This window comes from Microbacterium sp. NPDC089189 (genome assembly GCF_040685095.1).
GTDB lineage: Bacteria > Actinomycetota > Actinomycetes > Actinomycetales > Microbacteriaceae > Microbacterium.
Genome location: NZ_JBFBHG010000018.1, coordinates 1 through 54,876, shown reverse-complemented (window position 1 = coordinate 54,876; position 54,876 = coordinate 1). Strand labels below are relative to the sequence as shown.

55 protein-coding genes (1 of these 55 only partly in view) are annotated in these 54,876 nt (G+C 71.4%); 19 read left to right on the top strand and 36 right to left on the bottom strand.

The annotated features are described in order from the left end of the window. A protein-coding gene (infC, locus tag AB0N73_RS11615) for a translation initiation factor IF-3 (RefSeq protein ID WP_363563621.1) crosses the window boundary here: on the bottom strand, positions 1–550 show its 5' portion. The gene continues 83 nt to the left of window position 1, outside the view; only the first 550 of its 633 coding nucleotides appear in the window; its start codon is at positions 548–550; the stop codon falls past the left edge of the window. A 235-nt stretch (positions 551–785) separates the two neighbouring features. Between infC and AB0N73_RS11610 the strand changes: the two genes are divergently transcribed. Next, the gene (locus tag AB0N73_RS11610) at positions 786–1,205 is read left to right on the top strand and encodes a DUF1844 domain-containing protein (RefSeq protein ID WP_363563566.1); all 420 of its coding nucleotides are present in this window, start codon (positions 786–788) and stop codon (positions 1,203–1,205) included. A gap of 21 nt (positions 1,206–1,226) precedes the next feature. Here the strand turns inward: AB0N73_RS11610 and AB0N73_RS11605 are convergent, their stop codons facing one another. The 6 genes from AB0N73_RS11605 to AB0N73_RS11580 are packed head-to-tail and all read right to left on the bottom strand — an operon-like array spanning position 1,227 to position 5,542. Further along, positions 1,227–2,012 (bottom strand): SseB family protein, encoded by a 786-nt coding sequence (locus AB0N73_RS11605; RefSeq protein WP_363563564.1) that lies wholly within the window; start codon positions 2,010–2,012, stop codon positions 1,227–1,229. Beyond that, complete coding sequence (gene priA, locus AB0N73_RS11600) at positions 1,996–2,742, bottom strand: bifunctional 1-(5-phosphoribosyl)-5-((5-phosphoribosylamino)methylideneamino)imidazole-4-carboxamide isomerase/phosphoribosylanthranilate isomerase PriA (protein WP_363563562.1); 747 nt, start codon at positions 2,740–2,742, stop codon at positions 1,996–1,998. Before priA ends, AB0N73_RS11605 begins: the two co-directional genes overlap by 17 nt. 56 nt (positions 2,743–2,798) lie before the next feature. After that, positions 2,799–3,443, bottom strand: a complete 645-nt coding sequence (hisH, locus tag AB0N73_RS11595; protein WP_363563560.1) for an imidazole glycerol phosphate synthase subunit HisH — start codon at positions 3,441–3,443, stop codon at positions 2,799–2,801. Beyond that, positions 3,440–4,057, bottom strand: a complete 618-nt coding sequence (gene hisB, locus AB0N73_RS11590) for an imidazoleglycerol-phosphate dehydratase HisB (protein ID WP_363563558.1) — start codon at positions 4,055–4,057, stop codon at positions 3,440–3,442. Before hisB ends, hisH begins: the two co-directional genes overlap by 4 nt. Continuing rightward, positions 4,054–5,148 carry a histidinol-phosphate transaminase gene (locus AB0N73_RS11585; protein WP_363563556.1) on the bottom strand — a complete coding sequence of 365 codons (1,095 nt, stop codon included), beginning with the start codon at positions 5,146–5,148 and terminating at the stop codon, positions 4,054–4,056. The genes hisB and AB0N73_RS11585 overlap by 4 nt, the downstream gene beginning before the upstream one ends. Before the next feature lie 37 nt (positions 5,149–5,185). Further along, positions 5,186–5,542 carry a LysM peptidoglycan-binding domain-containing protein gene (locus AB0N73_RS11580; protein ID WP_363563554.1) on the bottom strand — a complete coding sequence of 119 codons (357 nt, stop codon included), beginning with the start codon at positions 5,540–5,542 and terminating at the stop codon, positions 5,186–5,188. Between the two features lie 247 nt (positions 5,543–5,789). Between AB0N73_RS11580 and lexA the strand changes: the two genes are divergently transcribed. Genes lexA through AB0N73_RS11565 form a run of 3 tightly spaced genes read left to right on the top strand, consistent with a single transcriptional unit; the run spans position 5,790 to position 10,016 of the window. Beyond that, a complete protein-coding gene (lexA, locus tag AB0N73_RS11575) occupies positions 5,790–6,461 on the top strand; it encodes a transcriptional repressor LexA (protein WP_363563552.1) in 672 nt (223 codons plus the stop codon). A gap of 58 nt (positions 6,462–6,519) precedes the next feature. Further along, positions 6,520–7,878: a hypothetical protein gene (locus AB0N73_RS11570; protein ID WP_363563550.1), complete on the top strand. Its 1,359-nt coding sequence runs from the start codon at positions 6,520–6,522 to the stop codon at positions 7,876–7,878. Beyond that, on the top strand, positions 7,875–10,016 hold the full coding sequence (locus AB0N73_RS11565) for a prolyl oligopeptidase family serine peptidase (RefSeq protein WP_363563548.1): 2,142 nt from the start codon (positions 7,875–7,877) through the stop codon (positions 10,014–10,016). Before AB0N73_RS11570 ends, AB0N73_RS11565 begins: the two co-directional genes overlap by 4 nt. Before the next feature lie 7 nt (positions 10,017–10,023). Here the strand turns inward: AB0N73_RS11565 and hflX are convergent, their stop codons facing one another. After that, positions 10,024–11,541: a GTPase HflX gene (hflX, locus tag AB0N73_RS11560; protein ID WP_363563546.1), complete on the bottom strand. Its 1,518-nt coding sequence runs from the start codon at positions 11,539–11,541 to the stop codon at positions 10,024–10,026. Positions 11,542–11,618: 77 nt separating this feature from the next. Between hflX and AB0N73_RS11555 the strand changes: the two genes are divergently transcribed. Both AB0N73_RS11555 and AB0N73_RS11550 read left to right on the top strand, forming a co-directional pair. Continuing rightward, a complete protein-coding gene (locus AB0N73_RS11555; protein WP_363563544.1) occupies positions 11,619–12,263 on the top strand; it encodes a methyltransferase in 645 nt (214 codons plus the stop codon). A 75-nt stretch (positions 12,264–12,338) separates the two neighbouring features. After that, positions 12,339–13,583 (top strand): MFS transporter, encoded by a 1,245-nt coding sequence (locus AB0N73_RS11550; RefSeq protein ID WP_363563542.1) that lies wholly within the window; start codon positions 12,339–12,341, stop codon positions 13,581–13,583. On the opposite strand, the gene dapF is transcribed toward AB0N73_RS11550, so the two are convergent. The 14 genes from dapF to AB0N73_RS11480 all read right to left on the bottom strand — a co-directional run bounded on the left by dapF (position 13,548) and on the right by AB0N73_RS11480 (position 27,890). Further along, on the bottom strand, positions 13,548–14,405 hold the full coding sequence (dapF, locus tag AB0N73_RS11545; protein ID WP_363563540.1) for a diaminopimelate epimerase: 858 nt from the start codon (positions 14,403–14,405) through the stop codon (positions 13,548–13,550). The two genes, AB0N73_RS11550 and dapF, sit on opposite strands and share 36 nt — an antisense overlap. A gap of 35 nt (positions 14,406–14,440) precedes the next feature. Further along, a complete protein-coding gene (locus AB0N73_RS11540; protein ID WP_363563538.1) occupies positions 14,441–14,863 on the bottom strand; it encodes a GNAT family acetyltransferase in 423 nt (140 codons plus the stop codon). Continuing rightward, complete coding sequence (gene miaA / locus AB0N73_RS11535; RefSeq protein WP_363563536.1) at positions 14,860–15,777, bottom strand: tRNA (adenosine(37)-N6)-dimethylallyltransferase MiaA; 918 nt, start codon at positions 15,775–15,777, stop codon at positions 14,860–14,862. The genes AB0N73_RS11540 and miaA overlap by 4 nt, the downstream gene beginning before the upstream one ends. After that, the gene (miaB, locus tag AB0N73_RS11530) at positions 15,774–17,318 is read right to left on the bottom strand and encodes a tRNA (N6-isopentenyl adenosine(37)-C2)-methylthiotransferase MiaB (protein ID WP_363563534.1); all 1,545 of its coding nucleotides are present in this window, start codon (positions 17,316–17,318) and stop codon (positions 15,774–15,776) included. The genes miaA and miaB overlap by 4 nt, the downstream gene beginning before the upstream one ends. A gap of 103 nt (positions 17,319–17,421) precedes the next feature. After that, positions 17,422–18,330, bottom strand: a complete 909-nt coding sequence (locus AB0N73_RS11525) for a regulatory protein RecX (protein ID WP_363563532.1) — start codon at positions 18,328–18,330, stop codon at positions 17,422–17,424. Further along, entirely contained in the window at positions 18,327–19,376 is a 1,050-nt protein-coding gene (gene recA / locus AB0N73_RS11520; RefSeq protein ID WP_363563530.1) for a recombinase RecA, read from the bottom strand. The genes AB0N73_RS11525 and recA overlap by 4 nt, the downstream gene beginning before the upstream one ends. A 223-nt stretch (positions 19,377–19,599) precedes the next feature. Further along, positions 19,600–19,821, bottom strand: coding sequence for a DUF3046 domain-containing protein (locus AB0N73_RS11515; RefSeq protein ID WP_363563528.1), 222 nt, complete (start codon positions 19,819–19,821; stop codon positions 19,600–19,602). Continuing rightward, positions 19,822–20,130, bottom strand: a complete 309-nt coding sequence (locus tag AB0N73_RS11510; RefSeq protein WP_363563526.1) for a helix-turn-helix transcriptional regulator — start codon at positions 20,128–20,130, stop codon at positions 19,822–19,824. A gap of 133 nt (positions 20,131–20,263) precedes the next feature. After that, the gene (locus AB0N73_RS11505) at positions 20,264–20,806 is read right to left on the bottom strand and encodes a CinA family protein (protein ID WP_363563524.1); all 543 of its coding nucleotides are present in this window, start codon (positions 20,804–20,806) and stop codon (positions 20,264–20,266) included. Continuing rightward, the gene (gene pgsA / locus AB0N73_RS11500; protein WP_363563522.1) at positions 20,796–21,383 is read right to left on the bottom strand and encodes a CDP-diacylglycerol--glycerol-3-phosphate 3-phosphatidyltransferase; all 588 of its coding nucleotides are present in this window, start codon (positions 21,381–21,383) and stop codon (positions 20,796–20,798) included. The genes AB0N73_RS11505 and pgsA overlap by 11 nt, the downstream gene beginning before the upstream one ends. A 30-nt stretch (positions 21,384–21,413) precedes the next feature. Further along, a complete protein-coding gene (locus tag AB0N73_RS11495) occupies positions 21,414–24,107 on the bottom strand; it encodes a DNA translocase FtsK 4TM domain-containing protein (protein ID WP_363563520.1) in 2,694 nt (897 codons plus the stop codon). 103 nt (positions 24,108–24,210) lie between these two features. Continuing rightward, positions 24,211–25,887 carry a ribonuclease J gene (locus AB0N73_RS11490; protein WP_363563518.1) on the bottom strand — a complete coding sequence of 559 codons (1,677 nt, stop codon included), beginning with the start codon at positions 25,885–25,887 and terminating at the stop codon, positions 24,211–24,213. Positions 25,888–25,985: 98 nt separating this feature from the next. Next, on the bottom strand, positions 25,986–26,963 hold the full coding sequence (gene dapA / locus AB0N73_RS11485; RefSeq protein ID WP_363563516.1) for a 4-hydroxy-tetrahydrodipicolinate synthase: 978 nt from the start codon (positions 26,961–26,963) through the stop codon (positions 25,986–25,988). 78 nt (positions 26,964–27,041) lie between these two features. Then, positions 27,042–27,890, bottom strand: coding sequence for a DUF559 domain-containing protein (locus AB0N73_RS11480; protein ID WP_363563514.1), 849 nt, complete (start codon positions 27,888–27,890; stop codon positions 27,042–27,044). Positions 27,891–28,201: 311 nt separating this feature from the next. On the opposite strand from AB0N73_RS11480, the gene AB0N73_RS11475 reads away from it, so the two are divergent. Next, positions 28,202–28,741, top strand: a complete 540-nt coding sequence (locus AB0N73_RS11475) for an NUDIX hydrolase (protein ID WP_363563512.1) — start codon at positions 28,202–28,204, stop codon at positions 28,739–28,741. A gap of 7 nt (positions 28,742–28,748) precedes the next feature. On the opposite strand, the gene AB0N73_RS11470 is transcribed toward AB0N73_RS11475, so the two are convergent. Next, entirely contained in the window at positions 28,749–29,510 is a 762-nt protein-coding gene (locus AB0N73_RS11470) for an SDR family NAD(P)-dependent oxidoreductase (RefSeq protein WP_363563510.1), read from the bottom strand. A 25-nt stretch (positions 29,511–29,535) separates the two neighbouring features. After that, positions 29,536–30,234, bottom strand: a complete 699-nt coding sequence (thyX, locus tag AB0N73_RS11465; protein ID WP_363563619.1) for an FAD-dependent thymidylate synthase — start codon at positions 30,232–30,234, stop codon at positions 29,536–29,538. A 135-nt stretch (positions 30,235–30,369) separates the two neighbouring features. Here thyX and AB0N73_RS11460 point away from each other — a divergent pair, with 135 nt between their 5' ends. From AB0N73_RS11460 to AB0N73_RS11445, 4 genes are all read left to right on the top strand, one after another. Next, complete coding sequence (locus AB0N73_RS11460) at positions 30,370–30,807, top strand: thioredoxin family protein (RefSeq protein WP_363563508.1); 438 nt, start codon at positions 30,370–30,372, stop codon at positions 30,805–30,807. Further along, on the top strand, positions 30,800–31,354 hold the full coding sequence (locus AB0N73_RS11455; RefSeq protein ID WP_363563506.1) for a DUF4395 domain-containing protein: 555 nt from the start codon (positions 30,800–30,802) through the stop codon (positions 31,352–31,354). Before AB0N73_RS11460 ends, AB0N73_RS11455 begins: the two co-directional genes overlap by 8 nt. An 89-nt stretch (positions 31,355–31,443) precedes the next feature. After that, complete coding sequence (locus AB0N73_RS11450; RefSeq protein WP_363563504.1) at positions 31,444–31,869, top strand: OsmC family peroxiredoxin; 426 nt, start codon at positions 31,444–31,446, stop codon at positions 31,867–31,869. Next, complete coding sequence (locus tag AB0N73_RS11445; RefSeq protein WP_363563502.1) at positions 31,862–32,770, top strand: TIGR01777 family oxidoreductase; 909 nt, start codon at positions 31,862–31,864, stop codon at positions 32,768–32,770. The genes AB0N73_RS11450 and AB0N73_RS11445 overlap by 8 nt, the downstream gene beginning before the upstream one ends. Before the next feature lie 14 nt (positions 32,771–32,784). Here AB0N73_RS11445 and AB0N73_RS11440 read toward each other — a convergent pair whose 3' ends face one another. Then, the gene (locus tag AB0N73_RS11440; protein WP_363563500.1) at positions 32,785–33,234 is read right to left on the bottom strand and encodes a hypothetical protein; all 450 of its coding nucleotides are present in this window, start codon (positions 33,232–33,234) and stop codon (positions 32,785–32,787) included. Then, positions 33,231–34,046, bottom strand: coding sequence for a 4-hydroxy-tetrahydrodipicolinate reductase (dapB, locus tag AB0N73_RS11435; protein WP_363563498.1), 816 nt, complete (start codon positions 34,044–34,046; stop codon positions 33,231–33,233). Before dapB ends, AB0N73_RS11440 begins: the two co-directional genes overlap by 4 nt. Positions 34,047–34,082: 36 nt before the next feature. Between dapB and AB0N73_RS11430 the strand changes: the two genes are divergently transcribed. Then, a complete protein-coding gene (locus AB0N73_RS11430) occupies positions 34,083–34,550 on the top strand; it encodes a GNAT family N-acetyltransferase (protein WP_363563496.1) in 468 nt (155 codons plus the stop codon). Between the two features lie 165 nt (positions 34,551–34,715). On the opposite strand, the gene AB0N73_RS11425 is transcribed toward AB0N73_RS11430, so the two are convergent. The 3 genes from AB0N73_RS11425 to AB0N73_RS11415 form a co-directional block, all read right to left on the bottom strand. After that, positions 34,716–35,318, bottom strand: a complete 603-nt coding sequence (locus AB0N73_RS11425; protein WP_363563494.1) for a histidine phosphatase family protein — start codon at positions 35,316–35,318, stop codon at positions 34,716–34,718. A 60-nt stretch (positions 35,319–35,378) separates the two neighbouring features. Further along, entirely contained in the window at positions 35,379–36,395 is a 1,017-nt protein-coding gene (locus AB0N73_RS11420) for an aldo/keto reductase (protein WP_363563492.1), read from the bottom strand. A 225-nt stretch (positions 36,396–36,620) separates the two neighbouring features. Continuing rightward, positions 36,621–38,900 carry a polyribonucleotide nucleotidyltransferase gene (locus tag AB0N73_RS11415; RefSeq protein ID WP_363563490.1) on the bottom strand — a complete coding sequence of 760 codons (2,280 nt, stop codon included), beginning with the start codon at positions 38,898–38,900 and terminating at the stop codon, positions 36,621–36,623. Positions 38,901–39,250: 350 nt separating this feature from the next. On the opposite strand from AB0N73_RS11415, the gene AB0N73_RS11410 reads away from it, so the two are divergent. Further along, positions 39,251–39,442 carry a hypothetical protein gene (locus AB0N73_RS11410; RefSeq protein ID WP_363563488.1) on the top strand — a complete coding sequence of 64 codons (192 nt, stop codon included), beginning with the start codon at positions 39,251–39,253 and terminating at the stop codon, positions 39,440–39,442. 76 nt (positions 39,443–39,518) lie between these two features. Here AB0N73_RS11410 and AB0N73_RS11405 read toward each other — a convergent pair whose 3' ends face one another. Continuing rightward, the gene (locus tag AB0N73_RS11405; RefSeq protein ID WP_363563486.1) at positions 39,519–40,922 is read right to left on the bottom strand and encodes a cation:dicarboxylase symporter family transporter; all 1,404 of its coding nucleotides are present in this window, start codon (positions 40,920–40,922) and stop codon (positions 39,519–39,521) included. Between the two features lie 106 nt (positions 40,923–41,028). On the opposite strand from AB0N73_RS11405, the gene AB0N73_RS11400 reads away from it, so the two are divergent. The 3 genes from AB0N73_RS11400 to AB0N73_RS11390 are packed head-to-tail and all read left to right on the top strand — an operon-like array spanning position 41,029 to position 44,208. Continuing rightward, positions 41,029–42,279, top strand: a complete 1,251-nt coding sequence (locus tag AB0N73_RS11400; protein ID WP_363563484.1) for an ATP-binding protein — start codon at positions 41,029–41,031, stop codon at positions 42,277–42,279. Further along, complete coding sequence (locus tag AB0N73_RS11395) at positions 42,276–42,959, top strand: response regulator (protein WP_363563482.1); 684 nt, start codon at positions 42,276–42,278, stop codon at positions 42,957–42,959. Before AB0N73_RS11400 ends, AB0N73_RS11395 begins: the two co-directional genes overlap by 4 nt. A 46-nt stretch (positions 42,960–43,005) precedes the next feature. Next, a complete protein-coding gene (locus AB0N73_RS11390) occupies positions 43,006–44,208 on the top strand; it encodes a hypothetical protein (protein WP_363563480.1) in 1,203 nt (400 codons plus the stop codon). Between the two features lie 2 nt (positions 44,209–44,210). Here the strand turns inward: AB0N73_RS11390 and AB0N73_RS11385 are convergent, their stop codons facing one another. Further along, positions 44,211–46,175, bottom strand: coding sequence for a GDSL-type esterase/lipase family protein (locus tag AB0N73_RS11385; RefSeq protein ID WP_363563478.1), 1,965 nt, complete (start codon positions 46,173–46,175; stop codon positions 44,211–44,213). 139 nt (positions 46,176–46,314) lie between these two features. Here AB0N73_RS11385 and AB0N73_RS11380 point away from each other — a divergent pair, with 139 nt between their 5' ends. Continuing rightward, positions 46,315–46,908, top strand: coding sequence for a VTT domain-containing protein (locus tag AB0N73_RS11380; protein WP_363563476.1), 594 nt, complete (start codon positions 46,315–46,317; stop codon positions 46,906–46,908). Between the two features lie 26 nt (positions 46,909–46,934). On the opposite strand, the gene AB0N73_RS11375 is transcribed toward AB0N73_RS11380, so the two are convergent. Further along, positions 46,935–47,579, bottom strand: coding sequence for a CE1759 family FMN reductase (locus tag AB0N73_RS11375; RefSeq protein ID WP_363563474.1), 645 nt, complete (start codon positions 47,577–47,579; stop codon positions 46,935–46,937). Next, complete coding sequence (locus AB0N73_RS11370) at positions 47,576–48,781, bottom strand: LLM class flavin-dependent oxidoreductase (protein WP_363563617.1); 1,206 nt, start codon at positions 48,779–48,781, stop codon at positions 47,576–47,578. The genes AB0N73_RS11375 and AB0N73_RS11370 overlap by 4 nt, the downstream gene beginning before the upstream one ends. Positions 48,782–49,022: 241 nt before the next feature. Here AB0N73_RS11370 and AB0N73_RS11365 point away from each other — a divergent pair, with 241 nt between their 5' ends. Further along, on the top strand, positions 49,023–50,174 hold the full coding sequence (locus tag AB0N73_RS11365) for an acyltransferase family protein (protein ID WP_363563472.1): 1,152 nt from the start codon (positions 49,023–49,025) through the stop codon (positions 50,172–50,174). Positions 50,175–50,176: 2 nt separating this feature from the next. Here the strand turns inward: AB0N73_RS11365 and efeB are convergent, their stop codons facing one another. The 3 genes from efeB to efeU are packed head-to-tail and all read right to left on the bottom strand — an operon-like array spanning position 50,177 to position 53,651. Continuing rightward, positions 50,177–51,448 (bottom strand): iron uptake transporter deferrochelatase/peroxidase subunit, encoded by a 1,272-nt coding sequence (efeB, locus tag AB0N73_RS11360; RefSeq protein WP_363563615.1) that lies wholly within the window; start codon positions 51,446–51,448, stop codon positions 50,177–50,179. Positions 51,449–51,501: 53 nt separating this feature from the next. Further along, positions 51,502–52,728: an iron uptake system protein EfeO gene (efeO, locus tag AB0N73_RS11355; RefSeq protein ID WP_363563470.1), complete on the bottom strand. Its 1,227-nt coding sequence runs from the start codon at positions 52,726–52,728 to the stop codon at positions 51,502–51,504. Continuing rightward, positions 52,725–53,651 carry an iron uptake transporter permease EfeU gene (efeU, locus tag AB0N73_RS11350; protein WP_363563468.1) on the bottom strand — a complete coding sequence of 309 codons (927 nt, stop codon included), beginning with the start codon at positions 53,649–53,651 and terminating at the stop codon, positions 52,725–52,727. Before efeU ends, efeO begins: the two co-directional genes overlap by 4 nt. A gap of 146 nt (positions 53,652–53,797) precedes the next feature. Between efeU and AB0N73_RS11345 the strand changes: the two genes are divergently transcribed. After that, the gene (locus AB0N73_RS11345; protein ID WP_363563466.1) at positions 53,798–54,808 is read left to right on the top strand and encodes a 2-oxoglutarate and iron-dependent oxygenase domain-containing protein; all 1,011 of its coding nucleotides are present in this window, start codon (positions 53,798–53,800) and stop codon (positions 54,806–54,808) included. Positions 54,809–54,876: the final 68 nt, after the last annotated feature.

Here is a 54,876-nt window from a genome sequence, read left to right as displayed (position 1 = left end):
TCGCAGCGCGCTGAGCGTTCTGCTCGGCCTTCGCCTCGGACTTGTTCTTGTGCGGGGCGATGACCATGACCATGTTGCGGCCGTCGATCGTGGGGTTGGACTCCACGGTGCCCAGCTCGGCCACATCCTCCGCGAACTTGCGGAGCAGACGCACGCCCTGCTCGGGACGCGACTGCTCGCGGCCTCGGAACAGGATCATGGCCTTCACCTTGTCGCCCGCCTGGAGGAAGCCCTCGGCGCGCTTGAGCTTGGTGATGTAGTCGTGGGCCTCGATCTTCAGTCGGAAGCGGACTTCCTTGAGGATGGTGTTCGCCTGGTTGCGACGCGCTTCCTTGGCCTTCTGCGCAGCCTCGTACTTGAACTTGCCGTAATCCATGATCTTGACCACGGGCGGCTTCGAGTTCGGGGCTACCTCGACGAGATCGAGGTCGGCCTCCTGGGCCAGGCGCAGCGCCACCTCGATGCGGACGACGCCGACCTGTTCACCCGCGGGGCCCACGAGGCGGACCTCGGGAACGCGGATGCGGTCATTGGTGCGGGGATCGCTGATGCGGAACTCCTTCGTGCGGGGGACGCCACCAGGATGCGGAGCAGCCTGGGCGGAAGAAAGAACACGCCACCCGGCACGACGATTCAACGCCGGCTTTCACGCACCCGGTCGACCTCCCGGAGGAGGCGGAGTGCAATGACCCGGTAGCCTGGAACGGCAAGCGCGGGTGGGATGTGATCCTCTTTCGATCGGAGCAGACGCTCCGGTGCTCGCCCACTCTAGCAGAAAGTCGCACATGGACTCGATTCCGAACGACCAGCACATCGCCGACCCCCGTGACGACGCCGAGCGTCACCGGCGCGAGGACGATTGGGAGCGCCAGGAGGCGGCCGCATCCTCTGCCACGCGCGACATCGCCGACGTCCCCGCCGTCGAGGTCATCACGACGACCTCGGTGCACCTGCTGAGCGCGGCGGCCGTCAAGGTGGGGCTCGCCGACGACCCCGAGAACCAGCGGGACCTCGATGAGGCCCGCAAGCTCATCAACGCCCTCGCCGGCCTCATCACGGCGGCCGCGCCCGAGATCAGCGACATGCACGCCCGCTCGCTGCGCGACGGCCTGCGCTCCGTCCAGCTCGCGTTCCGCGAGGCCTCGGTCATCGCCGACCCGATCGGCAAGGGTCCGGGCGAGAAGTGGACCGGCCCCGTCACCTGACGGGCGACGCCGGCCGCCGCCTCATCCCTCGGGAGGAGTGCGGCGGAGCTTGACGGTGAGCGAGTCGACGAGCACCGCGATGCGGTCGTCGGACGCCCAGCGGCGCGCCAGCCGCTGCAGCACGGTGTCGAGTTCCGCACGGTCGAGTCCGTCGACGAGATGGAGCACGACGATCAGCTCGGGGCCGCGCAGGCGCGCCCCGGGATCGCCGGGCGCGACCGAGAGGTCGAGCACCGCCAGCTCAGCGCCGATGCTCTCCTGGAGCCCCGCGAAGACCTCGGGCGAGGTGTGCGCGGGCTCCCACTCGAGGCCCTGACCGATGGCCCAGACCGCCGGGCGGCGCAGCACGAACTCGGTGTCGGAGCCCGGGTCGATCACGATCAGGTCGGTGTCGTCGCTCGCCGCGGCCACCGCCGTCCGCGCGCCGTCCGCGGGGACGGGCCGGGCCTTCGGATCCCACCGCGACATCGCATCGACCGACGAGAACACAGGCTGCACGCGCCGCCCGTCGGGGCCGGCGACCGTGACGATCGAGAGCTCCTGTGTCTTGTCGACCGCGAGGCCGGAGGGGGCGACCCCCTCCTCGCCCTTCTCGGCGACGAGCGGGATCAGCAGTCGCGCCGTGCGGTAGGCGTCGACGACGGCCGCCGCTCCCCCATCCCCGCGATGGAACGCCGTGAGCGCGGCGAGGAGCGCCGGGTCGGCGGATCCGTCGTCGTCGGCGTGGGTGTTGGGCTGGAAGCTCCGGCCCTCCCACGGCACGCCGGCGGAGTCATGACGGCAGGAGTCGTCAGGCTCCGGCGACATCCAGTGCCTCAGCCAGGGTGAACGCACCCGCGTACAGCGCCTTGCCCACGATCGTGCCCTCGACGCCGAGGGGGACGAGCTCGCGCAGGGCCGCGATGTCGTCCAGGCTCGAGATTCCGCCCGAGGCAACGACCGGCTTCGGCGTGCGCGTGGTGACCTCGCGGAGCAGCTCGAGGTTCGGTCCCCGCAGGGTGCCGTCCTTCGTCACGTCGGTGACCACGTAGCGGCTGCAGCCGGCGTCCTCGAGACGATCGAGGACCGTCCACAGGTCGCCGCCCTCGCGGGTCCAACCGCGCGCCGCGAGCGTCGTGCCGCGCACATCCAGGCCCACCGCGACGGCGTCGCCGTAGCGGCTGATGACATCGGCCGCCCACTCGGGGTTCTCGAGTGCCGCCGTGCCGAGGTTGATGCGTGACGCACCCGACTCGAGCGCCGCGTCGAGCGACGCGTCGTCGCGGATGCCGCCGGAGAGCTCGACCTGCACACCCTTGACCTGCTTGATGACCCGGCGCATGACGGCGGCGTTGTTGCCGCGCCCGAAGGCCGCGTCGAGATCCACCAGGTGGATCCAGCGCGCGCCCTGGCGGGCCCATTCGACGGCGGCTTCGACGGGATCGCCGTAGCTCGTCTCGCTGCCGGCCTCGCCCTGCGTGAGGCGGACGGCCTTCCCGTCCGCGACATCGACCGCGGGCAGGAGGATCAGTTCGGGGGTGGACGCGAAATCGTTCATGGCTCCTCGGGCACCGGCTCGGGGAACATCCCCGGCGTAGGGCACGAGGTAAGACATTAGTCGGCCCGGAGCGTGCCGATCCAATTCGACAGCAGCCGGATCCCGGCGATGCCCGACTTCTCGGGGTGGAACTGGGTCGCGCTGAGCGGGCCGTTCTCGACCGCCGCGAGAAACGGGGTGCCGTAGGTGCACCAGGTCAGCGCAGGCGCGGGGAACGGCGCCTGCGGCTCGAGCTCCCACGTCTGGGCCCCGAAGGAGTGCACGAAGTAGAACCGCTCGTCCTCGATGCCCGCGAACAACCGCGATCCGGGATCGGGGCTGACCGTGTTCCATCCCATGTGCGGCAGGACGGGGGCGTCGAGACGGGTCACGGTGCCGGGCCACTCCCCCAGACCCGGAGCCTCGTCACCGCGTTCGACACCGGCATCGAAGAGCACCTGCATGCCGACGCAGATGCCGAGCACGGGCCGCCCGCCGGCCAGTCGCCGGCCGATCAGCTCGTCGCCGTGGCTCTCCCGCAGCGCCTCGGCCACGGCACGGAACGCGCCGACACCGGGTACCAGCAGACCGTCGGCATCCTGGATGAGGCCCCGGTCGGAGGTCAACCGCGCGTCGGCGCCCGCGGCGATGAGCGCCTTGACCGCGGAGTGCACGTTGCCCGAGCCGTAGTCGAGCACGGCCACGACGGGAGCGTCGGTCACAGAGCGCCCTTCGTGCTGGGGATGCCGTCGACGAGCGGGTCGAGCGCCTTCGCCTGCCGGAAGGCGCGCGCGAACGCCTTGAACTCCGCCTCCGCGATGTGGTGGGGGTCGCGTCCGGACAGCACGCGCACGTGTACGGTCAGCCCCGCGTGGAAGGCGATCGCCTCGAAGCAGTGACGCACGAGCGAGCCCGTGAAGTGGCCGCCGATGAGGTGGAACTCGTATCCTGCGGGCTCTCCGTCGTGCACCAGGAACGGCCGACCGCTGATGTCGACCACGGCCTGCGCGAGCGCCTCGTCCAGCGGCACGAGGGCGTCGCCGTAGCGCGAGATCCCCCGCTTGTCGCCCAGCGCCTGCCGGATGGCCTGGCCGAGCACGATCGACACATCCTCGACGGTGTGGTGGGCGTCGATGTGCGTGTCGCCGGTGGCGGTGACGGTGAGATCCGTGAGGGAGTGCTTGGCGAAGGCCGTCAGCAGGTGGTCGAAGAACGGCACGCTGGTCGAGATCGAACTCGTGCCCGTCCCGTCGAGGTCGAGCGAGAGCTCGACGGTGGACTCGCTGGTGGCGCGGCGCACCTCGGCGGTGCGGGGCGTGACGGACGGCGAACTCATGCGTGCGAGTCTATCGACGCCAGCGCCGCGAGGAACGCGGAGGTCTCGCGCTCGGTGCCGGCCGACACGCGGAGGTGACCGGGGAGCCCGACGTCACGGATGAGGACGCCCTGGTCGTACAGCGCCTGCCACACGGCGGCGGGGTTTCGGACACCGCCGAAGAGCACGAAGTTCGTCCACGAGGCGTAGGGACGGTATCCCAGCAGTGCCGTCTCGCGCGAGATGCGGTCGCGCTGGGCGACGATGTCGTCGACCATCGCGAGCATCGTCGGCGCGTGGCGGAGCGCGGCCGATGCCGCCGCCTGCGTCAGAACGCTCAAGTGATACGGGAGCCGCACCAGACGCAGCGCGTCGATGACCGCCGGGTCCGCCGCGAGGTATCCGACCCGCGCGCCCGCGAAGGCGAAGGCCTTGCTCATGGTCCGCGAGACGATGAGGCGACCGCGACCGGGCAGGAGCGACACCGCCGATCCGGCGTCGCGGGGCGCGAACTCCTGGTAGGCCTCGTCGACGACGACGATGCCGCGAGACGCCGCATAGGCCGCCTCGATCACGTCGAGAGTCAGCGGCGTGCCCGTCGGATTGTTCGGGGCGCACAGGAACACCACGTCGGGGTCCGCCGCCTCGATCTGCTCCGTCACGGAGGCGGCGCTGAGGGTGTAGTCCTCCGCGCGGTGGCCCGAGATCCACGTGCCGCCCGTCCCGCGGGTGAGCAGGGGGTACATCGAATAGGTGGGCCCGAAACCGAGCGCGGTGCGCCCCGGCCCGGCGAAGGCCTGCAGCACGTGCTGCAGGACCTCGTTGGAGCCGTTGGCGGCCCAGATCTGATCGCGCGTCAGCCCGTGTCCGAGGTAGGCGGCGAACCCTTCACGCAGAGCCGTGAACTCGCGATCCGGGTATCGGTTGACCTCGCCCAACGCCACTCGGACCGAGTCGACGATGTCGGCGGCGACCTCATCCGGCACCGGATGCGTGTTCTCGTTCACGTTGAGCGCGATCGGCAACGGGGCCTGCGGGGCACCGTAGGGGGTGAGACCGCGCAGGTCGTCACGGATCGGCAGGTCTTCGAGGCGAAGGGTCACGCGTTCCATCGTAGAACGGGACACCCCGCCTCACGGCGGAGCGGGATCAGCCCTGCGATGCGTAGGAGGCCGGGATCGAGAGCCGCTGACCCGCGTTGACCGTCGCGCCGTCGAGCGCGTTCAGCCGGATGATGTCGTCCACCACGTCGCGGGGGTCGAGGGCCGGAGCGATGTCTTCGGCGATCGACCACAGCGACTGACCCGCCAGCACGGTCACCGTCTCGAACGAGCCGGCCGGGGCGTTCGCATCACGCGACGCGAGCGCCGAACCGCCGCTGAGCACCGCGAACCCCAGAGCGGCGGCCAACGGCACGGCCACGAGGGCGGCCAGGGCACGGCGACCCCGCGCGGTGATGCGCAGGCGGGTCGTCACCGGGGTGGGTGCGAACTCGATGGTGGACATGTCGTCTCCTTCAGACGGTGAGAGATTCGCACGATTCGACCGGACTGCGGTGGGTGCTGCGAACTTCTTTTCCGAAGCTATCTTCGATTACTGTGGGTGTCAAGAGGATGAAACCCTCGCGGACTTTCGAAGACGACACGCCCAGGCGCTGGCCACGGTCGCGGTTTTCGAACGCTACGGTTTCGATACGACGAGCACACCACCGACCTCCGACATCCATCCGAGGACGGCACGAACGGAGCGATCGATGACCGCACGCGACAAGCCGCAGACGAGGCGGCGCAAGAGCCTGAGCGACAAGCAGCTCGCGATCCTCGAGGTGATCCAGCGCTCGATCGCCCAGCACGGGTACCCGCCGAGCATGCGCGAGATCGGCGACGCCGTCGGCCTCAAGTCGCTCTCGAGCGTGACCCACCAGCTCAACCAGCTCGAGCTCAGCGGCTACCTCCGCCGCGATCCCGGCAAGACGCGGGCCATGGAGGTGCTGATCGACCTTCCCGGCACCGCCGCCGAGAACCCGGCCGACAGCGCCCCGTCGGTGGGCGATGCCGCCCTGGTGCCCCTCGTCGGCAGGATCGCCGCCGGTGTCCCCATCACCGCCGAGCAGCACGTCGAGGAGATCTTCCCGCTCCCCCGCCAGCTCGTCGGCAAGGGCGATCTGTTCATGCTGAAGGTCTCGGGCGAGTCGATGATCGACGCCGCGATCTGCGACGGCGACTGGGTGGTCGTACGGTCCCAGCCCGATGCGGAGAACGGCGACATCGTCGCGGCCATGCTCGACGAGGAGGCGACCGTCAAGACCTTCCGTCGTCGGGACGGCCACGTGTGGCTGCTGCCCCGCAACTCGGCGTTCGAGCCGATCCTGGGCGATGACGCCGTGGTCCTCGGCAAGGTCGTCGCGGTGCTCCGCGCCGTCTGACCTGCCGCGCCCCGCCCCGCCGCCAGTAGGGTGTGAGCCATCAGGGTGGGGGGATCCGATGGCGACGAACGACGATGCGCGGCAGTTGCGAGAGCGCGTCGCCGCGCTCGAGGCCGAGAACGCGCGCCTGCACGGCGAGCTCGAGAGCGCCGCGCCGCCGACCGCATCCGGCGGGACGCGCGGCCGGCGCGCCGGCGCGTGGCGGACGTGGGCGTCCGCGATCTGCATCGTGCTGGCGCCCGTCCTCATCCCGGTGGCCACCGTCACCGGCTGGGCGCGCACCGAGCTCGTCAGCGAGGACGCCTTCGTCGGCACCTTCGGTCCGCTCGCCGAGGATCCCGCCGTTCAGGACCTCGTGATCGAGGCGACGACCGCGGCGATCGTGGAGACGTTGGATGTCGATGCACTGACCTCCGACCTCTTCGACGGCATCGCGAGCCTCGACCTGCCGCCCGCCGCGCAGACCGCGGTCCTCCTGCTGCGCGCCCCGGCGGCGGCGGGAGTGACGAGCCTGATCGGATCCGGCGTGGCGACCGCCGTCGAGTCGGATGCCTTCCCGCAGCTCTGGCGCACGGCCCTCGCCGCCAGTCACCGCGCCCTCACCTCCGCGGCGTCGGGTCAGTCCGACGGCGCACTCACGATCAGTGCGGACGGTGAGCTGGGCATCCAACTCGGCCCCATCATCGACGCCGTCCGGCTGCAGCTGGTCGAGAACGGCTTCACGCTGGCCGAGGCCATCCCCTCGATCGACCGCACGATCGTCCTCACCCAGTCCGATTCGCTGACCACCGTGACCACCGCCTACGCGCTCGTCGTCGCCGTGGGGTGGTGGCTGCCCTTCCTCGCTCTGGCGCTCATCGGCGCGGGTATCGCGTTCGCCCGCCGTCGCCGCATCGCTGTGCTCGGAGTGGGCGTCGGCGGGGCGATCGGCGGGTTCCTGCTCGCGATCGTCTTCGCGGTCGGCGGTACGCTCGCCGCCGCGAGCGCCCCCTCGCTCGGCATCCCCGCACCGGCCGTCGAGGCCCTGTACACCGGTGTCGTCGCCGACATGCGGGACTCCGCGATCATCCTGGGGGTCATCGGTCTCGTCGTCGCCCTGCTGGCATGGGTCCGCGGCCCCGGCCGCGGCGCCGTCGTCGTCCGCCGCGTGGGCACCGATGCCGCGGCGTCGACCCGGCGCTGGCTGGTCGCACGAGGACTGCGCACGGGGCGCACGGGGCTCTTCCTCGTGCGCTACGCCCCGGCCATCCGATTCGCGACGGCGATCCTGGCCGTGCTCACCCTCTTCGCCCTGCGTCCGGTCACGCTCGGCGCCCTCGTCGGCGTCGGCGTGGTCGCCCTCCTCGTCTGGGCGGCGACCGTTCTGCTCCAGGCCGAGGCGGCGGCGTCGCCGACGACGCGTAGCGTGGAGGCATGACCGCAACGCTCCCCTTCGGTTCCTGGCCCTCCCCCTTCTCCGCCGACGACGTCGCCGAAGGTTCGCTGCGCCTGGACGGCGCGCGCTTCGTCGGCGACGAGGTGTGGTGGGCGCAGGGGGTGCCGGAAGAGGGAGGACGCGTCGCGGTACGCCGTCGGGTGGCCGACGGCGTCGTCCACGACGTGCTCCCCGCTCCGTGGAACGCGCGCTCGCGCGTGCACGAGTACGGCGGCGGCGCGTGGACCGCGACCCCCGAGGGAACCGTCCTGTTCGTCGACGCGTCCGACCAGAGGGTTCGCCGCCTCACCCCCGGCGAGGATCCCGTCGCCTTGACGCCCGCCGACGAGGCGGTGTCGTACGGCGGACTCCGGTGGCAGGCAGGCTCCTTGCTCGCAGTGGCCGAACGGGAGGGCGCCGACCGCACCCCCGAACGCAGCATCGCCCTCATCCCGCTCGACGGGTCCGGACCGGTGACGCTCGTCGCCGGAAGCGACTTCGTGGCGCAGCCCGCGCTGTCGGCCGACGGCCGCCGGCTCGCGTGGGTCGCGTGGGATCACCCCGACATGCCGTGGGATCGCACGCGTCTGCGCGTCGCGGACATCGGTGCGGACGGTGCGTCGAACGTGCGCGATCTGACCGACGGCTCCACCGCCGCTCTCCAGCCGGAGTGGGCGGATGCGGACACGCTCCTGTACGCCGATGACCCCACCGGCCGCTGGAACCTCTACCGCCGTGACCTCACCACCGACGCCGTCGCGCCGTGCGCGCCCGCGGACGCCGACACCGGCGGTGCCCTCTGGACCCTCGGCATGCGGTGGTACACCCCGCTCGAGGACGGCCGCATCGTGGCGGTGCGTACGCACGGGGCCGACGAGCTCGTGCTCCACGACCCGCAGACCGGGGGCACGTCGCCCCTGCCGCTCGAGGCCGGATCGTCGAGCTCGGTCGAGGACGCGGCGGGCTCGCGTGTCCTCGTCGTGACGGCCTCCGCGGCGCACCCGCTCGGCCTCTGGCTGATCGACGCCGACGGAGCCGACGCCCCGGTCCGCATCGTCGGCGACGACCTCTCCGACGTCGCGGCGTGGCTCCCGCGGCCGCGCGCGGTGTCGGTGGACGGCCCGCACGGCGAGGTGCACGCGTTCGCGTACCCGCCCGCCTCACCCGACGCCCGGGGCCTCGACGAGGAGCTCCCCCCGTACCTGGTGTGGGTGCACGGCGGTCCGACCGCGCACGTCGGGCCCGCCGCATCCCGCAAGGTCGCCTACTTCACGAGCCGCGGGATCGGCGTCCTCGACGTCAACTACGGGGGCTCGACGGGCTACGGCCGGGCCTACCGCGAGCGGCTGCGCGGACAATGGGGCGTCGTGGATGTCGACGACGTGGTCGCCGCCGCGCACGGCATCGCCGGCGCGGGGCTCGCAGACCCCGCGCGTCTGGCCATCGAGGGCGGATCGGCGGGCGGCTGGACGGTGCTGGCCGCCCTCGTGGGCAGCGATGTCTTCTCGGCGGGCGTGTCGCGCTACGGCGTCGGCGACGCCCGCGCGCTGGCCGCCGACACGCACGACTTCGAGGCTCGCTACCTCGACGGTCTCATCGGGCCGCTCCCGGAGGCCGAGGCGCTCTACATCGAACGCTCCCCCCTCAGCCACCCCGAGGGCTTCCGCGCCCCGCTCCTGATCCTGCAGGGCGCCGACGACCGGGTGGTCCCTCCCTCGCAGGCCGAGGCCATCCGCGCGGCGCTGCGCGAGGGCGGCGTCCCCCACGCGTACGTCCTCTACGAGGGCGAGGGGCACGGCTTCCGCCGCCGCGAGACGACGGTGCACGCTCTCGAGAGCGAGCTCGCCTTCCTGGGCGAGGTGTTCGGATTCCGCTCCGATGCTCCCTCGCTGCCGTTCGACGTGGGGATGCTGTCGACGACGACGACCGAGGGCGGACCCCAGCTCGTGATCGCCCCGGGTCCGCTCCCCGCGCATGCGGCCCGCGACCTCTCCGTCGCGGTGTCGCGCGAGCCGGAGCGCCCGCTGTTCGCGCGCACGGACGATCCCGCCTGGGTGCCGCTGCTCGGCGCGGCAGGATTCACGCCGGTCGAGGGCGACGACGAGCTGTTCGTGCTCGCGCCGACCCTCGACGGCGAGTGAGCGGGCCTCAGCGCACGAAGGGGGCGAGCCGCCCCGCCAGCGCTTCGCCCACGCGGGCGTGGAGAGCGGTGCCGCCCTCCACGTGCTCCTCGGCGAGGATCATGCCGTGCTCGTGGACGGCCGAGACGAGATCGCCGCGGTCGTAGGGCACCAGCGCGTGCAGTTCGATGGCGGGAAGCGGCAGAGCGTCCTCGACGACCGCACGGAGCACCGCGATCCCCTCGCCCGTGCGCGAGGAGACGAAGACCGCACTCGGCTCGAGTCCCCGCAGCAGCAGCCGCGTGTCGTCGTCGATGAGGTCGGCCTTGTTGAACACGACGATCTCACGCGTGTCGCGTGCGCCGACGTCGCCGATGACATCCCGCACGGTCGCGAGCTGCGCGGCCGGGTCCGGGTGCGAGCCGTCGACGACGTGCACGATGACGTCGGCACCGCCGACCTCCTCGAGCGTCGACCGGAAGGCCTCGACGAGCTGGTGCGGAAGGTTGCTGACGAACCCGACGGTGTCGGTGAGGGTGTAGATCCGCCCGTCCTCCGTCTGCGAGCGACGGACGGTCGCATCGAGCGTGGCGAACAGGGCGTTCTCGACCAGCACGCCGGCGCCGGTCAGCCGGTTCAGCAGACTCGACTTTCCCGCGTTCGTGTAGCCCGTGATCGCGACGGCGGGGATCGTGTTGCGCTTGCGCTCGGCGCGCTTGGCGTCCCGCGCGGGGGCGAAGTCGCGGATCTGACGGCGCAGCAGCGCCATCCGGGTGCGGATGCGGCGACGGTCGAGCTCGATCTTGGTCTCACCCGGTCCGCGCGAGCCCATGCCCGCACCGCCCGCGCCGACCTGTCCACCGGCCTGGCGGCTCATGGAGTCACCCCAGCCGCGCAGACGCGGCAGCAGGTACTCGAGCTGCGCGAGTTCGACCTGCGCCTTGCCCTCACGGCTCTTCGCGTGCTGGCTGAAGATGTCGAGGATCACGGTCGTCCGGTCGATGACCTTCACCTTGACCACGTCTTCGAGGGCACGCCGCTGGCTGGGTGCCAGCTCGGTGTCGGCGATGACGGTGTCGGCGCCGACGGCCGCGACGATACCGCGCAGCTCCTCGGCCTTGCCGCGACCGACGTACGTGGCGGGGTCGGGATGGGGGCGCCGCTGCAGCACGCCGTCGAGCACGACGGCGCCGGCGGTCTCGGAGAGCGCGGCCAGCTCCCGCAGCGAGTTCTCGGCGTCCTCCTGCGATCCCTGCGGGTGCACGCCGACCAGCACCACGTTCTCGAGCCGCAGCTGCCGGTACTCGACCTCGGTGACGTCCTGGAGCTCGGTCGAGAGCCCCGCGACGCGCCGGAGCGCCGCACGTTCCTCGCGATCCCACTGCTCGCCGTCGGTGTCGCCACCGAGTGCGGTCGCGGTGTCCTGGAGCGCCTGCGCCGACCCGAGTCCGCCCGATCTCACCCGGGCTCGCGCATCGGCGCGTGAGAGCACTCGATCGACATCGTCGATCTGGGTTTCGTCGGTGGTCTGGGGGGTGTCCGTCATATCGTCCTTCCGGGGCGTGTCGACGCCCGCTCACTCTAGTCTCCCGCGTGCGCGGGTCGACCGGGTACGCTCGTGGCATGGGGAGTGACCACTACTTCACCGCGTCACCCGCCAGTCCCGAGAACCTCCGCACCATTTCGGTGTCCCTGGCCGGTCGCGACATCGAGGTCGTGACCGCAGGCGGAGTGTTCAGCCCGGACCGGCTCGACGCGGGGACCGCCGTTCTGCTGTCGAACACACCGCCGCCGCCACCGGGGGGCCACTTTCTGGACCTCGGTTGCGGATGGGGACCGATCTCGCTCACGCTCGGCCTCACCTCGCCCCACGCCACCGTGTGGGCGGTCGACGTGAACGAGCGTGCGCTGGATCTCGTGCGCCGGAACGCGGAGAAACTCGGCCTCACCAATGTCAACGCCGTCACGCCCGATGGTGTTCCCTCGGACATCGCGTTCCGCACCATCCGCTCGAACCCGCCGATCCGTGTGGGCAAGAACGAGCTGCACGGGATGCTCGATCGCTGGCTGCCGCGCCTGGACGAACGCTCCGACGCCTGGCTGGTCGTCGCCCGCAATCTCGGCTCCGACTCGCTGCAGCGATGGCTGGGCGCCTCGTTGCCGGAGCGCTTCAGCGTGCACCGGACCGCGACGGCACGGGGATTCCGCGTCCTGCGGGTGCGTCGGCACGGGGCCACGGGCGCCACGTCGCCGATCGTCCTTCCGTGACGCGCTACGCTCGCACCATACGTTGATGGGCTGAGGGCGCGATCCGGGCGGGGGACGCGCCGAACGGAGTCCGTCATGCCCGCTTCCTCCACCCCCGGGATCGCCGCGTACCGTGCGCTTCCGCGCCGCGCCGGCTGGGGTTACCTGTTCGCCGCCGGCTTCGGTCGCCTGCCGCTGTCGATGGTGCCGCTGGCGGTGCTCACCCTGGCGACGTCCGCGAGCGGCTCGATCGCCGTCGGCGGCTTCGCGGCGGCGGCAGCGGCGATCGGCGAGGCCGTCGGGGCACCCGCATCCGGCGCGCTGGCTGACCGATTCGGTCAGCGCACGGTGCTGCTGGTCGGCGTCGTGCTCCACGTGTCGCTCCTGGTGACCCTCACGATCGGCGCCGGGTCCTTCCCGGACGCGGCCACCGTCGCCCTCGCCGGTCTCGTGGGGCTCTCGCTCCCCCAGGTCGGCGCGTTCTCGCGCTCGCGCTGGCTGGTGATCGCCCCCGACGACGTTCCCGCCGCGTTCGCGTTCGAGGGGGTCATGGACGAGATCGCCTACATCTTCGGCCCCGCACTCGTGGGCATCGTCGCGGCGTTCGTCTCCCCACAGGCCGCGACGCTGCTGGCGGGAGCGCTCGTCGCGGTGTTCGCCACCCAGTTCGCCGTTCACCCCTCGCACCGCCGGGTGCCGCGAGCGTCGCAGCGCGAGGTGGAACCGCCCACCCCCGCACGCAACCGCACGCTCATCGTCGTGGCGCTGGGCGGCATGCTCGCGATGGGGATCTTCTTCGGCGCCAGCCAGACGGGCCTGACCGCCGTCGCGGAGGCGGCCGGCATCCCGGATGCGGGCGCGCTGCTCTACGCGGTGATGGCGGTGGGCTCGGCCGCCACGACCCTCTCGATGGTGCTCGTGCCCGAGCGGATCGGCACCTGGACCCGCTGGTCGACGGCGGCGGTCGGAATGGCCGCGGGGGCGACGCTCATGCTGCTCGCGCCGGGCCTGGTCTGGGTCGTGATCGCCGCCCTCCTGGCCGGCGCGTTCCAGGGCCCGCTGCTCCTGACGATCTTCCGTGTCGTCGGGGACGCCGCTCCCGGTCGCCGCGCCGGCATCCTGCTCACACTCACGACGAGCGGGATCGTGCTGGGCATCGCGCTGGGCTCGGCCGTCTCGGGTGCACTGGCGGAGTCGTTCGGCGCGGTCGGCGGGCTCGCTCCGGTGCTCGGAGCGACGCTGCTCCTGCTCGCCATAGGGCTGACGGGTGCGGCGCGGTCGCGCCTGTCACGGGCGGGCGGTCGCTCAGGCGAGCGTGACCTCGCCGTGGAACACGAGTGAGGCCGGGCCCGACAGCAGAACGTGGCCCTCGGCCATCCGGACGCCCAGGGTTCCCCCCGGGACGTCGACGATCCACGCGTCGGGGGCGGCAGGACCGGCCCAGTGCCGCACGGCCAGAGCCGCGGCCGCGACACCCGTGCCGCAGCTGAGTGTCTCTCCCACTCCGCGCTCGAAGACGCGCATCCGGATGGCCCCGACGCCTCCCTGCACGAGCGGATCGCTCGGCACCACGAACTCGATGTTCGCGCCGGCGGGCGGCGCGGGATCGAGGAACGGGATGTGCGTCAGATCGAGAGCGTCGAGCTCGGCCTCCGACGACAGCGCGACGACCACGTGGGGGTTGCCGACGTCGATGCCCTGGCCGGGGCGGGGCACGTCGAGTCCACGGGCGCGCACCAGCACGTCGCCGTCCTCGATCACCCACGCCCCCAGGTCGACCTCGAAGCCGCGGTCGCTGCGGGTCACGGTCTTGACGCCCGCGCGGGTCCCGATCCGGAGCTCCTCGTCGAGGCTCGCCCAGCCGTTGTCGGCGAGGTAGCGGGCGAAGACGCGGATGCCGTTGCCGCACATCTCCGCCGCCGATCCGTCGGCGTTGCGGTAGTCCATGAACCACTCCGCGCCCGCGATGTGCGCCTCGCGCCCCTCCGGGATGGCCTCCGAGCGCACCACACGCAGCATGCCGTCGCCGCCGATGCCGAAGCGCCGATCGCAGAGCGCCGCGATCTGGTCGTCCGTGAGATCGAGCGCGCCGTCGGCGTCGGGGATGATCACGAAGTCGTTTCCCGTCCCGTGGCCTTTGCTGAACGAGAGGGTCTGCGACATGCCTCCCAGTCTACGGTCGGCCTCCGCGGGTGCGTTCAGTCGGCGATCAGGCGCTTCCCGGTGTTCCAGGTCTCGAAGCGCTCGTAGCCGAGAGCCTCGTAGAACCCGCGGGCGCCGGCGTTGTCGGGGCGCACCATCAGCTGCACCTTGGGGCACCCCATCGCCAGCAGCAGCCGCTCGGCCTCGGCGACCAGCGCCCGGCCGATCCCCTCACCCGTTCGCGCCGGGTCGACCGCGAGGTAGTAGAGCCAGCCGCGGTGCCCGTCGTAGCCCGCCATGACGGTACCGATGATCTCCCCCGCATGCACCGCGACGAGGAAGAGCTCGGGCTGCACCGACAGCTTCCGCTCGATGTCGCGGTGCGGGTCGTTCCAGGGGCGTGTCAGTCCCGCGGCGTGCCAGAGGGCGACCACCGCATCCGTCTCGGCCGCACGGAACGCACGGATCTCCCACGTCACGATGCGCCGAGCCACGCGCGCGGGTCACCGCCGTGCTGGACGGGGCGCGCACCGGGGTACCGGCGGAACCACGACACCTGGCGCCGGGCGTAGCGGCGTGTCAGCGCCTGCGTCTGGGCGATCGCGTCCTGCTGCGTCAGGTCGCCGTCGAGCTGGGCCAGCGCCTGCGCGTACCCGATCGCCCGCCGCGCGGTCACGCCACGATCGAGCCCGTGCGCGCGCAACACCGAGACCTCGTCGAGCAGGCCGTCCTGCCACATCCCCTCGACGCGCCGATCGAGCCGCGGGACGAGGACGTCGCGGTCGACGTGGGCGACCAGCAGCTGCGTCCCCTCGCGCCAGAGACGAGGCGCCTCCGGCAGCGCGGCGCCGTGCGTCGCGCCCCCCTGAGCGAGGATCTCGAGCGCGCGGACGATGCGCCGGCCGTTCTGCGGGTCGATGCGCTCCGCCGTGGCGGGGTCGAGGGCGCGCAGCCGGGTGAACAGCGCACCCGGCCCGTCCGCCACGAGCTCGGCTTCGAGGCCGGCTCGAAGCGCCGCATCCCTCGGCGGGAAGCGGAAGTCGTAGACGATGCTCGAGACGTAGAGACCGGAGCCGCCGACGAGGATCGCGTCCAGGCCGCGTCCGAGGATGTCGTCGATGACGGCGCGTGCCGCGGGCTGGTACTGCGCGACGGCGGCCTCATCCGTGACGTCGAGCACGTCGAACATGTGGTGCGGGATGCCCCGCCGCTCGGATGCCGGCAGCTTCGCCGTGCCGATGTCCATGCCGCGGTACAGCTGCATGGCATCCGCGTTGACGATCTCGGCGCCTCGGCCGGCGGCGGCGAGCGCCTCTGCGAGCGCGAGCGACAGCGCGGTCTTGCCGGTTCCCGTCGCCCCGGCGATGACCCGCAGCCGGGGACTCCCGGTCATCGCGCGGGGCGCAGCGACGGCAGGCCGAGCGAGACGGCCGCGGGCGCGCCGCCACCGGGCGCGGGGACGCCGCACGACTCGGCGAGCGAGCGGTCCCAGGCATCCCCCGAGCGGGTGCGGCGGATGCGCAGCGGCGCCCCGTCGGGGGCGTCCGCGAGGAGGTGGAACGGGGCCGCGTGCGTCACGGTCACGGTCACGACGTCGCCCGGACGCGGCACCGGCGACCCGTCGGGGACCTCGAAGTGCACGAGACGGTTGTCTTCCGCGCGTCCCGTGAGCCGATGCGTCTCGCTGGCCTTCTTGCCCTCCGCGGCGGAGACGAGCACGTGCAGCTCGGTGCCGACCTGCTTCTGGTTCTCCTCCAGCGAGATGCGGTCCTGCAGGGCCATGAGGCGCTCGTAGCGCTCCTGGACGACGGCCTTGGGCACCTGGTCCGGCATGGTGGCCGCGGGAGTCCCCTCGCGGATCGAGTACTGGAAGGTGAAGGCGCTCGCGAAACGCGCCTGCTCGACGACCCGCATGGTCTCGAGGAAGTCCTCCTCGGTCTCACCCGGGAATCCCACGATGATGTCGGTCGAGATGGCGGCGTTCGGGATGCGGGCCCGGACCCGGTCGATGATGCCGAGGAACTTCTCGGACCGGTACGACCGGCGCATCGCCTTGAGGATGCGGTCGCTGCCGGACTGCAGCGGCATGTGCAGCTGCGGCATGACGGCGGGGGTCTCGGCCATCGCGTCGATCACATCGTCGGTGAACGCGGCCGGATGCGGGCTCGTGAAGCGGATGCGCTCGAGCCCCTCGATCTCGCCCGCGGCGCGCAGCAGCTTGCCGAACGCGTGGCGGTCGCCGAACTCGACGCCGTAGGAGTTCACGTTCTGCCCGAGCAGCGTGACCTCCATCGCGCCGTCGTCGACCAGCAGGCGGATCTCGCTGAGGATCTCGCCCGGGCGGCGATCCTTCTCCTTGCCGCGAAGGCTCGGCACGATGCAGAAGGTGCAGGTGTTGTTGCAGCCGACCGAGATCGACACCCACCCGCTGTAGACGCTGTCGCGCTTGGTCGGGAGCGTCGACGGGAAGACGTCGAGGGACTCGAGGATCTCGAGTTCGGCCTCCTCGTTGTGGCGTGCGCGTTCGAGGAGGCTCGGCAGCGACCCCATGTTGTGGGTGCCGAAGACCACGTCGACCCAGGGCGCCTTCTCGAGGACCGCCTGCTTTTCCATCTGCGCGAGGCATCCCCCGACGGCGATCTGCATACCCTCGTGCGCGCTCTTGCGGCTCTTGAGGTGGCCGAGCGTGCCGTAGAGCTTTCCCGAGGCGTTGTCGCGCACGGCGCACGTGTTGATGACGATGACGTCGGCCTCGTCGCCCGCGTCCGCGGCGATGTAGCCGGCGCTCTCGAGCGAGCCGGAGAGCCGCTCCGAGTCGTGGACGTTCATCTGGCATCCGAAGGTGCGCACCTCGTAGGTGCGGACGCGGCCGTCGGCGGCGCGCGCGGCCGGCGACGCCGCGATCAGAGTGGGGGCGCTCGAGGGGGTCGTCATGATGGCCCCATTCTACGTTCGACGGGCCGCGGAGGGATGAGGCGTGCCCCGGGCCCCCGACCTCACGGAGCGGTGACCGGACCGGCGGAGGCGGTGGCGCCGCCTATCCGTCTTCGAAGCGCGGCATGCGGCGCGGACGGGACGGATCGAACCTCGAGGCCCCGGCGTGCTGCTCGGCGAGGGCGACCCGCGCTGCGCTCATGGCGACGCCCGAGGGATACCCGCGGCGCACGAGCTGCCCCACCAGCCGCCGGAGAGACGCGTCCGCGTCCCGGCCTCCCACCGCGCCGGCTTTGCGACGCGCGTACTCGAGAGCGCGGTCCATATCGTCGTCCGGAATCGCCTCCAGCGCGACATCGGCGACCTCACGCGGGACGCCCCGACGGGAGAGCGATTGCGCGATCGCCGCTCTGCCCTCGTGACGACGCTCGATCCCCGCGTGCACGAGCTGCTCGGCCAGGGTGGCGTCGTCGAGGTAGCGCAACCGCAGGAACTCCTCGATGACCCCCTCGGCGAGATCCTCGCGGAGGTCCTGCCTCAGGAGCAGCGTGCGAGCCTCGCGGACCGAGAGCGAGCGCCCGCGCAGACGCCGCAACAGCAGCTGCGACGCCTGCGCCACCGCCTCGTCCGGCGCGATCGCCGGTGGCTCCTCGTCGTCGGCGGTGTCGACGACCGGCACGAGACGCCGGACACGCGCGACGCCACCGGCCCCGGCGGAACCGACCGTCACGTCGGCATCGGCATCGGCATCGGCATCGGCATCGGCATCGAGGATGTCGTCGTCGCTGTCCGCCGCGTCGGCATGCGCCTCGGCGGCGCGCGCCCAGCCGGCGGCATCCGTTCCCGGTGTCGCCCATCGAGCATCGGTATCGGTGCCATCCTCCGCGTCGCCGCCGACGGTCACGGCCTCCCCGTCCGTCACGGTGGAGGGAGCCGCGGGCGCCTTCCGTCCGAACAGGGGGATCACGGGGGCGAGACCATCGGACTCGCCCCCGTTGTCACGGGAACTCATGCCGGTCGGCGCTTGGCCAGCTCGTCTTCTGCCACGGCCTCGCCCTTGGGCACGCCGATGCCGAGCTTGGTCTTGATCTTCTGCTCGATGTCGGCGGCGACGTCCGGGTTGCTCAGCAGGAAGTTGCGCGCGTTCTCCTTGCCCTGCCCGAGCTGCTCGCCGTCGTACGTGTACCACGCACCCGACTTCTTGATGATCGTGTGCTCGACGCCGAAGTCGATCAGGCTGCCCTCGCGCGAGATGCCGACGCCGTAGAGGATGTCGAACTCCGCCTGCTTGAACGGGGGCGCCATCTTGTTCTTGACGACCTTGACGCGGGTGCGGTTACCCACGGCCTCCGTGCCGTCCTTGAGCGTCTCGATACGACGGATGTCGAGTCGGACGGACGCGTAGAACTTCAGCGCCTTACCACCGGCGGTGGTCTCGGGCGATCCGAAGAAGACGCCGATCTTCTCGCGGAGCTGGTTGATGAAGATCATCGTGGTGTTGGTCTGGTTCAGACCACCCGTGAGCTTTCGCAGCGCCTGCGACATGAGGCGCGCCTGCAGACCCACGTGCGTGTCACCCATCTCGCCCTCGATCTCGGCCTTCGGCACGAGAGCGGCGACGGAGTCGATGACGACCAGGTCGATCGCGCCCGAACGCACCAGCATGTCGGCGATCTCGAGCGCCTGCTCACCCGTGTCGGGCTGGGAGACCAGGAGCTGGTCGATGTCGACGCCCAGCTTCTGCGCGTAATCGGGGTCGAGGGCGTGCTCCGCATCGATGAACGCGGCGATGCCGCCGGCACGCTGCACGTTGGCGATCGCGTGCAGCGTCAGCGTGGTCTTACCCGAGGACTCCGGGCCGTAGATCTCGATGATGCGACCGCGGGGCAGTCCGCCCACGCCGAGAGCGACATCGAGGGCGATCGACCCCGTGGGGATGATCTCGACGGGAGCGCGGTCGTCGCTGCCCAGTCGCATGACCGAGCCCTTTCCGAACTGCCGGTCGATCTGGGCGAGAGCCGATTCGAGGGCTTTCTCGCGGTCTGCGGGTGAAGGCATGGTGTCTCCTGATGCTCGCTGTCGGGTGCCTGTAGGCTGTCGCGCCACGACCGAAGAGCCGTGGACAACGACAAGGCATGGTGTCGTCGTGACGTTGACCACGCTACGAGGGGGGTCCGACATCGCGTCGGGCACACCCTCATCCGTGCACAAACGTCTCAACGAGACCATCTGTGCAGGAGACTACGCGTCTATCGAACGAATCTTCGACGACACGCCGACATCAGGAACGCGGTTCGAGGCGCCCTGCACCGTGACGGCGCGGAACCGGGACATCCGTCTCCTCGCAGAGCGCGAGCCAGACCTGGCGCACCGGAACTCCCGCCGACAGGGCTTGAGCGGCCGTGCGGTCCCCGCACGCGGAGAGCACGAGGTCCGAGGTCAGGTAGGCACCCCGGGCACCGAACTCATCCGAGACGGCGCGATCGAATTCGCTTCGACGCATTCAGCGCAGCGACAGCTCGGGCGACGCCATGGCGACGAGCTCGTCCGGAACGACGTCGGGGAACGATGTCATTCCCTCGAGCACCGAGAGACGATCGGAGACTTCGCGCATGATCGTGGAGATCGGCACATCGAGCGCTTCGGCCACCGAGGCGAGGATCTCGCTCGAGGCCTCCTTCTGCCCGCGCTCCACTTCGCTCAAATAGCCCAGCGCAACGCTCGCACGGCTCGCGACCTGACGCAGTGTCCGGCCCTTCTGCTGCCGGAGCTCGCGAAGGACCTCACCGATCTCGTGACGTACCAGGATCATCTCGGGCCCTCCTCCTGTCACTCCGGTGCTGTTCCGGGTGCATAACGGTACAACATCACCTGAGGCCAATCTAATCCCGGCCGCTGGACAGCGGGTGGGAATCGTGCAATGTAACACCTGGGAAACACAGGTCTCAGAGCGCCTCGAGCACCATCCGCAGAGCGCGGCGCACGCTCTGCTCGCGGATCGACGCACGATCGCCCGCGAGCTGCAGCAGCTCGACCCGGGTGCCGAGCGGTGTGGAGACCCCGATGTAGACCGTGCCGACGGGCTGGCCGTCCGGCGATTCCGGGCCGGCGATGCCCGTGGTGGCGACCCCGACATCCACGCGCTGCCCGTCCGCTGCCGCCGCGTCGCGCACCCCGTCGGCCATCTGACGCGCCACCTTCGCCTGCACGGCGCCGCCCAGCTCGAGGACGAGCGCGTCGACGCCGAGGAGGCGCTGCTTGAGGTCGGTCGCGTAGGCGACGATGCCTCCGCGCACGACGGCGGATGCTCCGGGAACACCGACGAGTTCACCGCAGAGGGCGCCGCCCGTCAACGACTCGGCGACCGCGATGGTCCAGCCGAGGTCCGTCAGGCGTTCGACGATGCGCTCGGCGTCCGTGCGTCGACCATCGACGATGGAGGTCGCCTCGTCCACGGGTGACTCGGCGAAACGACCGTCATCGGACACCCCCGACCTCCTCGGTCGTCCGTCCGCGCCGACCGCGGATCTCGCTCACGATGTAATCGATGCCGCTCGCGATCGTGAGGACCACGGCGACGGTCATCGTGATCGTGTTCACGACATCGATCCACTCGCCGACGATCGGCGCCAACGGCATCAGGGCGAGCGACAGCGCGACCGCCTGCGCCACCGTCTTGAGCTTGCCCATCCACGCGGCTGCCAGGACGTGATCGCTCACCACGGCGAACCGGTAGATCGTGATGCCGACCTCGCGCACGAGCACGACGATCGTGATCCACCATGGCAGTTCCCACAGGATCGACAGCCCCACGAACGCACACCCGGTCAGCGCCTTGTCGGCGATCGGATCGAGCAGCTTGCCGAGATCGGTGACGATCTCGTAGCGGCGGGCGAGATAGCCGTCGATGCCGTCCGTGGCGATCGCGACGATGAACAGCGCCGCCGCCCACCACCGCAGCGCTCCCCCGTCGCCGCCGTCGGCGAGCAGGAGCCACAGGAACACCGGCGCGCACAGGATGCGCACGATCGTGATCGCGTTGGGGAGCTGACGAGGTACGGTCACGATCCGAGCCTAGCGAAGAGACCCGCCCGATCAGTCCCGACCGGTGAGGCCCCAGGCGTCCTCGGACTCATCGCTCTCGCCCTCGACGACCTCGAGCCCTTCGAACTGCGCCGCCACGGCATCCGGTCCGTACGGATCGGCCGCCCCGGCGGCCGCGGGCGGGTCGTCGCCGCGCAACCGTGCCAGGACGTCGGGCAGCTGCTCGGCGGTGACCATGACGTCGCGGGCCTTCGACCCCTCGGAGGGGCCGACGATCTCGCGCGACTCGAGCAGATCCATGAGCCGACCGGCCTTCGCGAAGCCGACGCGGAGCTTTCGCTGCAGCATGGAGGTCGATCCGAACTGCGTCGAGACGACGAGCTCGGCAGCGGCCAGCAGGAGCTCCAGGTCGTCGCCGATGTCGGCGTCGATCTCTTTCTTCTCCGCGACGGCGGCCACATCCGACCGGTACTCGGGTCGCGCCTGGCCCGTGACGTGCTGGACGACCTTCTCGATCTCGTCCTCGCTGACCCAGGCGCCCTGCACGCGGATCGCCTTGGACGCCCCCATGGGCAGGAAGAGTCCGTCGCCCTGGCCGATCAGACGATCGGCCCCGGGCTGATCCAGGATCACGCGGGAGTCGGTGACGCTCGTCACCGCGAACGCGAGACGCGACGGCACGTTGGCCTTGATGAGACCCGTGACGACGTCGACGCTGGGTCGCTGCGTCGCGAGCACGAGGTGGATGCCGCTGGCGCGCGCGAGCTGCGTGATGCGCACGATCGAGTCCTCGACGTCGCGCGGCGCGACCATCATCAGGTCGGCCAGCTCGTCGACCACGACCAGGAGGTACGGGTAGGGCTTCAGCACCCGCTCGCTGCCGGAGGGAAGCTGGATCTGCCCGGCGACGACGGCCTTGTTGAAGTCGTCGATGTGACGGAAGCCGAACGACGCCAGGTCGTCGTAGCGCATGTCCATCTCCTTCACGACCCACTGCAGCGCCTCGGCAGCCTTCTTGGGGTTCGTGATGATGGGCGTGATCAGGTGCGGCACACCGGCGTACGAGGTCAGCTCGACGCGCTTCGGGTCGATGAGCACCATGCGCACCTCGGAGGGCTTGGCCCGCATCAGCAACGAGGTGATCATCGAGTTGACGAAGCTCGACTTACCCGAGCCGGTGGAACCCGCGACGAGCAGGTGGGGCATCTTCGCCAGGTTCGCGACGACGAAACCACCGCCGACGTCCTTGCCCACCCCGATCGTCATGGGGTGCGTGGACTGCTGAGCCGGCGTGGAGCGCAGGATGTCGCCGAGCGTGACGATCTCGCGGTCGGTGTTGGGGATCTCGACGCCGATCGCGCTCTTGCCGGGGATCGGCGCGAGGATGCGCACCTCGTTGGAGGCGACGGCATACGCGATGTTGTTCGTGAGCGCGGTGATGCGCTCGACCTTCACGCCGTGGCCGACCTCGACCTCGTACTGCGTGACGGTCGGGCCCCGCGAGAAGCCGGTGACCTTGGCATCGATCTTGAACTGCTCGAACACGCCCATGATGGCGCGGACGATGACGTCGTTCGCCTCGGAGCGCTCCTTGGGCGCCGAGCCCGCGGCGAGGGCCGTGAGGGTCGGCAGGGCGTAGGCCGCGGCGGGCGGCACGCGGTCGCCGCTGCCCCCGAACCCTTCGATGTCGGGGAGCGTGGGCTGGGGGCCGGAGTCTCCATCGTCCTGCAGGTCGGATCCGGCGCGGCTGGCCGCGACAGCGCGCTCGGCGGCGGCGATGACCGAGGGGTCGATCACTTCGGTGAGCGCGTCCGGGGAGGGACGGGGCGGCAGAACGGGCGGCGCGGTCTCGATGGCCTGCTCGAACCCGCCCCGCGGCGGGGTGGAGTCGAACAGCAGCTCGGTGAGATCCTGCGAACCGGGCCCGTCGTCGGGGTCCTGTTCCCGCCCGGTCTTGTTACGACGCCACCAGGGCATGGCCTCGGTCGCGTCGTCGTCGGCCGCGGCCGCCGTGGTGGCGGCGGCACGCTCTTCGGGCGTCCGGCGCTCGGCGCCGAACATCCACGCGTAGAGGTCGCCGAGACGCGTGCCGATGCGATTGGGCGGGGTCTTGGTGAGGATCAGGACGCTCAGCACGGCGATGAGGCCGAGCAGGATGCCGGCGCCCACTTCGCTGAGCAGGAGCGCGAGCGGCTCCCCCACCATCCAGCCGAACAGCCCGCCGGCCGTGCTGAGCGACGGGAGACCCTCGGACGGCTGCGGCCGCCCGCCGAGCACATGGCAGAAACCGGTGATCGTCAGGACGAAGAGAGCGAACCCGATGCCGATGCGCCCGTTGTCGTGCACCGACGAGGGATGCCGGAACAGCCATCCCGCGAGGAGGATGAGCAGCACCGGCAGCACGAACGCGGTGCGGCCGACGAGACCGCCGATGCTGTACGCGCTGATGTTCGCCGAGACGTCGGTGCCGATGAAGAACCACTCGATGACCGTGCCGGCGATCGCCAGCAGGACGATCAGGAACGGGAAGCCGTCGCGACGCTGGTCCTTCTCGAGGTTCTCGGGCCCGAACGCGCGGAAGAGCCCGCCGGTCAGATGGGCCAGCCCGAGCCACGCGCGGGCCACGAGCGGCGGCTTGTCGGCCTCGCCCACGTAGCCCTTCGGGGCGGGAGCGGGCTTCCGGGCGCGCGACGTCGTGCTGCCCTTCGCGGGGGCACGACCTGGAGAGGCGGAACTGCGAGCCATGCCCTCACGCTAGGCGCGACCCCCGACAATGCCCGGGAGCCACGCGGCGACGACGACGAAGCTCCCCGGTCGGAACACCGACCGGGGAGCTTCGCGGAGAAGATCAGGCCTCGATGACCAGCGGGACGATCATCGGGCGGCGACGCAGCCGCTGGTTGACCCAACGGCCGATCGTGCGCCGCACGACCTGCGAGAGCGCATGCGTGTCGCGCACGCCGGAGCCGGCGGCCTCCGCCAGCGCGGCGGCGATCTTGGGCTTGACGTCGTCGAAGACGGCATCGGCTTCCGCGAAGCCGCGCGCGTGGATCTCGGGCCCGGTGATGATGCGGCCCGTCGCGGCATCCACCACGACGATCACCGAGATGAAGCCCTCTTCGCCGAGGATCCGGCGGTCCTTGAGGTCGGCGTCGGTGATCTCGCCGACGGTCGAGCCGTCGACGTAGACGAAGCCGATGTCGCGCTGTCCGACGACCTGCGCGACGCCGTCCTTCAGGTCGATCACCGTGCCGTTCTCGGCGAGGATCGTGCGCTCGGCCGGGATCCCGGTGTCCTGCGCGAGCTTCGCGTTGGCCATGAGGTGCCGGTATTCGCCGTGCACCGGCAGGACGTTGCGGGGCTTGAGGATGTTGTAGCAGTAGAGCAGCTCGCCCGCGGCGGCGTGACCCGACACGTGCACCTTCGCGTTGCCCTTGTGCACCACGTTCGCGCCGAGCTTGGTCAGCCCGTCGATCACGCGGTAGATCGCGTTCTCGTTGCCGGGGATCTGACTGGAGGCGAGGATGATCGTGTCACCGGGACCCGGCTCGATCGCGTGGTCGAGGTTGGCCATGCGCGAGAGCACCGCCATCGGCTCTCCCTGCGAGCCCGTCGACATGAAGACGATGCGGTCGTCGGGCAGATCGCGCGCCTTCTTGTAGTCGATCAGCACGCCCTGCGGCACCTTGAGGTAGCCGAGGTCCTCGGCGATGGTCATGTTGCGCACCATGCTGCGACCGAGGAACGCGACGCGACGACCGTTGGCCGCCGCCGCGTCGATGACCTGCTGCACCCGGTGCACGTGGCTCGAGAAGCTCGCCACGATGACCCGGCGCGGGGCCTTGGCGATGACCTGGTCGAGCACGGGGCCGATCGACCGCTCGAGCGGCGTGAAGCCCGGCACGTCGGCGTTGGTGGAGTCGACCAGGAACAGGTCGATGCCCTCTTCGCCCAGGCGTGCGAAGGCACGGAGATCGGTGAGGCGCCCGTCGAGCGGCAGCTGGTCCATCTTGAAGTCGCCCGTGGCGAGCGCCATCCCCGCCGGCGTGCGGATCGCGACGGCGAGCGCATCCGGGATCGAGTGGTTGACCGCGACGAACTCCAGGTCGAAGGGTCCGACCTGCTCGCGCTGCCCCTCGGCGACGGTGAGCGTGTAGGCCTTGACGCGGTGCTCCTTGAGCTTGGCCTCGACGAGCGCCAGCGTGAGGCCCGAGCCGATCACCGGGATGTCGCTCTTCTGCTTCAGCAGGTAGGGGACGGCGCCGATGTGGTCTTCGTGGCCGTGCGTCAGCACGACGCCCACGATGTCGTCCAGGCGATCGCGCAGCGGCGCGAAGTCCGGCAGGATCAGGTCGACGCCGGGCTGGTGCTCCTCGGGGAAGAGGACGCCGCAGTCGACGACGAGGATCTTGCCCTCGTATTCGAAGGTGGTCATGTTGCGGCCGACCTCGCCGAGTCCCCCGAGCGGGGTGACGCGGAGGGTTCCGGCCTCGAGGGCGGGCGGGTCGTAGATCGTGGTGGCCATGCGTGCCTTCCCGGATGCGGCACGTGCTGCATCCGTCGTGTGCGCCCGGGGGCGTGCCCTCGCGGGCTGTTGTGTCCGCCCCGCGGGGCGGACGGTTGTCAGCGTGTCGTGCCGTGGACCTTCGGCAGAGCACCGCCGGCGGCCGCGTTGCGGTCGGGGCGGAAGTTGGAGAAGTCGGCGCCGGCGACGTTGGAGACGAGAGCCAGCTCGTCCTCGATGAGCGCGGCCTCCCACTCTTCGGGGCCCACCAGCGGCAGTCGCACGCGCGGGCTCGAGATCCGACCGAGCCCGTGCAGGATGTACTTGGCGCTCACGGTTCCGGGCACGTGCGTCATGACGGCGCGAACGAGCGGCTCGAGGCTCCGGTGGGCGGCCGTCGCTGCGGCGAGGTCGCCGCGGTTCACCGCATCCACGATCGTGCGATACGGCGCGGCGGCGATGTTGGCGGTCACGCCGATCAGACCGGTGGCACCGATCGACAGGTGCGGCAGGACGTTGGCGTCATCGCCGGAGAAGTACATCAGATCGGTCTGGTTCAGCACGCGGCTGACCTCGCTGAAGTCGCCCTTGGCGTCCTTGATCGCGAGGACGTTGGGGTGCTTCGCGATGCGCAGGATCGTCTCGTAGGTGATCGGCACCCCGGTGCGTCCGGGGATGTCGTAGAGGATCACCGGCAGATCGGTGGCGTCGGCGACGAGGCGGAAGTGGGTGAGGACGCCCGCCTGCGTGGGCTTGTTGTAGTACGGCGTGACGATCATGATGCCGTCCGCGCCGGCCTTCTCGCTGGCCTTGTAGAGCTCGATCGCGTGGGCGGTCTCGTTCGAGCCGCCGCCTGTGATGATCTTCGCGCGGCCGGATGCCACATCCTTGCCGACCTCGACGAGGCGGAGCTTCTCGGGGTCGGTCAGCGTGCTCGTCTCCCCGGTCGTCCCGGTCACGACGATGCCGTCCGCGCCGGCGCCGATGACGTCGTCGATGTGCTTCTCCACGGCGGGCCAGTCGACCTCGCCGTCGGCCGTCATCGGAGTGACGAGCGCGACGAGCACCTGTCCGAAGGGGTTGCCCGTGTGCGTCATGCTCCCAGGTTATCGGTTTCCGCCCACCGTCCCGTCGGGATCCACCGGACGGGACGGCGCCGCGACGCGGCCGGTCGCTCAGCGGCGTCCCGCCCGAGCGTCCGCGGCGCGCACCGCCCGCAGCCTGGCCAGGACGGCGCGCTCGACCCGCGGCCAGTCGTGCACGATCAGCGCGTAGTCGAACCTCAACGTCTCGAACCCGCGGGCGGCCGCCTCCGCATCGCGCACCAGATCCTTGTGGCGCAGGCTCGCGCCCTCGTGGTTGAGGCGACCGTCCACCTCGATCACGAGGCGCCCCTCGATGAGGAAGTCGACGACGCCGACACCCGCGATCCCGACCTGGCTCTCGAGGCGCAGGCCGAGCCGGGTCATCCGCAAGCGCAGCAGCGATTCGAGGCCGCTGTCCGCGTCCGCCCGCGCGATGTCGACGAGGCGGCGGTGGCGGGCGGTGAGCCGCGACCTCACCTCGACGCGGTCGGCCCGCGTCAGCATCCCCTGGCGCCACGCGGACTCGAACGCCACGAAGAACACCTCGGCCCCGAGGCAGGAGGCGGCCTGGACGAGCGCGTGGACGAGCCGGACGACGCCGAAGGCCGTCCTCCCCGCATCCCGATGGCCGACGCAGCGGCATCCCTCGTGCGGATGCGCACGACCGTCAGGGCCCAGCCAGACGTGAAGCGTGGCGGGATCCTCGAGCACCCACACGCCGTGCATACGCAGCGCGCTGGCGCAGGCGACCATGCCGCCGTGTGCCGCGGCGTCGCGCACGGACGGGTGCACGCCGACCGCGTAGATGCCGGGGCGCAACCGCGCCACGATGCCGTCCCTGGCAGCGCGGGCGAGCTCCGAGCGGGACGCCCCGATGGTGCGCCCACGCGCGACGCCACCCATCCGGCGGATGCGTTCGGCGATCGCGAGGGGGTCCATCCCCCGAGGCTCCGCCCCGCGGGGGCGGCAGGGCAGACCGGAAGGCACGACCGGGGACGACGCGCCGTCCTCGCCGCGCCGGGGAGGAGGCGCGAGCCGTGACAGATGCACGACCGGTGGTGCAGGTGGTGTCGGGAGTGACCCGGCAGGCAACACCTGCACCACCGGTCGTGCAGGTGTGCGGGCATTGGCGCCGGAAGCGACAGCCGCACCGGGCAGCGGCGCCGGGCCGAATGCGCCGGCACCGGATGCGGCGCCGGGCCGGATGCGCCGGCACCCGGCCCCCAGCACCCACGCCCTAGGGTGGCGACATGGTGTGGCGGACCCTCGAGACCCGAGTCGTGTACGAGAACAACTGGATCCGCGTGCGCGAGGACGACGTCGACGGTCCGCACGGCGTGGGCATCTATGGCGTCGTCGAGATGCGCCAGCCGGCGGTGTTCATCGTCGCGCTCGACGACGACGACCGCGTCTGCCTGGTGTCGGTGCAGCGGTACACGACGGGGGCGTCGTGGGAGGTGCCCGCCGGGGGAAGCGACGGCGAGGACCCCGAGGCGGCGGCACGTCGGGAGCTGCTCGAGGAGACCGGCCTCACCGCATCCCGCTGGCGCCGCCTCGGGACGATGAACGCCCTGAACGGCATCGCGGTGGCACCGGAGCACGTCTTCCTGGCGCAGGGTCTCTCGGCTCCCGCGGATGCCTCCACGACGCAGCACGAGGAGGGCATCGCCGAGGTGCGCCGCGTGCCGTTCGCCGAGGCCCTGCGCATGGTGGCCGACGGCGAGATCACCGATGGCGAGACCGTCGCAGCGCTCGCATACGCCGGCATCCACCTGGGCCGCTTCGCCTGACCGCGGATCAGCGGCCCTTCATCCCGAGCCGGGCGGTGATGCGGTCGGGCACCCGTCCCGCCAGACGCGCCAGCGCGCGGTAGCGCCGGGTGGGGATCGACACCGAGCGACCGCGGGCGGCATGCCGCAGGGACTGCTCGACGACCGTGGCTGCGTCGAGCCACATCCAGCCGGCGACGCCCTCCTCTCCGGGAGGAAGCCCGAGGCGCTCGTGGAAGTTCGTGTGGGTGAACCCCGGGCAGACGGCGGTGACGGTCACGCCCCGGTCGGCGTAGACCGCGTTCGCCCACCGGCTGAACGAGACGAGCCAGAGCTTGCAGGCACCGTATGTCGACCTCGGCATGAACGCAGCGACGGACGCGACGTTGAGGATGCGGCCGCTTCCCCGCGCGAGCATGACGCCCAGGGCCGCGTGGGACAGCCGCATCGGCACCTCCACATGCAGCGCCAGATGCCGCGCCTCGTCGTCGATGTCGTTGCTCGCGAAGTCGAGTGGCAGCCCGAACCCGGCGTTGTTGACGAGCAGGTCGACCGGATGCCGGGCGTCGGACAATCGGGCCACGACCCGCTCCCGATCGGCGGGGTCGAGCAGATCGGCGCCCAGGATCTCGACCGTCGCACCGGTCGCGTCGCGGATCTCCGCGGCGATCGCCGTGAGCGCGTCGACGTCGCGTGCGACGAGCACGAGGTCCGCGCCGCGCGCGGCGAGCCGGCGCGCGTACTCGGCCCCGAGCCCCGAGCTGGCTCCCGTGATCAGTGCTGTGGCCATGGCGGTCAGCCTAGGCCGAGCGGGGTCAGGGGGCGACGCGGCCGTTCGCGTTGAAGGAGGCGTAGGTCAGCGGCATGAGCTCGCGGAAGTGCGCCTCCATCTGCTCCGCGCACATCTCGATCTCGCGCTGCGGGAACGACGGGAAGTGCGTGCCCTCCGCCTTGGTGCGCAGCGACAGGAAGTTCATCAGCGCACGCGCGTTCATCGTCACGTACATCGACGAGTAGATGTTGAGCGGAAGGACGATGCGCGCGACCTCGCGGGCGACGCCGGCGTCGAGCATCCGCTGGTACGCGAGGAAGGCGAACTCGGCGGCGTCGCGCGTGGCGGTGTCGACCAGCGCGTGCTGCTCGTCGGTCCCGGGGAGGAACTCGTACGCTCCGGGCTTTCCGACCTGGAGCAGGTTGCGCTCGCGGGCGGGGACGTAGAACACGGGACGCAGCTCGCGGTAGCGGCCCGATTCCTCGTTGTACGACGCGATGCGGTGCCGCATGAACTCGCGGAACACGAAGATGGGCGCCTGCACGTAGAACGTCATCGAGTTGTGCTCGAACGGCGAGCCGTGACGGTCGCGCATGAGGTAGTTGATGAGGCCGCGGTCGCGTCCGGTCGCCTCGGTGCCGGCGGCCGCCGCATCGAGCGTCTGCTCGCCCTGCGTCGACACGCGGGCCGCGAACAGCACGTCGGAGTCGGAGGCGCTGGAACGGACGAGCTCGACCGTCATGTCGCTGCGGAACTGGATGTCGGGGGTCTGCGCGTCCGTCACCCCACCAGCGTACCCGCGTCCCGTGTTACGCCCGTGCGTCATCTTCGGCGCTTTCGGCGCTGCGCACCCCCGCGCGGATTACCCTGGGATGTCGTGGACATCCTTCTCGCACTCATCGTGCTCACCGCCCTTCTCGCGGTGACCGTGGTGCTCGGTCTGGCGCTGCGCTGGCGGGAGAAGCGCCCCCGGCGGGTGGACCCCGCGGAGGCCGTGGATCCGCGCCGACTGGGAGCGGATGCCCTGGGTTCCCGTGCCACGCTGCTGCAGTTCAGCACCGAGTTCTGCTCGCGCTGCCCGGGTGTGCACCGGACGCTCTCGGATGTGGCGGCGAAGCAGGACGGCGTCCTGCACCTGGATGTGGACCTCACCGAGCGTCCCGACATCGCCCGGCACTTCCAGGTGCTGCAGACCCCCACGACCCTCGTCCTCGACCAGCACGGCGTCATCCGCACCCGCTTCGGCGGAACGCCCGGGCGCCACGTCATCGAGCTCGAACTCGCCCGTGTCACCGAGGAGACGACGCATGTCTGACCGCACCCCCGCCAAGATCGACGTGCGTGGTCCCCGCTTCGCCGCATCCATCACCGCCGTGCTGCTGCTGGTCGACGTCTTCCTCGGGCTGATCGCAACGACCAGCACGCGCACCATCGGATGGTTCGCGTACCAGCCACTGCCCGACCAGATGGCCTTCCCCGGCCCGTCGCTCCAGGAGCGCGCGACGCAGCCCGCCTTCCTGCTGCTCCTGGCCATCGCCCTGCTCTTCCTCTGGGGGGTGCTGTCGCCGCGCACCGCGCCGTGGGGCGTGCTCTACCGCCGGGTGGTGCAGCCGCGCCTTCGCCCGGCGACCGAGTTCGAGGACCCGCGCCCGCCGCGTTTCGCGCAGGGCGTCGGCCTGTTCGTCGTCACCGTGGGACTCGTGCTGCATCTGATCGGCGTCCCGTGGGCGCTCCCGATCGCGGCCGCCGCCGCGTTCGTCGCGGCGTTCCTCAACGCCGTCTTCAGCCTGTGCCTGGGATGCCAGCTGTACCTCGTGCTGCAGCGCGTCGGCATCGTCGGGCGCGGCGGCGCACCCGCCTGATCAGCTCGCCTGTCAAGGCATCGCCCGCTCATCGGAGCGCGGGTTAGCCTGAGCGCGGAGGCCGAGACACGGCCGGCGGGAGGATCACCATGAGCGTGACGAGCGAAGCAACCACCACCTGGACCGGGAGCCTGAGCAGCGGCTCGGGCGATGTCGCCCTCGAGTCCTCGAACCAGGGACCGCTGCCGGTCAACTGGAAGGCCCGCAGCGAAGGGTCCACCTCGGTGACCACGCCCGAGGAGCTCCTCGCCGCCGCCCACTCCTCCTGCTTCAGCATGGCGCTCTCGCACGCCCTCGCAGAGAACGGCACGGTCGCCGAGCGCGTCGAGACCACCGCATCCGTCACGTTCATCCCCGGCACCGGCATCACCGGAAGCCACCTGAACGTGAACGCCACCGTGCCCGGGCTCTCGGCCGAGGACTTCGCCCGCCTCGCCGCAGAGGCCAAGACCGGCTGCCCGGTCTCGCAGGCACTGGCCGGCATCGAGATCACCCTCGAGGCGACGCTTGCCTGAGGTGCGGCGCGTCGTCGTCTCGGGCGCGTCGGGGCTCATCGGCACGGCACTGGTCTCATCGCTCCGCGCCGACGGCATCCACGTGACGACGCTCGTGCGCCGACCCGCACGCGGCGCCGACGAGGTGACCTGGCTGCAGGATGCGACGCCGCTCGACCCCGCGGTCCTCGCGGGCGCCGACGCGGTGGTCGCTCTCGGTGGGGCCAGCGTCGGGCACTTCCCCTGGACCCACGGGTACAAGAGCGAGTTGCTCTGGTCGCGGCTCACCCCCACGCGCACGCTCGCGACGGCCCTGCGGGCCCTCGGCCCCGACGCTCCGGCGTTCGTGTCGGCATCCGCGGTCGGCTTCTACGGCTCCCGTCCCGGCGTGCACCTGGACGAGACCTCCCCTGCCGGCGACGGCTTCCTCGCGCGTCTCACCGTCGCCTGGGAGGACGCGGCGCGGCAGGCCGGCCCCGCCAGCCGGGTGACGCTGCTGCGCACCGCTCCCGTCGTGCACGAACGCGGCGTCCTGAAACCGCTTCTGCTGCTGACCAAGCTCGGCGCCTCCGGACCGATCGGCCCCGGCACGCAGGTGTGGCCGTGGATCTCGCTGCCCGACGAGGTCGGGGCGATCCGTCACATCCTGCGTGAGGGCATCGACGGTCCCGTCAACCTCACCGGTCCCACGCGCGCCACCGCGAACGACCTGGGCTTCGCGCTGGCCCGACGCATGAACCGGCCGTTCGTCGTGCGCGCGCCGGTGTGGGGGATGAAGCTCGCCCTCGGCGCGGATGCGACCGAGGCGCTGCTCACCAACGACGCGGATGTGGCCCCGCAGCGCCTGCTCGACAGCGGGTACCGCTTCGCCCAGGCGAGCGTCGAGGAGGCGGTCGCCGAGGCCGTCCCCGCCGCCGACTGACCGCGGTCCGCGTGCTACGCGCGGGCCGAGCGCCGTTCGAGCCGGATGGCGGTGCGGACGGCCGCCCGGGCGCGCCGGCGATCCCCCGAACCGTCGTACGCGAGTCCGAGCCGGTACCAGGCGCGCCAGTCGTCGGGCGCGTCGGTGACGGCGTCGCGGTAGGCGGGGAAGACGCTGTCGGCCTCGTCGCGCAGCACGCGGCCGCTGGGGCGCACCGTGAGCGTCTCGCCGGGCAGCGCGTCCTCCTTCTCGAGGAGGCGCCCCAGCGCCTGCGCGCGCAGGCCGAACCACAGTTCGCGCGCCACGGCCCACACGGCGATGAAGGGCAGCACCACGAGGGCGACGCCCATCGCGATCCCGACGCCGTCGCCGCTGGTGAGCAGCAGCACCGCGCGCTGCCCGACGAGCACCACGTAGAGCGCGAACGCCGCCGTGATGAGGGCGACGCCGATCTTGGCGCTCATGAGCCGGTGGCGCCGGCCACCTGGCCCGAGACGGCGCCGTCCGCGACGGGCGCTTCGGTGCGGCGGTCGGCGGGCAGGCGGATGCCGATGTCGAGGAAGCTGTCGAGCCCGATGTGCACGCCGCGCGCATCCTTGGCCGCCGCGAGCGCGAGCCGGATGCCGGGGGCGTAGGCCAGGGCGGGCTCGACCGTGTCGTGGGTGATGGTGAGCGACTCCCCCGGGCCCGACAGCACCACGTCCTGCCGGGCGACGACGCCCGGGCGGCGCAGCGAGTGGACGGGTACGCTCGCGACCTGCTGGCCACGCGCGCGCTGATCGACGTGGACGGCGGCGACCGGGCCGGTGGCGGCACGGGCCGCGGCGATCACCTCTGCGGTGCGCACCGCCGTGCCGCTGGGCGAATCGATCTTGGTGTCGCGGTGGGCCTCGACGATCTCGATGGAGTCGAAGAAGGGCGCGGCCGCACCGGCCAGAGCGGTGCCGACGACCGAACCCAGCGAGAAGTTGGGCACGAAGACGGCGCCGGTGCCGGCGGCATCCACGAGCGGGCGCACGAGCGCGATGCGCTCTGCCGACCATCCGCTCGTGCCGACCAGGATGTTCTTGCCCTGTTCGATCGCCGCACGCACGACCTCGATCGAGACGGCGGGCGTGGAGGCGTCGACCACGAGGTCCGCGTCCGCGATCGCCTCGAGGCCGTCACGGGACGACAGCGCCGCGACGACGAGCAGGTCGTCCTCCGCCTCTGCCACAGCGCGGATGATCGCCCCGAGCTTGCCGGTTGCACCCACGATGGCCACACGCGTCGTCATGATCCCACCCTAGGCGCGCCCGGCTAGGCTCGGCGCATGCCCCGCCTGCGTGTCCTCGCCGCCGACGATCCCGTCTCCCACGACCTGCTCGCCGAGTACTTCGCGATGCGGGCCGAGGGCTTCCCCGGTGGCGGCTATCGCACGACGTTCCCGGATCCGGCCGCGTTCGTGCCGCCCGCGGGCGTGTTCCTCGTGCTGTTCGGCGACGACGACACCGCGATCGGATGCGGCGGCATCCGGCGTATCGAGCCGGGCGCGACCGGGAGCCGGTACGAGATCAAGCACCTGTTCGTGCGCCCCGCCGCACGGGGCACGGGCGGCGGACGGCTCATCCTCGAGGCGCTCGAACGCGAGGCCCGAGCGCTGGGCGCCGCGGACCTCGTCCTCGACACCCACCACTCGCTCGAGGCCGCCGGATCGCTCTACGCCCGCTCCGGCTTCGCCGCCATCGAGCCGTACAACGACAACCCCAACGCCACGCGCTGGTACGGCAAGCCGCTCTGACGCGCGTCTGCGGAGTCGGTTCTCGGAGGATCAGCCGTTTCTCGGAGGATGTGGCGCCTATCCTCCGAGAAAAGCGCGATTCTCCGAGAAACGAATGCTGCGCGCGCACCCCAGCGGCAGCAGGAGGCGGCAGCGCAGCCGGCTACCCGCGGGGCGGGGGCGCGCTCAGACCGGGGGAACCTCGGGCAGACCGGTGCGCAGCTCGAACGGCAGGTGCGCCAGGTCGTTGTGCGAGACCAGCGTCCACGGCCGGCCCTGTCGCTGCGCGATGACGGTGAGGCCGCAGTTGGCCTGGTTGAGCGTCATCCAGCGCCAGTCGGGGGCGCCCAGCACCTCTCGCGTGAACCAGCCGATGACGGCGTTGTGCGTGATGATCAGCTCGTGCACGTCGCCGGGCTTGCGCACGAGGAACGCGCCCAGCGCGTCGGCCATCTGTGCGCGTCCGGCATCGATCTCGGCCTCGGATACTCCGCCGAAGAAGGACTCGAACACCGCCGGGGTCTCACTCGTCATGCCCGTCGGGACGCAGTCGAAGAGCAGCGCGGACGCCTCGGGCGTGATGGCGGGCATGCGCTCCGCGACGGCTCGTGCCGTCTCGGCGGCGCGCACCAGCGGTGAGTGCCAGACGGCGTCGAACGCGACACCCGAGAGGCGATCGGCCAGGAGCTCCGCCTGCCTCCGGCCGCGCGGGGAAAGGGGCCCGTCATCGATCCCGTGTTCGGCATCCTGGTGCTCGCCATGACGCACCAGATAGATGTAATGGGTCACGCCTCGCCACTCCGTTGGGTTGTCGACGCCGGTCCGGAACGCCTCATCCAGCCTACCCGGCTACTCCGACGCGCGCGCGATCTCGGCGAGGTGCCCGCGGGTCAGACGCGCGCCGACGCCCTGCATGACCTCGTCGACGTGGCTCGGCGCGTAGGCGTTCGCGATCGGCGCCGTGACGATGCGCTGGGCCAGCAGCCAGGCCACGGCCACCGCCGAGACGGGCACGCCGATCTCTGCCGCCACGGCATCCAGGGCACGCAGGGTGCGGCTTCCTCGCTTGGTCAGGCTCCCCGCGAGCTGGGCCGCCCGCACCGAGGTGACGGGTGCCTCACGGCTCCGGCGCGCGCCGGCGAGGAAACCGTGCTCGAGCGGATGCGAGGGGGTCACCGCCATGCCCTGCGCTCCCGCGACGAGCCGCAGGTCGCCGTCGAGGTCGCGGCGGCGCAGCACGTTGTAGGGCACGTCGAGCACCGTGAACCGCGGCAGGCCGGCCGACGAGAGGATGCGGGCCTCGACCAGCTGCTCGGCGGTGAACCCGAACGCCGCGAGCGCGCGCACCTTGCCGTTCTCGATGAGCCAGTCGGCCGTGGCCAGCGCGCTCTCGAGCGAGGGGACGTCGCTGGTGCCGTCGAGGTAGAGCAGGTCGATGCGGTCGGTGCGCAACCGGGTGAGGGAGGCCTCGACGGCGCGGATGAGGTTGACCGGACCCAGGCCCGGGTTGTCGGGGTGTCCGCCCACGCGGGTGGCGAGGACCACCTCGTCGCGGAGGTTCCTCGCGTGCAGCCACTGGCCGATGATGTGTTCGCTGCGGCCGCCCGTGAAGCTGTCGGCGGTGTGGATGGCGTTGCCGCCGCGCTCGATGTAGGTGTCGAGGATCTCGTGGCTGGTGTCGATGTCGACGTTCCACCCGAACTCGCTGCCGCCGAGCATGAGCGGGAAGACGCGCAGGCCCGTCTCCCCCAGATCGACGCGGATGCCGCTGCCGACGCCGGGACCCTGCACCGGGATGGGCGAGGACGGATGCGTGGGCGCAGCGAGCGGCATGGTCTGCGGCTGACCTATGCCGAAAATCTTCATGAGCACCCACTCCGCACCGTTGTGGTGGGTGACGCGTTGGCCGCGAGGCCGTCGCGCCCCCCGACGCGTACTTCGAGGGTAGGTGAGGCGCATCGCGATCGGCTCCACGACGGCCCGCTGTCGGTAAACATTGGATAACGCTTTTTCCCGGCCCGGATGCCTCACTCGACGACGAGACCCCCGCCGCTCCGAGGAGCGACGGGGGTCTCGATGTTCACGCGGGGATCAGCCCTCGGCGGGGGCCTCCGGACCGGCGCTGGCCGCGGCGCGACCCTCCTGGTCCGCTGCCTCTTCCGTGACCGGCTCGAGCGAGAGCTTGCCGCGGTCGTCGATCTTGGTGATCTTGACGAGCAGCTTCTGGCCGACCGAGAGCACGTCGTCGACGTTCTCGACGCGCTTCCCACCGGCGAGCTTGCGGACTTCGCTGACGTGCAGCAGTCCGTCCTTGCCGGGCAGCAGCGAGATGAAGGCGCCGAAGGTGGCGATCTTCACGACGGTGCCGAGGAACTGCTCGCCGACCTCGGGGTTGGTGGGGTTGGCGATCGCGTTCACCTGGGCACGGGCGGCCTCGGCCGAGGGGCCGTCGGTCGCACCGATGTAGACGGTGCCGTCCTCCTCGATGGAGATCTGCGCGCCGGTCTCGTCCTGGATGGAGTTGATCGTCTTGCCCTTGGGTCCGATGAGCTCACCGATCTTGTCGACCGGGATCTGCACGCTGATGACGCGGGGCGCGGTGGGCGCCATCTCGTCGGGAGCGTCGATCGCGGCGTTCAGCACGCCCAGGATCGTCAGACGGGCGTCCTTGGCCTGCGTCAGCGCGGCGGCGAGCACCGACGACGGGATGCCGTCGAGCTTCGTGTCGAGCTGGATCGCGGTGACGAACTCGCTCGTACCGGCGACCTTGAAGTCCATGTCGCCGAGCGCGTCCTCGGCGCCGAGGATGTCGGTCAGTGCCGCGTACCGCGTCTGGCCGTCGACCTCGTCCGACACGAGTCCCATCGCGATGCCGGCGACCGGGGCGCGCAGGGGCACACCGGCGTTCAGCAGCGACAGGGTCGAGGCGCAGACCGAGCCCATCGAGGTGGAGCCGTTGGACCCGAGGGCCTCGGACACCTGACGGATCGCGTACGGGAACTCCTCGCGGCTGGGCAGCACCGGCACGAGCGCGCGCTCGGCCAGGAAGCCGTGCCCGATCTCGCGACGCTTCGGGCTGCCGACGCGACCGGTCTCACCGGTCGAGTACGGCGGGAAGTTGTAGTGGTGCATGTAGCGCTTGCTCGTGACGGGGCTCAGCGAGTCGATCTGCTGCTCCATCTTGAGCATGTTCAGCGTGGTGACGCCCAGGATCTGGGTCTCACCGCGCTGGAAGATCGCCGAACCGTGCACGCGCGGGATGACCTGCACCTCGGCGTCGAGCGCCCGGATGTCGGCGAGACCGCGGCCGTCCATGCGCACGCCCTCGGCGAGGATGCGTCCGCGGACGATCTTCTTGGTGACCGACTTGTACGCGGCGGAGAACTCGAGCGTCGCGACGGCGGGCAGCTCGCCCGCCTCGACGGCGGCGAGGAGCTCGGCCTTGACGGCGTCCTTCAACTCGTCGTCGGCGTTCTGACGCTCCTGCTTCTCGGCGATCTGGTAGATCGGGACGAGCTTGTCGTAGGCGCGGCCGGCGACGAAGTCGTAGGTCTCCTGGCTGTACGGCAGGAAGACCGGGAACTCCTTGATCTCCTTCGACGCCGTGTTGGCGACGACGTTCTGCGCGGCGACGAGCTGCTTGATGAACGGCTTCGAGGCCTCGAGACCCTGCGCGACGATCTCCTCGTTCGGCTTCGTCGCGCCGGCCTTGATGAGGTCCCAGCTGTGCTCGGTGGCCTCGGCCTCGACCATCATGATCGCGACTTCGCCGTCGTCCAGCACACGGCCGGCGACGATGAGGTCGAACACGGCCTCCTTGAGCTGCTCGACCGTGGGGAAGGCGATCCACTGGTCGGCGTTCTCGCCGTGACCGGGGATGAGCGCCAGGCGCACACCCGCGATCGGGCCGGAGAACGGCAGACCCGAGATCTGCGTCGAGAGCGACGCGGCGTTGATCGCGAGGGCGTCGTAGAACTCGCCGGGCGCGATCGAGAGCACGGTGACGACGATCTGGACCTCGTTGCGGAGGCCGTCGACGAACGACGGGCGCAGCGGGCGGTCGATCAGGCGGCACACCAGGATCGCTTCGGTGGAGGGGCGGCCCTCGCGGCGGAAGAACGAGCCGGGGATCTTGCCGGCGGCGTAGGAGCGCTCTTCGACGTCGACGGTCAGCGGGAAGAAGTCGAAGCCTTCACGAGGGTGCTTTCCGGCGCTGGTGGCCGAGAGGAGCATCGTCTCCTCGTCGAGGTAGGCGGCAACGGCGCCCTGCGCCTGCTGTGCCAGTCGGCCGGTCTCGAACCGGACGGTGCGGGTGCCGAAACGGCCGTTGTCGAGAACGGCTTCAGCGGCGGTGATTTCTGGACCTTCCAAGAGGTCCCTCCTTCTTTGTTTAGGCTCGCCGCCCCGTGTGGGCGACGAGCGGACATGCGAAGGAGCAGGAACAGGCAGATATGGACGCGCGACAGTGACCTGAAGATCGCCCGCGCTGGCCACCAGTAGAAGACCACCCGGCATGCGGATGCGACGGCATCCGATCACGACGAGGAACCCACCACAGGGGACCAGCTTCCTGCCGGCCTGCTCCGATGAACTCGTGTGGAGTTGGATGACCACCCGAAAGCGGTCTCTGCCACTGTATCAGCGCGAGGGGTGGTCGCCCCGGCGACGCGGCGCTTATCGTGGGACGACCAGCACGACCCCGCCCGGCGAGAGGATCCACGATGGCCGATAAGCACACCCCGGACGACCACTCCGGCACCACGCCTGACGACGTCCGCGAGACGGAGCTGATCGAGGACGGCGAGCTCGACGGCGCACCCGAGGCCGTCGATCCGCGCGAGGAGCAGGAACTGCGCGCCCAGCTGCAGCGCGAGATGCGCTTCGACGGGTTCGAACAGGGCATCCAGGGCTGACCGCAGCCCGCCGTTCACGAGGAAGAGGGGGTGCCGTCGGTCGGCACCCCCTCTTCCTCGTCCGGACGGCGAGTGTTCAGCCGCGCGCCGCGGGCTGCGCGACGGGCGTCGCCGCGACATCGGACGCCGGCGCCTCATGCCCGCCGTGGCCGCCTGTGAGGCTTGCCTCGTCGAAGGGCAGGTCACCGCGCAGCACGGTGCGCGCGCGGACCGCGTCGATCTGCTTCGTCCACGTGCCGATGAGCACGGTCGCCACCGCGTTGCCGGTGAAGTTCGTGATCGCGCGCCCCTCCGACATGAACCGGTCGATGCCGACGATGACGCCCACTCCCCCGACCAGATCGGGACGGTACGCCTGGAGCCCGCCGGCGAGGGTCGCGAGTCCCGCCCCGGTGACGCCGGCCGCGCCCTTCGAGGCGATGATCATGAAGACCAGCAGTCCGATCTGCTCCGGGATCGACATGGGCGCTCCCATGCCGCTGGCGATGAACAGCGAGGCCATCGTGAGGTAGATCGCGGTGCCGTCCAGGTTGAACGAGTAGCCGGTCGGCACCGTGATGCCCACGACGGGCTTCGACACCCCGAGGTGCTCCATCTTGGCGATGAGACGCGGCAGCGCCGACTCGGAGGACGAGGTGCCCACGATCAGCAGGTACTCACGGGCCAGGTACTTGATGAGCGAGAAGATGTTGACCTTCGCGACGGCGTAGAGCAGTGTGCCCAGGATGCCGACGATGAAGACGATGCAGGTGACGTAGAAGGCCACCATGAGAAGGCCGAGCCCGAGGATCGCCGCGACGCCCGTGGCACCGACGACGGCGGCGATCGCACCGAACGCGCCCACCGGGGCGAGCCACAGGATCATGCCGAGCACGCGGAAGACGAGCGTCTGCAGGTGGCCGACGGCCGCCATGATCGGGCGTCCCTTCTCACCCAGCCCCTGCAGCGCGAAGCCCACCAGCAGCGCGATGAAGAGCACCTGCAGCACGTTCTCTCCGGTGAACGCCGAGAAGAAGGTCTCGGGGATGATGTGCAGCAGGAAGTCCGTCGTCGAGGCCGGGGCGGTCTCGACCTCGTAGGTGGCGCCCGACATGTCCAGCCCCTCGCCGGGGTGGATGAGGTTGCCGACGACGAGGCCGATCGCGAGCGCGAAGGTCGACATCGTCAGGAAGTAGAGCAGCGCGAGGCCGCCGATCTTGCCGACCGTCGCCGCTTTGGCGATCGACCCGACGCCGACCACGATCGTGCAGAAGATGATCGGCGCGATCATCATGGAGATGAGCGAGACGAACGCGGTGCCGAGCGGCTTCAGCCCCAGGGCGAACTCGGGGGCGGCGAGGCCGACGATCGCGCCGGCGACGACCGCGATGATCACCGAGACGTAGAGCCAGGTGTGGCGGTCCCACTTCTTGCGCGGCCGACCGCGGCGCGAGAGCCGCGGGATCGTCAGAGTCGTTGTCCGGGGAATTCGAAGAGCCATCGTCGCCTCCAGGTCGGGTCGCCGCGTCGTCGCGTCGATGACTTCGAGAATCGGGCCCGTGCCGCGACACGTCGATTTGTGGTCGTATTGGTCTCGGAGGTGCCACGTGCGGACGACGAGGTTCCCGGCGAGCGCGGCCACGCGACTGTTCCTCGCCATCACGGCGACGGCTCTGGCCGTGGCCGTGATCCTGAGCGTCCTGCTCGTCCTCGAGGCCGAACGGACGGAGCGGGTGGACGCCGAACGCCTCACCGCCGCGATCGCCGGCACGCTGGCCGACGACCCGTTCGTCTCCGAGGGCCTCCGCGACGCCGAGCCGTCGACCGTGCTGCAGCCCTTCGCCGCATCCGTCATGGCCTCGACGCGGCTGGACTTCGTCACGATCATGAGTCCCGACGGCATCCGCTACACCCACCGCGACCCCGCCCAGATCGGCGCCCGGTACATCGGCACCATCCCGGACGAGCCGGTCTCCCTGACCGAGCAGCGGGAGGGCACCCTCGGGCCGTCGGTGCGCACCGTGGCCCCGGTGCTCGCCGACGGCGAGGTGATCGGATGGGTATCCGCCGGCATGACGCTCGGCAGCATCGGCGGCGGCATCCTGGAGCGGCTGCCGTTCACCGGGGCGATGGCGCTCCTCGTGATCGCGGCCGGTCTGGTCGGGGCCGCGCTCGCCCGCCGCGGGGCACGTGCCGTGACCGGAGACCGTGCCGCCGCCGACATCCGCGAGACGCTGGCCTCGGCCGAATCGATGCGGACCCTCGGCGAGGCGCTGCGCGCACAGACGCACGAGCACGGGAACCGGGTGCACACCGCGGTCGCGCTGATCGAGCTGGGTCGCAGCGCCGAGGCGATCGGGGTCCTGACCGATTCGACGCGGTCGTCGCAGGATCTCGTCGATCAGGTGACGGCGCGCGGCGTGGGCGATCCCACGGTCGGCGCTCTGCTGCTCGGGAAGACCTCCCAGGCCAAGGAGCGGGGCATCGAGCTGCGCACGCGCATCGACGCCGACGCCCCGCGGTCGGCGCTCAGCCCGGTCGATGCGGTGGCGGTCGTCGGCAACCTGATCGACAACGCCCTGGATGCGGCCGCGGCGGGACCCGATCCGCGCACGGTCGCGGTGACCCTGCGCCGCGCGGGCGACGATCTCGAGATCGTGGTGTCCGACAGCGGCCCCGGAATCCCGGCGGAGCTGCGGCACCGGGTCTTCGAGCGGGGCTTCACGACCAAGGCCGCGGGGCCCGAGGGGCGTGGGGTGGGCCTGGCGCTCGTGCACGACATCGTCACGGCCGCGGGCGGCAGCATCCGCCTCGATCCGCCCAGCACGTTCCGGGTGAGGCTGCGGGCGCGCGCATGATCGACGTGATGGTCGTCGACGACGACGCGCTGACCCTCGAGCTCCACACGACCTACGTGGGACGGATGGCGGGATTCCGGGTGAGCGCCCAGTGCGCCGGCGCGCACGCGGCCCTCCGCGGCCTCGTCGGCCCCGAACCGCGACCGCCCGTCGACCTGGTGCTGCTCGACATGACGATGCCGGACGGCAGCGGAGTCGACGTGCTCCGCACGATGCGCGCACGCGGCAGCACGGTGGACGTCATCGCGGTCACGAGCGTGCGCGATGCGGAGACCGTGCGGGCGACCGCGAGCCTGGGCGTCGTGCAGTACCTGGTGAAGCCGTTCCCCTTCTCGGTCTTCCGTGAGCGTCTGGAGGAGTTCCGTGCCGGACTCGACGAGCGGGCCGCGCGCACCGGCGGGACGACGCAGGCCGAGATCGACGCACTGCTGGGCGCCGGACGACGCCCGCCCAGCCCGCCGACCCCGAAGGGGCTGTCGGCGCAGACCCTCGAGTCGGTCTCGGCCGCGCTGCGGACGCAGGGCGCGATCTCGGCCGCCGAGGCCGCCGAGATCCTGGGGCTCTCCCGCGTCGCGGCCCGGCGGTACCTCGAACACCTCGTGAGCGTCGGCGCGGCCGAGAAGGCGCCGCGCTACGGGCGGCCGGGGCGCCCCGAGACGGAGTACCGGCGCACGATGTGACGGGTGGGGATGGTGGGATGCATGGTGCACGATTAGCGTGGACGCCATGCCCTCCGCGCCGCGCACCCGTTCGCGCATGCGCGCGACCCTCGCGGTGAGCGCGGCGTTGCTGGTCGCGGTCGCCACCCTGCACCCCGTCTCCGCCCGCGCCGAAGCGCCCTCGTGGGCCGATGTCGAGAACGCGCGGGCGGATGCGGCCGCTGCGGCACAGGTGGCCTCGCGCATCGATGCGGCGCTCGCCGCCGCCGAGTCCCGCTCGCAGGCGGCCTCGCAGGCGGCACTGACCGCCGCCGCTGCCGCGCAGGCCGCGCGCGAGGCCGCCGATGCGGCGCAGAGCCGCGCGAGCACGCTGGATGCGCAGCTGAGCGAGGCCGCCGGACGTGCCGCGCGCACCCGCGACGAGATGGGCCGCTTCGCCGCCGCGCTCTATCGCACCCAGTCCGACGGCCCGCTGGCCGCGCGGCTGTTGACCGCGGCCGATCCGGACGACCTGCTCGACCGGCTGGGACTGCTCGATGTGCTCGGCACCGCCTGGGCGGGACGAGCCCGCGCCGCTCAGGCGGACGTCCTCCTCGCCCGCTCGCTGAGCGACCAGGCCGCCGCCGCGAGCGAGGCGCGGGACGCTCTGGCGGACGAGGCCGACGAGACGGCGCGCACGGCGGACGCCGCGGTCGGCGCAGAGGCGCTCGAGGTGGACGCCCTCACGGCGGAACTCGACACCCTCTACGCGCAACTGGCGACGCTGCGCAACACGTCGGCCGACACCGAACGCCGCTACCGGTTGGCCCAGCAGACCGCGGCTCCCTCGCCCGCGCCGCCGACCGCTCCGGCGGGATCGGGCGGGTCCGGCGGCGGATCGGGTGGTTCCGGCGGTGGTTCGGGCGGCTCCGGCGGCGGATCGGGCGGGTCCGGCGCACCCGGCGGGGGCTACGGCGTGATCGTCGATCCCGCCGCCGCCAAGGAGTATGCGCGCGGCGCCATCCGCGCGTACAGATGGGGCGACGACCAGTTCTCGTGCCTCGTGCTGCTGTGGAACCGCGAGTCGGGGTGGCGGGCCAACGCCCTCAATCCGTCGAGCGGGGCGTACGGCATCCCGCAGGCGTGGCCCGCCGAGAAGCTGGCGCAGGCCGGGGCGGACTGGCGGACGAACGCGGCCACGCAGATCAACTGGGGCCTGTCGTACATCTCGGGACGCTACGGCACGCCCTGCGGCGCCTGGGATCACTCCCAGCGCACCGGCTGGTACTGACCTCAGGCGGGCGACGACGCGCGGCGCGCGGAGCCGGGCCCCGGCAGTTCGACGTACGCGTCGTGCTTGGCGACGAGCCCGTCGCCCGCGGTCCGCCCGCGCACGCGCCGCCACACCCACGGCAGGGCGTCGCGGCGCAGCCACCCCGCCGATGACGGCTCGTCCTCGTGGAGCGCCGCATCGAGCTCCCCGATCGCCTCGGCGTCGGGGACACCGAGCACGTCGGCCGCGCGGTAGGCGAGGAAACGGTGCCCGCGCGAGCGCAGGTGCACCTTGTCGTCGGCCCACATGGCGACGTCGCCGATCTCCGGCAGCGCATCGACGTCGAGCAGCAGGCAGTCGTGGATGCGGGCGATGCGCCGGATCTCGGACGCGTAGACGGCGAAGCGGCGCGCGAACAGCCGGGCCGCACGGCGTCGGGGCAGGAACGGCGTGACGAGCAGGACGTCCGTGCCGGCGGCGCGGAGGACCCGCACGCTCACCTCGAGCTCGGCTGCGAGCGCCACCGGGTCCGCCCGATGCCCGACGAGGTCGTTGGCGCCCATGAGGATCGAGACGAGGTCGGGACGCAGCGCCAGGGCGCGCGGCACCTGCTCCCCGGCGAGATCGCGCACGCGCCGGGAACGCACCGCGAGGTTGGCGAAGCGGAAGGTGTCGGCGCCGCCCCGCGTCTGCGCCAGGAGCGGAGCCAGGCGGTCGGCCCATCCCCGGTACTCGCCCGCCGGGGTGCGCGACGTGTCGCAGAGCCCCTCGGTGAGCGAGTCGCCCAGGGCGACGTATCGAGACCACCGCCGGGGCTCGTCGGGCGACATCGGGATCGAGGGACGCGTCGCCGCGCGGGCGAACAGCAGGTCGTCGATGGGCCGGAGCGCCCGCGCCTCGTCGTAGTGACCGAGAAGCTGCCCGTACAGCGAGCGCCACGTGCGCTCCGCCACCGCCTCGCGCGAGGCGAGCGCGAACGCGGCGCGCTTGGCGTCGTCGCCGAGGAGATCCTCGACCCGTGCGCGGAGATCGCCGAGGTCGCCCGGGCGGTACAGCCAGCCGTCGATGCTCGAGCGCACCAGGTCGACCGGTCCCCCGGTGCCCGTCGCGACGACGGGCACCCCGCTGGCGTGGGCCTCCTGGATCGTCTGGCCGAAGGTCTCGCTCTCCCCCGGGTGCACGAAGACGTCGAAGCCGGCCATCGCCTCAGCGAGCGCCTCACCGCGTAGATGCCCCAGGAACACCGCCCCCGGCAACTGGCGCTCGAGCGCCGGGCGCGAGGGGCCGTCACCGACGATCACGAGCCGCACGCCCGGTATCCGCTGCAGGACGGCCAGATCCTCGACCTGCTTCTCGGGCGCGAGTCGCCCGACGTACCCGACGATCCGCTCGCCGGGCGCGACGCCGGCACGCCAGGCGTCGCTGCGGCGTTCGGGCCGGAAGCGCTCGCCGTCGACGCCGCGCGCCCACATCCGCAGCCGGTCCACCCCGAGCCCCTCCAGCTGCGCGAGCGACGCGGTCGAGGGAGCGAGCGTCAGGGTGGTGCGCCGGTGCAACCGGGCGACGTGGGCCGCCGCGAGCGTCGTCGCCTGCGGCATCCGATAGCGCTGCGTGTACGCCACGACGTCGGTCTGGTAGACGGCCACGGATGCGGTGTGCAGCGCGTCGGCGGCCAGGGCGGCCTGCCATCCGAGGACGAACGGGGAGGCGAGATGGACCACGTCCGGACGGAACTCGCGCAGGATCGCCGCGATCCTGGCCACGCGGGCGAACACCACGCGCACCTGCGGATACGAGGGCAGCGGCAGCGAGGTCAGCAGTTCGGTGCGCGCGCCCGCCACCGCGTCGACGGTCTCGCTCGCCCGCGGGGCGATGACGAGAGCCTCGTGGCCGTCGGCGGCGAGGTGGCGCAGGACATGCAGAACGGAGTTGGTGACCCCGTTCATGTGCGGAAGGTAGGACTCGGCGATCAGCGCGACTCTCACGCATCCAGCGTGACGGCGTGCGCCCCGCACGAGAACCGAACCGCCCCCGAAAAGCGCAGAGTTCACCGGATGCACGACCGCACGTCACCGGACGTGCGTCGTTCGGTCGCCGTTCACGAGCGCGTGGGACGCTCGGCGCGTGATCGAGGACCTGCTGTCGACCGCCGCGGCGAGCCCCTGGGCGCTGGCGGTGATGGCCGCGCTCGTCTTCGGCGACGCGCTGCTCGTGGTGCTGCCGGGCGAGGTGGCGGTGACGGCCCTCGGCGCCCTCGCCGTCTCGACCGGCACCCCGCCGCTCGCCCTCGTCATCGTCGTCGCCGCGGCCGCGGCCTTCGCCGGCGACGCCTGCGGGTATCTGATCGGACGCCGGGTCGGGACCGATCGGTGGCGGTGGATGCAGCGGCCGCGGGTGGCGGCGGCGTTCTCCTGGGCGGCGCGGCGACTCGAGCGGAGCGCGGCGGCCGTGGTGTTCACGGCGCGTTTCATCCCCTTCGCGCGGATCGCGGTGACGGTCACGGCCGGGGCGACGCGGGTGCCGCCGCGGCGGTTCCTCGGGATGTGCGCGGTCGCGGCCACGGGGTGGGCGGCCTATCAGGCGCTCATCGGCGCGGCCGTCGCCCTGATCCTCCCGGGCGGACCGCTCGTGGCCGTGCTCGTCTCGATCGGCGTCGCGCTCGTGGTCGGATTCGCGGTCGACGCCGTGCTGACCAGACGGGCGCGCGCCCGCCCCTGAGCGAGAGGGCGGGCGCGCGGGGGGGGCTACTCGCCCGCGAGACCGCCCAGCAGGTGGCCGAAGGATCGCCCCTCGCCCAGGTACGAGGCCGGATCGAACGGATCCTCCGCCGTCACGGGTGCACGTCGGGCGATCGCCTCGGCGAGCTCGCGCGCACCCTTGTCGACGCGGGCGCCGAGCGGGGCGACGTCGTCACCGGATCCTCCCCAGTCCGACGACGCGGCGAAGACACCGGTCGAGACCGCATCCGCGTGGAGATAGGCGAACAGGGGGCGGATGGCGTAGTCGATCGCCAGCGAGTGCCGCGCCGTGCCCGCATTGGCTCCGATGAGCACCGGGGTGCCGCGCAGCGCATCGGGGTCGAGCACGTCGATGAACGACTTGAACAGCCCCGAGTAGCTCGTCGAGAAGATCGGGGTGACCACGATCAGCGCGTCCGCCGAGACGACCGTGTTGAGCATCGTCTCGAGGGCGGGCGGCGCGAAACCGGTCAGGAGGTTGTTCGTGATGTCGTGCGCGTAGTCACGCAGCTCGAACACGTCCGCCGTGGCCTCGATGTCGCGCTCGGTCAGCTCGCGCGCGGTCGCGGCCAGCAGCCGGTCGGCGAGCATCCGTGTCGACGACGGGTTCGACAACCCCGCCGAGATCACCGCGATGCGCCGGGCACTCATGCGTTGCTCCGAGCGGCCGCGAGCCCGAAGGCGGAACCGGCGGGCTGGACCGTGTCCTGGTAGGGCGAGCCCGCCGTGAGGTTGTCACCGCGGTTGGCCCGCGGCGTCGCCTGACGGGAGGGTCCGTCGCCGTACGCGGCGCGGACGAGGTTCGCGTGGGTCGGCGCGTCGGGCACCTCGGCGGGGCGGTTCTTCGCCAGCTCGCGGCGCAGCACCGGCACGACCTCGCCGCCCAGGATGTCGAGCTGCTCGAGCACCGTCTTCAGCGGGAGTCCGGCGTGGTCCATGAGGAAGAGCTGACGCTGGTAGTCGCCGTAGAGCTCGCGCATGCCCGCGTACCGGTCGATGACCTGCTGCGGCGAGCCGACGGTGAGCGGCGTCATCTGCGTGAAGTCCTCCATCGAGGGCCCGTGGCCGTAGACGGGCGCGTTGTCGAAGTAGGGGCGGAACTGGGTGACCGCGTCCTGCGACTTGGCGCTCATGAAGACCTGGCCGCCGAGTCCCACGATGGCCTGCTCGGGCGTGCCGTGACCGTAGTGCGCGTAGCGCTGGCGGTACAGCGCGATGAGGCGCTGGTAGTGCTCCGCCGGCCAGAAGATGTTGTTGGCGAAGAAGCCGTCGCCGTAGTACGCGGCCTGCTCGGCGATCTCGGGGGTGCGGATGGAGCCGTGCCAGACGAACGGCGCGACGCCGTCGAGCGGCCGGGGCGTGGCCGTGAAGCCCTGCAGCGGCGTGCGGAACTTGCCCTCCCAGTCCACGACGTCCTCACGCCACAGCTTGTGCAGCAGCGCGTAGTTCTCGAGGGCCAGGGGCAGCCCCTGACGGATGTCCTTGCCGAACCACGGGTAGACCGGGCCGGTGTTGCCGCGACCGAGCATGATGTCGGTGCGCCCCTCCGACACGTGCTGCAGCATCGCGAAGTCCTCGGCGATCTTCACCGGGTCGTTGGTCGTGATGAGCGTCGTCGCGGTCGACATGATGAGGCGCTCGGTCTGCGCGGCGATCGCCGCGAGCGTCGTCGTGGGCGACGACGACCAGAACGGCGGGTTGTGGTGCTCGCCGAGCGCGAAGACGTCGAGCCCCACCTCTTCGGCGTGCTTGGCCATCGTGATCGTGTTGCGGATGCGCTCCGCCTCGCTGGGCGTGTGCCCGGACACGGGGTCCTGGGTGATGTCGCTGACGGTGAAGATGCCGAACTGCATTCCCTGCCAGGTGGTGTTCTCGCTCACGATGCCTTTCCCGCTTCCCGGATGCGGTGGCGCATCCGTTCTATGCAAATGAATATAAACCCTGTAACACCCTCAGCGCGAGAGTATTCCCCGCACCTGTCCGGGACATGCGACGAATCGAGGGGAATGCTGCTCACCCTGCCGCAGCGGCCACACCTTACCGCCGACCGCCACCCCGGGGCGACGCGCGCGGCGGGGCGATAGTGTCGGCGCGATGAGCGATCCGCAGACCTCCCCCACGCCGACGCGCCCGCGCCGTCGCGTGCCGTTCTGGGACAACGCGCGCTTCGCCTGCATCGTCCTGGTCGTGCTGGGGCACGCCACCCAGCGGCTCACGTACGACTCCGACGTCGCCCTCTCGCTCTACCTGCTGGTGTACGCGTTCCACATGCCCGCGTTCGCCATCATCTCGGGCTACTTCTCCAAGGCCGGCGCCCCGGGACGCCGGCAGATGGCGCGGGTGATCACCGACATCCTGCTGCCCTATCTGATCTTCGAGACGCTGTGGACGATCACCAAGTTCCTCGTCGAGGGCCAGGCCAACCCGAATCCGACGCAGCCGTCGTGGACGCTCTGGTTCCTGCTGGCGCTCGGGATCTTCCGCCTCGTCCTGCCCTACCTCGCGCTGCTGCGCTGGCCGCTGCTGTGGACGTTCGTCATCTCGATCGGCGTGGGCTACCTGCCCAACATCGACTCGACCCTGTCGCTGTCGCGCACGCTCGGGCTGCTCTTCTTCTTCACGCTCGGCTGGTGGCTGCGCGAGCACGACGTCGTCGACCGCCTGCGTCTGCTGCGCAGCCGCCCCTGGTGGCTCGTCGTGGGGGCGAGCGCCGTGATCGCGGCGGCGGCCGCCGTCGCCTACGTCTACGTCGACGTGTGGCGGGACGTGAACCTGCGCACCTGGCTCTTCTACGACGAGGGCTACGCCGCCCTCGGCGGAGAGCAGTGGTGGGCCGGCGGCATCCGCATCGCCCTGATCGCCATCGCCCTCATCCTCAGCACGGCGTTCTTCGTGCTCGTGCCGCGCCGGGCCACGTGGTGGACCGCCTTCGGGCAGTACACGATGTACGTCTACCTGCTGCACTCGTTCGTGCTCTACCCGTTCCGCGAGTCCGGCGTGCTGCGCGGGCTCGACCCCACGTGGATCTGGCTGCCCGTCGTGTGCGTGGCGGCGGTGCTGATCGCGCTCGGGCTCGCGACCCGCCCCGTGCGGCGGGTCTTCCGCCCGCTCGTGGAGCCGCGGTGGCCCTGGCTCTTCGCCGACCGGACGCTCGCCGCGCGCGAGGGGCACCGCAGCGACCCGACCGGATCGCGTCGACCGGCGACGGCCGATCCCGCGCCGCGTGCGCCGCGGACGCCGCGCTGACCTCAGCCGAAGAGCCCCGCCCCGACATAGGAGCCCGCGGACGCCCCGGGCGGCACCGCCCACACGCCGGAGCCCACGTGCCGCAGGTACTCCGACAGCAGGTCGGTCGACATGGCGCGCTGGAGCTGGATGAACTGCTCCGGCGACCGCTGGTACGACAGGAAGAACAGTCCCGCCTCGAGCGCGCCCAGCCCGTCGTTGCCGTCGACGAAGTTGTAGCCGCGCCGGAGGATGCGCATGCCGTCGTGCGCATCCGGGTGGACGATCCCGACGTGCGAGTGCGGATCGATCCGGGGAGCGCCCGCCTCATCCGTCGCCGCGAAGTCGGGGGCGGTGAACTCCGAACCGCCCGAGAGCGGCTCGCCCTCACCCTTGCCTCGGCCGATCGTGCGTTCCTGCTCCGCCAGGCGGAGCCGATCCCAGGTCTCGATCGTCTGACGGATGCGCCTGGCCACCAGGAAGCTGCCGCCGGCGAGCCAGGGCGCGCCGTCCGCGGCCGCCGCCCACACGAACGAGTCGAGACCCTCGCGATCGGACTCGAGGATGTTGGCCGTGCCGTCTTTGAACCCGAACAGGTTCCGCGGCGTCGCCTGCGCCGCACTCGTCTTGGAGGTGCGCCCGAAACCCAGCTGCGACCAGCGGATGCGTGCGCGGCCGAAGGCGATGCGGCTGAGGTTGCGAATGGCGTGCACCGCCACCTGCGGGTCGTCGGCGCACGCCTGCACGCAGAGGTCGCCGCCGGAGCGGAGCGGGTCGAGGTCGTCGCCGAGGAAGCGCGGAAGGGGTGTCAGCAGGGACGGGCGCTGTGCCGCGATGCCGAAGCGATCGGCCCCCTCCCGCTCGAAGAGGGTGGGACCGAAGCCGAAGGTCACCGTCAGCGAGCTCGCCGGAAGCCCGAGAGCCTCGCCGGTGTCGTCGGGCGGGGCCTGCGGCGAGCCGCCGATCGCACCGGACGCGCTCACATCCAGCCCCTGGGTCATGCGTGAAGCGGCATACGACCAGTCCTGGAGCAGGGTGATCAGGTCGTCGCGGGTGGCGGAGTCGGCCATGTCGAACGCCGCGAAGTGCAGATGGTCCTGCACCGCCGTCGTGATGCCCGCCTGGTGATCGCCGTAGAAGGCGTGCACGCCGCCCGACGCCGTGTCGCCACGGGCGCCGCCCACGGCGACGGTGGCGACCGCTCCCCCCACCGCCCCCGCGGCCAGGCCCGCGGCGCCGGCGCCGAGCAGGCCCAGGAGCCCGCGCCGGCTGAGCCCCGCGGCGGGGCTCAGCACGGCGGGCGATTCCGCGGGCTGCTCGGCGGCCGACGGCCGCGGGTCGAGGTCGGTCACGACAGGACGGTCCCGGTGAGCTGCGAGAGCGGCTCGGCGAGCGCGTTGAGGAGGTCGGTCAGGGTGCGCTTGTCGGCATCCGTCAGCTGCGCGTAGCCCGCGAAGCCGGCATCCCAGCTGCCGTACGTCGCCAGCTGCTCCTCGAGCGCCGCGTAGCCGGCGTCGATGTCGTCGACGAGTGCCGGGCCCTCGCTCTTGGACTCCGCGAAGTCGCGCACGAGCGAGTAGGCCATCTTCGACCCCTCGACGTTCGCGACGAAGTCGTACAGGTCGGTGCCGCTCCACCAGTCCTCTTCGCCGGTGATCTTGCCGGTGGCCACCTCGTCGAGCAGGGCGATGGCGCCGTTGGAGATGCCCGCGACGCCCTGCTCGTCGAGCGCCGTCGAGAACTCGTCCGAGTGGACGTAGTCGTTGAGCTCGGCGATGTCGCTCACGAGCGTGTCGGCGTATCCCTGCCGCTCGGCCGGGGTGGACGGCGCCCAGTCCTGCCAGGCGGGGGTGACCCCGTCGGCGTTCAGCGCGTCCTGCGCGGGCACCCAGAGGTCCTTCTCGATGCGGTGGAAGCCGGTCCAGTCCAGGCTCTCGGCGACCGCATCCACCTCGCGGTAGTCGATCTTCGGGTCGAGGTCGCCGAGCGACTCCGCCACCGGCTCGATGCGCTCGTAGTACGCGCGCACCTGCGGGAAGAGCGTCCGCGCGGTGGCGTCGTCCGCCGCGACGTAGGCCGCGGCGAGCTCGTCCACGGCGGGAACGAGCTTCTCCACCTGATCCTTCACGAACGCCGCGTAGAGCGTGACCGCCTGCTGCTTCTGCTCGGCGTCGTCGCCCGTGACCGCCACGGCCTCGCCGCTGACCCCGAACGCGGCGCGTCCCACGCCGTCGCCGACCATGCCCGGCTTGCAGAGCGTGAAGTAGTCGCCCGGCTGGGCCACCACGGTGAGGGTGCGCGACGCACCGGGGGCGATGTTCTCGACCTCGCCGACGATGCGCAGGCCGTCCGAGGCGAGCAGATAGAACTCGCTCACCTGGCTCCCGGTGTTGGCGACCTCGAAGGCCAGCGTGCCGCTGGTCGAGGTCGCGGCCGAGACGTCGCACGTCGTGTCGGTGGAGGTCACGGTCAATGCCTCGGCGGCGGCGACATCCGCTTTGGCGACGCAGCCGGCCAGGACGAGGGCGGCCACTCCGAGGGCGGCGGCGCCGCCGATCATGCGCTGAACTGTCATGGTGTTCCTTGCTGTGCGGGAGCGACCGCGTCGCTCACTCGGTGGGAGGGGATGCGGCGGCGGGCGCCGCGGAGGAAGACGGCGCCGACGATGACGACGTAGGCGGCCCAGGCGATCACCTGGAGCCAGCTCATCCGCGGCATGAAGCCGACGGTGGCCTGGAGGACGGCGGCGAGGGCGCCGCCGGGAGCGATGACCGTGCCGACGTCGAACGCCCATCCCCACGGGAACCCGGCCGCCCCCACGGCCACGACGCCGGTCAGCGGGTCGATGGGCGCTCCCGCCGCGAACGGGCCGGGAAGGACCGCGGCCTCCTGCAGATCGTGGATCGCGTAGGCCAGCACCCCCGCCGCGACGACGATGAGCAGCGCCCCGGTCCAGGTGAAGAACACCCGGAGATCCAGGCGCACCATGCCGCGGGAGATGAACCAGCCCAGCAGCACCGCCACGGCGAGGCCGATCACGGCGCCGAGGAGGGCCGTGGGCGCGTCGCCGAAGGACTGCACCATCGACCACAGCAGGAGGGTGGTCTCGATCCCCTCGCGTGCGACCGAGACGAACCCGAGCGCCACGATGCCCCAGAGCGACCCGGTGGCCAGGGCCCGGTCGATGTCGCCCTCGAGCACGCGCTTGAGGCCGCGTCCGGCCCGCTGCATCCAGAAGATCATCCCGGTGACCATCGCGACGGCCACGAGCGACAACGAGCCGCCGATGATCTCCTGCGCCTCGAAGGTCAGCGAGTACGCGCCGAAGGTGAGCACGGCGCCGATGACGAGCGAGAGGAGGACGGCGAGAGCCACGCCGATCCACAGCCGCGGCAGCACGTCGCGGCGTCCGAGCCGCGAGAGGTACGCGGCGAGGATGCCCACGACGATCGCCGCCTCGAGGCCCTCTCGAAGCCCGATGAGAAGAGTGGACAGCACGCGTCGACGTCCTTCAGTAGGAGGTAAGGCTCACCTAAGCCCGGAGTGACAGTACTCCTCCGACGACCCCGAGACAATTCGCCACTCGGGCGGTAACGCTCGGCAACATTCGCGCACCGATCGCCGGGCGGTCGTAGCGTCGGAGCATGAGCACGCCCTCCCTCCCGGTTCTCGACCTCTCCCGCCTGAACGACGGCCCCGCCGCGGCCGCCGCCTTCCGCGACGATCTGCGCGCGGCCACGCACGAGGTCGGGTTCTTCTACCTCGTCGGCACCGGCGTCACCCCGGAGCTGGCCGGACGGCTCGAGCGGGCGGCCCGCGACTTCTTCGCGCTACCGGAGGCCGACAAGCTCGCGATCGAGAACGTCAAGAGCCCGCACTTCCGCGGTTACACGCGCGTCGGCGGCGAGCTCACCCAGGGCAAGGTCGACTGGCGCGAGCAGATCGACATCGGGCCGGAGCGCGACGCGATCGACGACCCCGAAGCGCCGGACTTCGCCCGCCTCACCGGGCCGAACCTGTGGCCCGCCGCCCAGCCCGAGCTCCGCGACGTCGTCACCGAGTGGCACGACCGGCTGACCGAGATCGCGCGGACGCTCCTGCGCGAGTGGGCCGTCGTGCTGGGCGCGCCGAGCGACTACTTCGACCGCCACTTCGGCGACCCGTCGACGCTCATCAAGATCGTCCGCTACCCCGGCAGCGACGCTCCCGAGCCGCAGCAGGGCGTGGGGGCGCACAAGGACTCGGGTGTCCTCACCCTGCTCTGGGTCGAGCCCGGCAAGGGCGGCCTGCAGGTCGAGCGCGACGGCCAGTGGGTCGATGCCCCGCCGATCGACGGTTCGTTCGTCGTGAACATCGGCGAGCTCCTCGAGTACGCCACGCAGGGCTACCTGATCGCGACCAACCACCGCGTCGTGTCGCCGCGCTACCCCGAGGACCGCATCTCGGTGCCGTTCTTCTTCAACCCCGCACTCGATGCCCGCCTGCCGCTCATCGAGCTGCCCGCCGAGCTCGCCGCGCAGGCCCGGGGTGTGACGCAGGACCCGACGAACCCCATCCACGCGCTCTACGGCGAGAACGCGCTGAAGTCGCGCCTGCGCGCCCACCCCGACGTGGCCGCCATCCACCACCCCGACCTGGTCGCCGCCCGCGCCTGACCCCGCCCGCCGCACCCGCGAGACAGCACTTTCGCGCCGAGACCGTGGGTTTAACCCACGGTCTCGGC

Excerpts from the sequence above, each read along its gene's own strand:
- AB0N73_RS11610 (WP_363563566.1), top strand. The coding sequence starts at position 786 with ATGGACTCGATTCCGAACGACCAGCACATCGCCGACCCCCGTGACGAC.
- AB0N73_RS11605 (WP_363563564.1), bottom strand. The coding sequence starts at position 2,012 with ATGTCGCCGGAGCCTGACGACTCCTGCCGTCATGACTCCGCCGGCGTG.
- priA (WP_363563562.1), bottom strand. The coding sequence starts at position 2,742 with ATGAACGATTTCGCGTCCACCCCCGAACTGATCCTCCTGCCCGCGGTC.
- hisB (WP_363563558.1), bottom strand. The coding sequence starts at position 4,057 with ATGAGTTCGCCGTCCGTCACGCCCCGCACCGCCGAGGTGCGCCGCGCC.
- AB0N73_RS11585 (WP_363563556.1), bottom strand. The coding sequence starts at position 5,148 with ATGGAACGCGTGACCCTTCGCCTCGAAGACCTGCCGATCCGTGACGAC.
- AB0N73_RS11580 (WP_363563554.1), bottom strand. The coding sequence starts at position 5,542 with ATGTCCACCATCGAGTTCGCACCCACCCCGGTGACGACCCGCCTGCGC.
- lexA (WP_363563552.1), top strand. The coding sequence starts at position 5,790 with ATGACCGCACGCGACAAGCCGCAGACGAGGCGGCGCAAGAGCCTGAGC.
- AB0N73_RS11570 (WP_363563550.1), top strand. The coding sequence starts at position 6,520 with ATGGCGACGAACGACGATGCGCGGCAGTTGCGAGAGCGCGTCGCCGCG.
- AB0N73_RS11565 (WP_363563548.1), top strand. The coding sequence starts at position 7,875 with ATGACCGCAACGCTCCCCTTCGGTTCCTGGCCCTCCCCCTTCTCCGCC.
- hflX (WP_363563546.1), bottom strand. The coding sequence starts at position 11,541 with ATGACGGACACCCCCCAGACCACCGACGAAACCCAGATCGACGATGTC.
- AB0N73_RS11555 (WP_363563544.1), top strand. The coding sequence starts at position 11,619 with ATGGGGAGTGACCACTACTTCACCGCGTCACCCGCCAGTCCCGAGAAC.
- AB0N73_RS11550 (WP_363563542.1), top strand. The coding sequence starts at position 12,339 with ATGCCCGCTTCCTCCACCCCCGGGATCGCCGCGTACCGTGCGCTTCCG.
- dapF (WP_363563540.1), bottom strand. The coding sequence starts at position 14,405 with ATGTCGCAGACCCTCTCGTTCAGCAAAGGCCACGGGACGGGAAACGAC.
- miaA (WP_363563536.1), bottom strand. The coding sequence starts at position 15,777 with ATGACCGGGAGTCCCCGGCTGCGGGTCATCGCCGGGGCGACGGGAACC.
- miaB (WP_363563534.1), bottom strand. The coding sequence starts at position 17,318 with ATGACGACCCCCTCGAGCGCCCCCACTCTGATCGCGGCGTCGCCGGCC.
- AB0N73_RS11525 (WP_363563532.1), bottom strand. The coding sequence starts at position 18,330 with ATGAGTTCCCGTGACAACGGGGGCGAGTCCGATGGTCTCGCCCCCGTG.
- recA (WP_363563530.1), bottom strand. The coding sequence starts at position 19,376 with ATGCCTTCACCCGCAGACCGCGAGAAAGCCCTCGAATCGGCTCTCGCC.
- AB0N73_RS11515 (WP_363563528.1), bottom strand. The coding sequence starts at position 19,821 with ATGCGTCGAAGCGAATTCGATCGCGCCGTCTCGGATGAGTTCGGTGCC.
- AB0N73_RS11510 (WP_363563526.1), bottom strand. The coding sequence starts at position 20,130 with ATGATCCTGGTACGTCACGAGATCGGTGAGGTCCTTCGCGAGCTCCGG.
- AB0N73_RS11495 (WP_363563520.1), bottom strand. The coding sequence starts at position 24,107 with ATGGCTCGCAGTTCCGCCTCTCCAGGTCGTGCCCCCGCGAAGGGCAGC.
- AB0N73_RS11490 (WP_363563518.1), bottom strand. The coding sequence starts at position 25,887 with ATGGCCACCACGATCTACGACCCGCCCGCCCTCGAGGCCGGAACCCTC.
- dapA (WP_363563516.1), bottom strand. The coding sequence starts at position 26,963 with ATGACGCACACGGGCAACCCCTTCGGACAGGTGCTCGTCGCGCTCGTC.
- AB0N73_RS11480 (WP_363563514.1), bottom strand. The coding sequence starts at position 27,890 with ATGGACCCCCTCGCGATCGCCGAACGCATCCGCCGGATGGGTGGCGTC.
- AB0N73_RS11475 (WP_363563512.1), top strand. The coding sequence starts at position 28,202 with ATGGTGTGGCGGACCCTCGAGACCCGAGTCGTGTACGAGAACAACTGG.
- AB0N73_RS11470 (WP_363563510.1), bottom strand. The coding sequence starts at position 29,510 with ATGGCCACAGCACTGATCACGGGAGCCAGCTCGGGGCTCGGGGCCGAG.
- thyX (WP_363563619.1), bottom strand. The coding sequence starts at position 30,234 with ATGACGGTCGAGCTCGTCCGTTCCAGCGCCTCCGACTCCGACGTGCTG.
- AB0N73_RS11455 (WP_363563506.1), top strand. The coding sequence starts at position 30,800 with ATGTCTGACCGCACCCCCGCCAAGATCGACGTGCGTGGTCCCCGCTTC.
- AB0N73_RS11450 (WP_363563504.1), top strand. The coding sequence starts at position 31,444 with ATGAGCGTGACGAGCGAAGCAACCACCACCTGGACCGGGAGCCTGAGC.
- AB0N73_RS11440 (WP_363563500.1), bottom strand. The coding sequence starts at position 33,234 with ATGAGCGCCAAGATCGGCGTCGCCCTCATCACGGCGGCGTTCGCGCTC.
- dapB (WP_363563498.1), bottom strand. The coding sequence starts at position 34,046 with ATGACGACGCGTGTGGCCATCGTGGGTGCAACCGGCAAGCTCGGGGCG.
- AB0N73_RS11430 (WP_363563496.1), top strand. The coding sequence starts at position 34,083 with ATGCCCCGCCTGCGTGTCCTCGCCGCCGACGATCCCGTCTCCCACGAC.
- AB0N73_RS11420 (WP_363563492.1), bottom strand. The coding sequence starts at position 36,395 with ATGAAGATTTTCGGCATAGGTCAGCCGCAGACCATGCCGCTCGCTGCG.
- AB0N73_RS11410 (WP_363563488.1), top strand. The coding sequence starts at position 39,251 with ATGGCCGATAAGCACACCCCGGACGACCACTCCGGCACCACGCCTGAC.
- AB0N73_RS11405 (WP_363563486.1), bottom strand. The coding sequence starts at position 40,922 with ATGGCTCTTCGAATTCCCCGGACAACGACTCTGACGATCCCGCGGCTC.
- AB0N73_RS11395 (WP_363563482.1), top strand. The coding sequence starts at position 42,276 with ATGATCGACGTGATGGTCGTCGACGACGACGCGCTGACCCTCGAGCTC.
- AB0N73_RS11390 (WP_363563480.1), top strand. The coding sequence starts at position 43,006 with ATGCCCTCCGCGCCGCGCACCCGTTCGCGCATGCGCGCGACCCTCGCG.
- AB0N73_RS11375 (WP_363563474.1), bottom strand. The coding sequence starts at position 47,579 with ATGAGTGCCCGGCGCATCGCGGTGATCTCGGCGGGGTTGTCGAACCCG.
- AB0N73_RS11370 (WP_363563617.1), bottom strand. The coding sequence starts at position 48,781 with ATGCAGTTCGGCATCTTCACCGTCAGCGACATCACCCAGGACCCCGTG.
- AB0N73_RS11365 (WP_363563472.1), top strand. The coding sequence starts at position 49,023 with ATGAGCGATCCGCAGACCTCCCCCACGCCGACGCGCCCGCGCCGTCGC.
- efeO (WP_363563470.1), bottom strand. The coding sequence starts at position 52,728 with ATGACAGTTCAGCGCATGATCGGCGGCGCCGCCGCCCTCGGAGTGGCC.
- AB0N73_RS11345 (WP_363563466.1), top strand. The coding sequence starts at position 53,798 with ATGAGCACGCCCTCCCTCCCGGTTCTCGACCTCTCCCGCCTGAACGAC.